Source organism: Bacillus sp. HMA207, from assembly GCF_003402455.1.
In the GTDB taxonomy this organism is placed as follows: Bacteria; Bacillota; Bacilli; order Bacillales; family Bacillaceae_G; genus Bacillus_A; species Bacillus_A cereus.
The window spans coordinates 1-48,418 of record NZ_BEZT01000008.1 but is presented as its reverse complement, the minus strand read 5'-3'; the positions used below and the strand labels follow the sequence as shown (position 1 = coordinate 48,418).

Here is a 48,418-nt window from a genome sequence, read left to right as displayed (position 1 = left end):
ATGGCAGAGAGGTCACACCCGTTCCCATACCGAACACGGAAGTTAAGCTCTCTAGCGCCGATGGTAGTTGGGACCTTGTCCCTGTGAGAGTAGGACGTCGCCAAGCAACTAAAAACACAAGTCATTTGACTTGTGTTTTTTTGTATTGTTAAAAAGAATGGGAAAGAAGTAATGGAAATACAAACACGTTGCCCAAGAGTTAATCATATTATATAAAAGATGGGTGTATATTTTTCTGTAAATTGTTAAGGATTAGAAGTATAAAATAGGTTCACTTAAATAGGGAGGGAAGATTATGACATTACAAAGTGAAGTTTGTATTGTTTGTGAGACAAAAAGAAAAGAAGGTATATATGTTTATAATAATTTAATATGCCATGAATGTGAAAAGGATATGGTGAATACAGAGACAGATGATCCGAAATATATATATTATTTAAAGCAGCTTCGAAAATTAGAAGTATCATATTTTTAAATAGGCATATGCCTATTATTTTTTTTGTTCTGTATAATAGATAGAGAATGAATAATAAGGAAGAGATGTAGATGAATCAAAATCGTATGCCTTTATATGAGGCGTTAATAGAGTTTAAAGAAAGAGGGCCGTTATCCTTTCATGTTCCTGGTCATAAGAATGGTTTAAACTTCCCTCAGGAGGCAATAAGAGAGTTTAAAGGTATTCTATCTATTGATGTAACTGAATTAGCAGGACTAGATGATTTGCATAGTCCGTTTGAATGTATAGATGAGGCACAACAATTATTGGCTGAAGTTTATAATACAAAGAGAAGTTATTTTTTAATTAATGGTTCAACAGTCGGGAACTTAGCAATGATTTTGTCTTGTTGCGGGGAACATGATATTGTTCTTGTACAAAGAAATTGTCATAAATCAATTATTAATGGTTTAAAACTTGCGGGAGCAAATCCCATTTTTTTAGATCCATGGATTGATGAAGCTTACAACGTACCAGTGGGAGTTCGTAATGAAATTATTAAGAACGCAATTAGAAAGTATCCAAATGCGAAAGCACTTATTTTAACGCATCCTAATTATTATGGTATGGGGATGGATTTAGAGGCAAGCATCGCTTTTGCACATGCACATAAAATCCCTGTTTTGGTAGATGAGGCACATGGGGCACATCTATGTTTGGGAGAACCATTTCCGAAGTCAGCATTAACATATGGTGCAGATATTGTAGTTCATTCTGCACATAAAACATTACCCGCAATGACAATGGGTTCCTATTTACATATAAATAGTCATTTAGTAGACGAAGATAAGGTTACTACTTATTTAAGTATGCTACAATCTAGTAGTCCATCGTATCCAATTATGGCTTCCTTGGATATAGCACGCTTTACAATGGCGCGTATAAAAGAAGAAGGTCACAGTGAAATTGTTGAGTTTTTACGAAGATTTAAGGAACAATTACGTTCTATTCCCCAAATCGCCATTTTAGAATATCCGTTGCAAGATGAGTTAAAGGTCACCGTACAAACTCGTTGTCAGTTATCAGGGTACGAATTACAGTCTGTATTTGAAAAGGTCGGTATATATACAGAGATGGCTGATCCGTACAATGTCCTATTTATTTTACCCTTACAAGTAAATGAGGGATATATGAAGGTTATAGAGATGATCCGAGTAGCATTGCAACATTATGAGGTGAAAGACAAGAGGGAATCTATTCGTTATACTTATAATGGTGAATTCTCTCTTTTACCGTATACGTATAAACAACTAGACGGATATGAAACAAAGATAGTATCTATAGAAGATGCTGTTGGAATGATAGCGGCGGAAATGGTGATTCCGTATCCACCTGGAATTCCATTAATTATGTATGGAGAGAGAATTACTTCAGAGCATAAAGAGCAAATTATGTATTTAGAAAGAGCAGGAGCTCGTTTTCAAGGTAATACGAAATATATGAAAGTGTATGATATAGAAAGTAGGTTTTAGGATGAAGGGATTATTTGTAACAATTGAGGGCCCAGAAGGTTCAGGTAAAACAACGTTAATTAAAAGCTTATTGCCATATTTTGAACAAAAAGCACAAAAGGTAATGGCGACAAGGGAACCAGGCGGTATTGCAATTTCTGAGGACATTAGGACGATTTTACATAAACAAGAATATACGATGATGGAAGCACGTACAGAAGCGCTTCTTTATGCTGCTGCGCGCAGACAACATTTAGTAGAAAAAGTTATGCCAGCACTTAATGAGAACTACCTCGTGTTATGTGATCGTTTTATAGATAGCTCTTTAGCATACCAAGGCTATGCAAGAGGATTGGGTATGGATAAGGTATTTGAAATAAATCGTTTCGCAACAGAGGACTGTATGCCTAGTTTAACAATTTATCTAGACATTGAGCCTGAGGTTGGTTTGGCTCGGATTGAAAAAGATGCAGGACGTGAAGTAAATCGACTAGATATGGAAGATATCTCTTTCCATAAACGTGTGCGCGAAGGGTATTTACAAGTTGTAGAACGTTTCTCGGATCGTATTGTATTGGTAAATGCTGATCAACCGATGGAAAAACTTATAGAAGAAGTTGTTCAGATTATAGAAGATAAATTGTTATAATAGAAGGAAAGAATGAAATAAGTGAGGTATGCATTATGACGAAGACGTGGGAGCAGCTTTCTGCTATACAACCCATCGGTGTAAAAATGTTGATGAATAGCATTGCAAAAGAGCGTATATCCCACGCTTACTTGTTAGAGGGAGGGAAAGGGACAGGAAAGTTTGCGACAGCAATTCAAATGGCAAAGAGTTTCCTCTGTTCTGAGCGGAATGGAGTAGAGCCCTGCCATGTATGTACAAACTGTAAGCGAATTGATTCAGGTAACCACCCTAACTTACATATTGTAAAACCAGACGGATTATCTATTAAGAAGCAGCAAATTCATGATTTACAAGAAGAGTTTTCCAAAACAGGATTAGAGGCAAATAAAAAAATATATATTATTGAGCACGCAGATCGTATGACAGCAAATGCGGCAAATACACTTTTGAAATTTTTAGAAGAACCAAGTAGTGATACAACTGCTATTTTACTTACTGAACAAAGTCATCAAATTTTAAATACGATTTTATCTCGCTGCCAAGTTGTTACGTTTAGACCGTTACCTACGGAATCTTTAATTAGAAGATTACAGGATGAAGGGATTACAGCATCTTTATCGACACTTGCTGCTCAACTTACAAATAGTTTTGATGAAGCTTTAGCTTTATGTAGTGATGAATGGTTTGCACAAGCACGAGCTTTAGTGATAAAATTATGTGAAGCGCTCGAAAAAGATAAAACCTCTATTTTTTTTGTACAAGAAAAATGGGGAAAACACTTTGGAGAGAAAGAACAATTACAGCAAGGTTTAGATATGTTACTCCTTATTTATAAGGATTTATTATATGTTCAACTTGGAGAAGAAGATCGTCTTGTTTTTCATGAGCAGAAAGAGATGTTTGAATCGTTTTCCTATGCTCAGAAGCGCATTGTATCAGCTCTCTTTAATATATTAGAGGCAAAAAATAGAATCAACGCTAATGTAAATGCGCAGCTTGTGTTCGAACAGTTAGTGTTGCGGTTGCAGGAGGGATGACCGTTTTGTATGATGTAGTAGGTGTTCGCTTTAAGAAGGCCGGAAAGGTATATTACTTTGATCCAAACCAGTTCGATATCTCTGAAAATGAGTTTGTCATTGTAGAAACGGTAAGAGGTATTGAATACGGAAAAGTAGTTATTACCAAAAAACAAGTTGATGAAAACGACGTTGTATTACCGCTAAAAAAGGTTATTCGTATTGCAAATGAAAATGATCGTACCATTGTTGAAGAGAACAAACATGCTGCCAAAGAAGCATATCAAGTTTGTCAACAAAAGGTAGTAGAGCATAATCTTGATATGAAACTTGTAGATGTAGAGTATACATTCGATCGTAATAAGATTATTTTCTATTTTACTGCGGATGGTCGGATCGATTTCCGCGAACTAGTGAAGGACTTAGCCGCAATTTTTAGAACAAGAATTGAACTAAGACAAATTGGTGTTCGTGATGAAGCGAAGATGCTAGGTGGTATTGGTCCATGTGGTCGTATGCTTTGTTGTTCTACTTTTTTAGGGGATTTTGAACCTGTATCCATTAAAATGGCAAAGGATCAAAATTTATCATTAAATCCTGCAAAAATCTCTGGTTTATGTGGTCGCTTAATGTGTTGCTTAAAATATGAGAATGATGAATATGAGGCAGCAAAGGAACAACTTCCTGATTTAGATCAACGTATACAAACCCCGCATGGTACTGGCCGTGTTATCGGATTAAATATTTTAGAAAGATTAATTCAAGTGGAACTAGTAGACAAGGAACGGATAGTAGAATATACGTTAGATGAGTTAGTGAATAAAGGGGTCGTTTCGAGTCAAACCACAGATTAATGAGGTGGGTGCTTGTGGAGAAAAAAGATATTTTTGAATCGGTTTCTAGTATGGAAGAGCAAATTGGACATTTATATAAACAGTTGGGAGAGTTAAAACAGCATCTTGCAGAGTTGTTGGAAGAAAACCAACATATAAAAATGGAAAATAACAATTTGCGACACCGTTTTGAAGAAGTGCAGAATAAAGAAAAACAAAAAACTCAAAAACGTAAAGAAGTGAAGCCGAAAACAGATATTGGTGAAGGCTATGACAATTTAGCGAGACTATATCAAGAAGGTTTTCATATTTGCAATCTACATTATGGAAGTGTACGTAAAGAGGGAGATTGTTTGTTCTGTCTTTCATTCTTAAATAAAAAGTGAAATTACCTTTCCAATTATAATTGGAAAGGTAATTTTTTATACATGAAATAGGGTAGGTTAAGGGTAAGAAAAGGAGCAGTATATGAATTTATATGAAGATGAACGTTTAGATTACTTATTAGCACAAGACATGAAGATTATACAAAGCCCATCAGTATTTAATTTTTCTTTAGATGCCGTTTTACTTGCAGATTTTGCATGGGTACCAATTCAAAAGGGGAATTTACTTGATTTGTGTACAGGTAACGCGGTTGTTCCCCTTCTATTAAGTACAAGAACAAAAGGAAATATTACTGGTGTGGAAATTCAAGAACGCTTATATGATATGGGAGTAAGAAGTGTTCAATACAATGGGTTAGAAGAAAGAATTCACCTCATACATGGAGATTTGAAAGATATGCCAGAGAAACTTGGGCGTCATCAATATGATGTTGTTACATGTAATCCACCATATTTTCAAACACCTCAAACTTCAGAGAAAAATATGAATGAACATTTAGCGATAGCTCGTCATGAAATTATGTGTACATTAGAAGATGTTGTATCTGCAAGTAGTCAGTTAGTAAAACAAGGTGGGAAAGTAGCGTTTGTACATCGTCCAGGGCGATTACTAGACATTGTCACATTAATGCGTAAATATAAAATTGAACCAAAGCGTGTGCAATTTGTTTATCCTAAGGTTGGAAAAGAAGCAAATACATTGTTAATTGAAGGAATTAAGGATGGAAATGCAGATTTGAAAATTTTACCGCCTCTCGTTGTATATGAGAACAATAACGAATATACAAAGGAGCTACGTTCAATTTTATATGGAGAAGAATAAGCACTTTTTTTATGTGGTAGAGTGCTCTGATGGAAGTTATTATGCTGGATATACAAACCATATAGAAAAGAGAATTCAGACTCATAATAGCGGCAAAGGGGCTAAGTATACACGCGTCAGGCTTCCTGTCGTTTTAAAATATGTAGAGACCCACGATGATAAGCGTACAGCTATGCAAGCGGAGTATTACTTTAAGCAATTAACGAGAAAACAAAAAGAGGCATATATGCAAAAAGGAGAACGCTATGTGGCAACAAAAAAGCTTTCAACAAAATGAAAAGGGAGTTTTATATTTAGTACCAACTCCTATTGGAAATCTAGAAGATATGACATTTCGTGCAATCCGAATTTTAAAAGAAGTTGATTTAATTGCTGCTGAAGATACGAGACAAACGAAAAAACTTTGTAATTATTTTGAAATTGAAACACCTGTCACGAGTTATCATGAGCACAATAAAGAAGTAAGTGGGAAGAAACTATTAGAGAAATTAGAGGATGGAAAGAATGTAGCACTTGTTAGTGACGCTGGTATGCCGTGTATTTCTGATCCAGGTTACGATATTGTCGTTGAGGCAGTAGCTGAGCAATATCATGTAATTCCGCTTCCTGGAGCAAATGCAGCCCTTACAGCATTAATTGCATCCGGTCTTGAAACAAAGCAGTTTTATTTCTATGGTTTCTTGCAGAGAAACAAAAAGGAACGGAAGATGGAGTTAGAAAAGCTTCGTTATGTACAAACTACAATGATGTTTTATGAAGCACCTCATCGTTTAGATGATACTTTAATTTCGATGCAGGAAGTGTTGGGAAATAGAGAGATTGTATTATGTCGAGAGTTAACGAAAAAATTTGAGGAATTTATTCGAGGAACAATCGAAGAAGCAATTGAGTGGACGAAGCAAAATGAAGTACGTGGTGAATTTTGTATTTTAGTAGCTGGTTCAACAGAAGAACCTGCTCCAGAAGAACAATGGTGGGAATCTCTTTCGGTATATGATCATATTGAATATTATATAAATGAAAAAAGTATGAATTCAAAAGAAGCGATTAAAACAGTCGCTAAAGATCGAGATTTGTCGAAAAGAGATGTATATCAAATCTATCATGTCGATAAAAAATAAGCTTCTCATAATTGAGAAGCTTATTTTGCTGTTTCGATATAATCTTGAAGTTCGTTTAAGATTTGCTCAGCGCCTTCTTTGCTTAAGATGATTTTACCTTCAGCTAAAGAAAGGTTACCGTCAGATACTTCACCAGTTACTTGGCAAGTCATGTTTGGTTTATATTTCTTTAAGATGATTTTTTCGTCATCAACATAGATTTCAAGAGCGTCCTTTTCTGCAATACCTAAAGTACGGCGTAATTCGATTGGAATTACTACACGACCTAATTCATCAACTTTACGAACAATACCAGTAGATTTCATAATTTTTTTCCTCCTAAATAAATAGTTTATAAGTTTCGAGTCTATTTTTAGATTCGTCATTTTTCGACAAAATACCCTATGGACATATGATACCAATCATTTACATTTCCGTCAATTCTTAAATTCTATATTTTTTAAAAAGATTTATAGATTTCTTATTTCTTATATATAATAGATTGAGAGGAAATTCCACAATTATTTACATTATTTTCTGAAAAAATAATAAATTTAAAGTGGATATTGTATATTTTTTTGAAATATGAGCAATAGATGATAAAGATATCGAGCATTAAGACCTAAATTGAAAATTAGGTTGGCGTAAAGAAGATAAGTTAGATTTGGGCTGCTCGTAAAAGCCCAATTAACGTGGGCTAATAATTAGTGGGGAGGAACAAAAACCCTACTGATTAAAGTTTCACTTTATATATGAGTTTTTGATATACTGTTTATAAATACATATGAGGTTATTCGGGAGGTCCAAAACAATGACAGAGGAAAATAAGTCCTTTTATATTACTACCCCAATTTATTATCCAAGTGGAAAATTACACATTGGACATGCTTATACGACAGTAGCAGGAGATGCGATGGCACGATATAAGCGTATGCAAGGTTATAATGTGCATTATTTAACAGGAACTGATGAGCATGGACAGAAGATCCAAAAGAAAGCAGAAGAGTTAAATATTACGCCACAGGCATATGTTGATAACATTGTTGCAGGAATTAAAGAGCTTTGGGAGAAGATGGATATTTCTTATGATGATTTTATTCGTACAACTGAAGATCGTCATAAAGATGTTGTCGAAAAAATCTTTAAACAATTAGTAGATCAAGGTGACATTTATCTTGATGAATATGAAGGTTGGTATTCTGTACAAGATGAGACGTTCTATACAGAGCATCAATTAGTAGATCCAATTATGGAAGGCGACAAAGTAGTTGGAGGAAAAAGCCCAGATAGTGGTCATGATGTAGAACTTGTTCGTGAAGAATCTTATTTCTTTAGAATGGGTAAATATGTCGACAGACTATTAAAGTTCTATGAAGATAATCCACATTTCATTCAGCCGGAGTCTCGTAAAAATGAAATGATTAATAATTTTATTAAACCAGGATTAGAAGATTTAGCAGTTTCTCGTACTTCATTTGACTGGGGAGTTCGTGTTCCTGGTAACCCAAAACACGTTATTTATGTATGGGTTGACGCATTATCTAACTATATTACGGCGTTAGGTTATGGAACAGCAAATGAAGAGAAATATAAAAAATTCTGGCCTGCAGATGTGCATTTAGTTGGGAAAGAAATTGTTCGTTTCCATACAATTTATTGGCCGATAATTTTAATGGCATTAGATTTACCTCTTCCGAAGAAAGTCTTTGCTCATGGCTGGATTTTAATGAAGGATGGAAAGATGAGTAAGTCAAAAGGAAACGTAGTAGATCCAGTTACATTAATCGATCGTTACGGATTAGATGCATTACGTTATTACCTACTTCGTGAAGTTCCATTTGGATCTGATGGCGTATTTACACCAGAAGGATTTGTGGAGCGTATTAATTTCGACTTAGCAAATGACTTAGGTAATTTATTAAATCGTACAGTAGCTATGATTGATAAGTACTTTAACGGAGAAATCCCTGCATTTAAAGCAAATGTGACGGAATTTGATGAAACGTTAGTAGCGTTTGCACAAGATACTTTGAAAAAAGTAGAAGAAGCAATGGAGAATATGGAGTTCTCTGTAGCGTTAGGATCTATTTGGCAACTAGTTAGTCGTACGAATAAATATATTGATGAAACACAACCATGGGTATTAGCAAAAGATGAGAATGATCGTGAAAAGTTAGCCTCTGTAATGGCTCATTTAGCAGAAGTACTTCGTCAAACAGGTATTATGCTTATGCCATTCTTAACAGTAGCACCAAGCAAGATGTTTGCTCAGCTTGGCCTTACTGATGAAGCTCATAAATCTTGGGAAAGTCTCTCTACAATTGGCTGCATTCCAGCTGGAACAAAAGTAGAAAAAGGAAACCCAATTTTCCCTCGTTTAGAAATGGAAGTGGAAGTAGAGTACATTAAAGAACAAATGAAAAGCTCTGCTCCTAAAGTAGAAGAGAAAAAAGAAGAAGAACCGAAGGCAGAAGAAATTACAATTGATGATTTCTTTAAAGTAGAATTACGCGTAGCTGAAGTACTATCTGCTGAACCTGTGAAAAAAGCAGACAAGCTGTTAAAAATTCAACTAGACTTAGGTACAGAAAAGCGTCAAGTTGTTTCTGGAATTGCAAAATTCTATTCGCCGGAAGACTTAAAAGGTAAAAAGGTTATTTGTGTAACAAACTTAAAACCTGTAAAATTACGCGGTGAATTATCGCAAGGTATGATTTTAGCGGGTGAAGAGAATGGCGTATTGTCATTAGCATCAATTGACCAAAATCTACCAAATGGTACAAAAATCAAGTAATTAAGACAAGAAAAGAGATGTTTCACGTGTAACATGTGTGAAGCGTCTTTTTTCTTTTTACACTCTCTATTTTTGCATTAAGATTGTAGTATTGTTATCGTTAAGTCATTAAAGAACTTATTTTTGTAGAATAAACTTGATTTCAATATAAAAGGAGTTATGTATTATGTTGTTTGATACACATTCACATTTGAATGCAGAGCAATTCGAAGGAGATTTGCAAGAGGTTATTGCCCGAATGAAAGAAGCGGGAGTTACTTATACAGTTGTTGTTGGTTTTGATGAAGTAACGATAAAAAAGGCGATGGAATTAGCTGAAGCCTATGATTTTATTTACGCTGCGGTTGGGTGGCACCCAGTTGATGCAATCGACATGACAGAAGAACATTTAGCTTGGTTAGAAGAACTTGCTTCTCATCCTAAAGTCGTTGCACTTGGAGAAATGGGCTTAGATTATCACTGGGATAAGTCTCCAAAAGAAATACAGAAAGAAGTATTCCGTAAACAAATTGCATTAGCGAAAAAAGTAAAATTGCCGATTATTATACATAACCGCGATGCAACTCAAGATATTGTTGATATTCTAGAAGAAGAGAATGCAGCTGAAGTAGGAGGCATTATGCATTGCTTTAGCGGCAGCGTAGAGGTAGCAGAGCGATGTGTTGATATGAACTTTTTAATTTCGTTGGGTGGACCAGTTACATTTAAAAACGCTAAGAAGCCGAAAGAGGTTGCTACGGAGATTCCATTAGAGAAATTGTTAATAGAGACGGATTGTCCGTATTTAACACCGCACCCATTTCGAGGGAAACGAAATGAACCGAGTTATGTAAAGCTCGTAGCAGAAGAAATTGCGAATTTAAAAGGAATTTCTTATGAGGAAGTAGCAGAAATGACAACTAAAAATGCAAAAGTTTTATTTGGTGTTGAATAAAAAAGAATGGGGAAACCTGTTCTTTTTTATTTTGAGAAAAACTAGTAGAAGTGATGAAGAAAATAAATGTGAATGATGAAGTGTTACAATAAGGACAGAGAACAAAGATTTTTCTATTCTATTTTTTAAAATATAAGAATGGGGAAAATAATAATGGAAAAGTCGTCATTTTTTTGTTTTACTAAGTAGAGACGAAATGAGTGTGGAGGCAAGCATGAAAATAAAAGAGATTATCGTTGTAGAAGGTAAAGATGATACAGTTGCGATTAAGCGTGCTGTTGATGCGGATACAATTGAAACGAACGGTTCAGCAATCGGTGATCATGTTATTGAGCAAGTTAAATTAGCGCAGCAAAAAAGGGGAGTTATTATTTTCACAGATCCGGATTATCCTGGAGAGCGTATTCGAAAAATTATTTCTGACAAGGTTCCTGGCTGTAAGCATGCCTTTTTACCGAAGGAAGAAGCGCTTGCTAAAAGGAAAAAGGGTGTTGGAATCGAACACGCTTCTAATGAGTCGATTCGCCGCGCTCTAGAGAATATACATGAAGAAATGGAAGCTTACACAAGTGAAATTAGTTGGAGTGATTTAGTCGATGCAGGCTTAGTGGGCGGAGAAATGGCAAAGAGCCGCAGAGAAAGAATGGGTAAGCTATTAAAGATTGGTTATACAAATGCAAAACAGTTACATAAACGATTACAGATGTTTCAAGTTTCAAAGGAATCATTTGCAGAAGCTTATAAGCAAGTAATACAGGAGGAAAAAAGATGAAGGATATCGCAACGCCAAATCGTACAAAAGACATTGTTGAAAAGTATGGATTTTCATTCAAAAAAAGTTTAGGACAAAACTTTTTAATTGATACAAATGTATTAAATCGTATTGTCGATCATGCAGAAATTGGTTCAGAAAGTGGTGCAATTGAAATTGGACCAGGTATTGGTGCATTAACAGAGCAATTAGCAAAGCGTGCTAAAAAAGTAGTGGCTTTTGAAATTGATCAAAGACTATTACCAATTTTAGATGAGACGTTAGCGCCATATGGTAACGTTACAGTTATTAATAAAGACGTACTAAAAGCAGATGTACATGAAGTATTTAATGAGCAATTTGAAGAAGGGCAAGATGTAATGGTAGTAGCTAACTTACCATACTATATTACAACGCCAATTTTATTTAAATTGCTTGAAGAAAAGTTACCAGTTCGTGGATTTGTTGTTATGATGCAAAAAGAAGTTGGAGATCGTTTAGCTGCTAAACCTGGAACGAAAGAGTATGGTTCTTTATCGATTGCCATTCAGTATTATACAGAGGTTGAAACAGTTATGACTGTACCGCGTACAGTGTTTGTACCACAGCCAAACGTTGATTCTGCAATTATCCGCCTTCTAAAGCGTCCTAAACCGGTTGTAGAGGTGACAGATGAAACGTTCTTCTTTGAAGTAGTACGAGCAAGTTTCGCACAGCGCCGTAAAACTTTAATGAATAATTTATCAAATAATTTAAATGGTTTCCCGAAAGATAAGGAGTTATTGGATCGAATTTTAACAGAAGTAGGAATTGATCCAAAGCGAAGAGGCGAAACGCTATCTATTGAAGAGTTTGCAACATTAAGTAATGCATTAGTTCTTCATAAATTATCATAAGAATATGAAAGGGACAGTTCAACTTGAACTGTCCCTTTTGTCACCTTTCTCTCTCTAAATTCATACTTTAAAAACAGGTAAGATGGCCTAATGAGTTTGGAGGTAGGAGAATGGTTTTACATGTTGGAGAATTAGTGGAACGATATTCTCATAAGAGGGATATTCTTTTTCGTATTATAGAAATAAAAGGTGAGATAGCTATATTGTTTGGAGAGGAAATTAGACTGGTGGCGGATGCGCCACTTGAAGATTTAATTAGTATAGATCAAAGAGAACATAAAAAAAGGGTGAAGCGTGAGAAAGAAACAATGGAGCGCACGTATCGTTTGTTTCAACAAGATTATGTACTGATGAAACAAAGGCATGAACATACTTCAACTGGTGGATACACAAGTGAGGTGAATTATTTTCAAATGCCGGGACGTGTATTGCATATAGATGGAGACCCTTTATATTTGCGCAAGTGCTTAGACTTATATAACAAAATTGGCGTTCCTGTTCAAGGTATTCATTGTAAAGAAACGGAGATGCATGAAAAAGTAGTAGACTTAATAGATCACTTTCGCCCAGACATTCTCGTTATTACAGGGCATGATGCATATACAAAATCAAAAGGAGTGAAGGGAGATTTAGCGGCATATAGGCATTCAAGGCATTTTGTACAGGCTGTTCGTGAAGTACGAAAAAAATATCCATCACTGGATCAACTTGTTATTTTTGCTGGGGCATGTCAATCACATTTTGAGGCACTAATTCGTGCAGGGGCCAATTTCGCTAGTTCACCATCTAGAATTAATATTCATGCACTAGATCCTGTATATGTAGTTGGTAAAATTAGTTTTACTTCATTTATGGAGAGAGTCAATGTATGGGATGTCGTACGTAATACAATTACTGGTGAAAAGGGACTAGGTGGAATTGAAACGAGAGGGATTTTACGAACGGGATTACCTTTTCAACATTACGAAGAGTAAGCAGGATACATATGTATCTTGCTTTTTTGTATGGAAGGATTTAAATGAATTTGGATAAAAAGAGGTAAGAACGTACAGACTACGTAATGATACTTTTACAATATAGTATTTCTTCTATCTATTCAAACGCAGGATGATATTAGCTGTGAATCGCGGTTAATAATTAGGATAGATATATCGTGCTTTAAGTGTTCAATCTAAATTACAGCGAGGTGTAGCGAAGTATATGTCAAAACGTTTAGATGAAATTAAAAGCGAATTAGATCACCATCTTGGACAACGACTTATGTTAAAAGCAAATAGTGGAAGAAGAAAAACTGTGGAGCAATCAGGTGTACTAGCAGAAACATACCGTTCCGTTTTTGTTGTACAATTGGATCAACAAGAAGATGCGTTGCAACGTGTATCTTATAGTTATGCAGATGTTTTAACAGAGACAGTAGAGTTAACATTTTATGGAGACCCTCATAATGAGGTCATTTTATAATCCGTATATCATTACATATATTCCCATAAATGAAAAGCTATATTATTTTGCATACTAACTATACCGTAGCAAAATAAGGAGGGACTCTGCATTGAGTAGACGAAGAGGTGTCATGTCAAACCAATTTAAAGAAGAGCTAGCAAAAGAGCTTGGCTTTTATGATGTTGTTCAGAAAGAAGGATGGGGCGGAATTCGTGCGAAAGATGCTGGTAACATGGTGAAACGTGCTATAGAAATTGCAGAACAGCAATTAATGAAACGAAACCAGTAGTTGTAAGATACTTTCTATGCTACGGTAGCCGAGGAGACATTCCTCGGCTTTTTGTACTCTAAAAGGTGCCATCATTTTACATAAGTAGTTTCATTCTGAATGCTTTTCGTTATAATTAGGGAAGTGTCATCGTCTTACTATAAATTTATGGTAAAATAAACGATAAAAGATTGAGTACATAGAGTGGGTGAATAGATTGAAGCTACTAGTGAAAGCACCAGCAAAGATTAATCTGTCGTTAGATGTACTGGGAAAAAGACAAGACGGATATCATGAAGTGAAAATGATTATGACAACCATTGATTTAGCAGATCGTCTAGAACTAACGGAATTAGCAGAAGACCGTATTGAAATTTTATCCCATAATCGGTATGTCCCAGACGACCAACGAAATTTAGCTTATCAGGCAGCGAAATTATTAAAAGAGAAGTTTAATGTAAAAAAAGGTGTATCTATTACTATTGAAAAAACGATTCCAGTAGCAGCTGGATTAGCAGGTGGAAGTAGTGATGCAGCAGCGACATTACGTGGTCTTAATAAATTATGGAATTTAGGGCTTACAATTGATGAGTTAGCAGAGCTTGGCGCAGAAATTGGATCAGATGTATCGTTCTGTGTATACGGAGGCACAGCAATTGCCACTGGAAGAGGAGAGAAAATTGAGCATATAAAGACTCCACCTTCTTGTTGGGTTATTTTAGCGAAACCACATATAGGTGTATCTACTGCTGATGTGTATGGAAATTTAAAGTTAAATCGAGTTACACATCCAAATGTAGATAAAATGGTTGATGTCATAAATTCTGGTGATTATAAAGGAATTTGTGATACTGTTGGTAACGTTTTAGAAGATGTAACATTTGGAATGCATCCTGAAGTTGCCCGTATTAAATCACAGATGAAGCGATTTGGAGCGGATGCTGTATTAATGAGTGGAAGTGGTCCAACTGTATTCGGACTTGTACACCATGATTCACGAATGCATCGCATTTATAACGGATTAAAAGGATTTTGTGAACAAGTCTATGCGGTACGTTTATTAGGAGAGCGAGAAACGCTTGAATAAAGACGTATAATACGTTATGATTTGTTTAGAATATTCGTGATTTGAGGTGAGAGTATGAAAATTAGAAGAAGTACAAGGTTAGTCGATATGACTTATTACTTGCTACAAAACCCTCGTCAGCTAGTATCTCTCACTTTTTTTGCTGAAAGGTATCAATCGGCTAAGTCTTCCATTAGTGAAGATTTAGTTATTATTAAGCAAACGTTTGAACAACAAGGGGTCGGCACATTGCAAACGATACCAGGAGCAGCAGGAGGAGTGAAATATATACCGTATATAAGTGAAGAAGAGGCAGATCTAATTATTGATGAGCTTTGTGGCTTATTTGAAAACCCAGATCGTATTTTGCCTGGCGGTTACTTATACATGACAGATTTATTGAGTAATCCTCGCCATATTAATGGCGCAGGTCGTTTGTTTGCTTCTGTTTTTGCTAGGCAACCAATTGATGCAGTTATGACGGTGGCAACGAAAGGGATTCCACTTGCTTATGCAGTGGCAAATTACTTAGATGTACCAGTTGTAATTGCAAGGAAAGATAATAAGGTAACAGAAGGTCCGACTGTTAGTATTAACTATGTGTCGGGTTCTTCTAAACGAATTCAAACAATGACGTTAGCAAAACGCAGTCTTCCAGAAGGGTCGAATGTTTTAATTATTGATGACTTCATGAAAGCTGGCGGAACAATTCAAGGTATGATGAGTATGTTAGAAGAGTTCAAGGCTAATGTTGTTGGTATTGGTGTATTAGTAGAATCCACAGATATTGAAGAACGACTAATTAATAATTTTGTATCATTAATTCGTCTATCGGAAGTTGATGTGAAAGAAAAAACGATTCAAGTGGAAAAAGGGAATTATTCTCTTGCGCCATTTGATGAAGGGCTTGTAGAGGCGGAATAAAAGATAGAGCAGATAGCTCTATCTTTTTTTATTTTATTTATAGATTATAAAATAGGTGGACAAACTGCCTTTCGTACACTATTTTTAAAGAGTAAAATAAATAATAAAAGGGTGAAAAGTATGAAAGTTGTTCAAACAAGCAAGGCACCACAAGCAATTGGACCTTATTCACAGGGGATTATTGTAAATAACATGTTCTATAGCTCAGGACAAATTCCATTGACGGCAAATGGGGAGCTTGTAACAGGAGATGTAACAGTACAAACAGAACAAGTATTTCAAAATTTACAAGCGGTATTAGAGGAAGCAGGTGCTTCATTTGATACAGTCGTAAAAACAACAGTATTTTTAAAGGACATGGATGATTTTAATGCTGTGAATGAAGTGTATAGCTCTTATTTCTCTACTCATAAACCAGCTCGATCTTGTGTGCAAGTAGCAAAATTACCGAAAGATGTTTCCGTTGAAATTGAAGTAATCGCCCTAGTTAAGTAACCTTTTGTAAGCGATAACCTCCACTAATCTCTATATTCAACTACTTTAAAAATTTTTATCTTAAAAATTTTTAAAAAATTAAAGGGAAAATAGAAAATTTGTGGAATTTATACAAATATATCGCTTATTTAGAAAAGGGTGGTGAACACAAGATGGAAGTGACTGACGTAAGATTACGCCGCGTAAACACAGAAGGCCGCATGAGAGCAATTGCCTCTATTACTCTAGACCATGAATTTGTTGTTCATGATATTCGTGTAATTGATGGTAATAATGGATTATTTGTAGCAATGCCAAGTAAACGTACTCCAGATGGAGAGTTCCGTGACATTGCACATCCAATTAATTCTGGTACACGCTCTAAAATTCAAGATGCGGTTTTAACAGAGTATCATCGTTTAGGCGAGTTAGAAGAGGTTGAGTTTGAAGAAGCAGGTGCTTCGTAAAATTCGAATGAAAAGGGCTTTTGACAAAAAGCCTTATAATTTTGTAGCAAACTCCTGTAAGCATTTACAGGAGTTTGTTTTTTTTGCTTTATATTTGGAAACTGCATAATTTATTAACATAAAAAGAAGAAACTACTAATTTTTTCAAAATCATTTTAAATAGTATAGCTTATTTCTTAAAAAAGATACTAAAGAGTAAAACATCTTATAAGAATTATGGTAAAATTTAATAGTTAAAATGTGTTTCTTGAAATATATGATGATTTAGGATAATATCTTTAATGGATAAATAGGTTGCGATGGAGGGTCTATATGTCAAACAGATTTGCAGTGATTCTAGCTGCAGGTAAAGGCACACGTATGAAGTCTAAGCTATACAAAGTGCTGCATCCTGTATGTGGAAAACCTATGGTACAACACGTAGTCGATCAAGTATCTCAATTAGGATTGCAGAAACTTGTAACGGTTGTTGGACATGGTGCTGAAATGGTACAAGAACAGCTAGGGAACGTAAGTGAATTTGCATTACAAGCAGAACAACTTGGTACAGCACATGCTGTAGATCAAGCTGCAAGTGTACTTGCAAATGAAGAAGGAACAACTTTAGTTATTTGTGGTGATACGCCTCTAATAACTGCTGAAACAATGGAAGCATTACTTCAGCAACATAAAGAAGCAGGAGCAATGGCGACGGTGCTAACAGCATACATAGAAGAGCCTGCTGGATATGGCCGTATTGTTCGTAATGAGAATGGTCATGTTGAAAAGATTGTTGAGCATAAAGATGCAAATGAGAAAGAATTAGCTATTAAAGAAATCAATACAGGTACGTATTGTTTTGATAATAAGGCTTTATTTGCTTCACTTTCTAAAGTTTCAAATGATAACGTGCAAGGTGAATATTACCTTCCAGATGTTATTGAGATTTTAAAAAATGAAGGTCATATCGTATCAGCTTATCAAACAGAGCAGTTCGACGAAACGTTAGGTGTTAACGACAGAGTCGCTCTATCGCAAGCGGAAATTATTATGAAAAACCGTATCAACCGAAAGAACATGGTAAACGGTGTTACAATTATTGATCCAAGTAACACTTATATTTCTGCTGATGCAGTTATCGGTAGTGATACAGTTCTTCATCCAGGAACAATTATTGAGGGGAACACTGTAATTGGCTCTGATTGTGAAATTGGACCGCATACAGTAATTCGCGATAGTGAAATTGGAGATCGTACGACAATTCGACAATCTACTGTACATGATAGTAAGCTTGGTACAGAAGTATCGGTTGGTCCATTTGCACATATTCGCCCAGATTCAGTTATTGGAGACGAAGTACGCGTTGGAAACTTCGTGGAAATCAAAAAAACTGTCTTTGGTAATAGAAGTAAAGCTTCACACTTGAGTTATATCGGGGATGCACAAGTTGGAGAAGACGTGAATCTTGGTTGTGGTTCAATTACGGTGAACTATGACGGTAAGAATAAATTCAAAACTGTGATTGGTAATGGGGTATTTATTGGATGTAATTCAAACCTTGTTGCTCCAGTAACAGTTGAAGATGGTGCTTATGTGGCAGCAGGCTCTACAATTACAGAGAATGTTCCATCAAAAGCATTATCGGTAGCACGTGCACGTCAAGTTAACAAAGAAGACTATGTTGATCAATTGCTGAATAAGAAAAAATCATAATGTGGAGGGTTAATCTAGATGTCGACTCAATATCTAAATTCTAATTTGAAAGTATTCTCTTTAAACTCTAATAAGGAACTTGCTGAGCAGATTGCAAAGCATATTGGAGTAGGGCTAGGAAAATGTTCTGTTGATCGTTTTAGTGATGGAGAAGTTCAAATTAACATTGAAGAAAGTATCCGTGGTTGCGATGTATTCATTATTCAATCTACAAGCTTCCCAGTAAACGAACATATCATGGAATTACTTATTATGATTGATGCATTAAAACGTGCATCTGCGAAAACAATTAATATTGTTATTCCTTACTATGGTTATGCGCGTCAAGACCGTAAAGCGCGTTCTCGTGAACCAATTACATCGAAACTTGTAGCAAACTTGCTTGAAACAGCAGGTGCAACTCGTGTAATCACTCTAGATTTACATGCTCCACAAATTCAAGGGTTCTTTGATATCCCAATCGACCACTTAATGGGTGTACCGATTCTTTCAGATTACTTTGAAACAAAAGGTCTTAAAGATATCGTAATCGTGTCTCCTGACCATGGTGGTGTAACTCGTGCAAGAAAAATGGCAGATCGTCTAAAAGCGCCAATCGCTATTATTGATAAGCGTCGTCCTCGCCCGAATGTATCAGAGGTAATGAACATTATCGGTAATATTGAAGGTAAAACAGCGATTTTAATTGATGACATCATTGATACAGCTGGTACAATTACATTAGCAGCAAACGCTCTTGTTGAGAACGGTGCTTCTGAAGTATATGCTTGCTGTACACACCCAGTATTATCTGGTCCAGCAATTGAGCGTATTCAAAATTCAAATATTAAAGAGTTAGTTGTAACGAACTCTATCGTATTACCAGAAGAGAAGAAAATCGACAAAGTACATGAACTTTCAGTTGCTCCATTAATCGGAGAAGCAATCATTCGTGTATACGAAGAAGAATCTGTGAGTGTATTATTCAATTAATTGGATAGAATGAGACGTAACCAAAATTGGTTACGTCTTTTCGTATCGAAAAAAGAAAGTAGTGGTACAAGAATGAAATTGATAGTAGGACTTGGGAACCCAGGTAGAGAATATGAATTAACAAGGCATAATATTGGATTTATGGCCATTGATGAACTTGCGAAGCGTTGGAACATTTCTTTGAATGAACAAAAATTTAAAGGTGTATTTGGTGCAGGGTTTGTTAATGGAGAAAAGGTAATCTTATTAAAGCCGCTAACATACATGAACTTATCTGGGGAAAGTATTCGTCCACTCATGGATTATTATAAAATTGATGTTGAGGACTTCGTTGTTATGTACGACGATTTGGACATTCCTGTAGGTAAATTGCGTCTTCGCATGAAAGGTAGTGCTGGTGGACATAATGGTGTAAAGTCAACGATTTCGCACCTAGGAACACAAGAATTTCAACGTATCCGTATGGGAATCGATCGCCCGAAAAATGGAATGAAGGTAGTCGATTATGTATTAGGACGCTTTACATCTGAAGAGATTCCGGATGTTAACCATTCTATTGAAAAAGCAGCGGATGCATGTGAAGAGTGGCTAAATAAGCCTTTTCTCCAAATCATGAATACTTTCAATAGTTAAAAATGAGATTGGGAATATTTCTCTTTTGTTTTACCCATACTAGTAGTAATTGAATTTTTAGGAGGCTAGTATGGAAGGGTATTATTATTGCAGACACTGCGGAGGTAATGTAGGCTCCATTAACGCAGAAAAAGTATATAGCGACGTTTTATTTCAACTAACAGAGCAAGAAGTAGTAGAAATGATTCATTTTCATGAGAATGGAAATATATATATAAAAACGATTTGTGAATCGTGTCAAGAAACGCTCGCATCTTATCCTGAGTATTATGAGTATGAAAAATTTCTGCAATAAAATGTTGTCGCTTTGGCATGTCCAAAGCATTTTTCTGTTTTCCTTTTCCGAAATATTTGCATAAAATAGAATGACTTGCTCTTTATGTTGAGAGGAGTTTTAAAAATGATAGGTTTATTAGAGCAATTTTATAAAAATGAAGAGATACAATCGGTTATTAATGGATTAGAAGATGGGTTAAAAGAACAACTTATATCAGGGATGGCAACGTCTTCTCGTTCATTATTAATGGCGGCTTTATATAAAAAAACAAAAAAATCACAATTAATCGTGACGCATAACTTATACCAAGCACAAAAAGTACATGAAGATTTAGTGGCGTTACTTGGTGAAAAAGATGTGTGGTTATATCCAGTGAATGAACTGATAGCATCGGAAATTGGAGTTGCAAGTCCAGAATTGAAGGCGCAACGTATAGAAGTGTTAAATCGCTTGGCTGCGGGAGAGAATGGAATCATTGTAGCGCCAGTGGCAGGATTGCGTAGATTTTTACCAATAAAAGAATTGTGGAAGCAAAAGCAAGTTGAAATCAATCTAGGGCAAGAGATTGATTTAGATGCGCTCTTGCATACTTTACATCATATTGGCTATGAACGTAAGTCGATGGTAGAAGCTCCAGGGGAGTTCAGTTTGCGTGGGGGAATATTAGATATTTATCCTTTAACTGAAGAACTACCATTTCGTATTGAATTCTTTGATACAGAAGTCGATTCTATTCGATTATTTGATGTGGATGAACAGCGTTCTCAAGGTAAAAAAGAAAGCGTTAGGTTTGGTCCAGCAACAGAGTTTTTATTTTCACAGGAAGAATTAAAATCAGGAATTCAGCATCTTGAAGAAGGTTTGACTAAGACGATGCAAAAACTTTCTGATGATAAACTAAAGACTACAGTGCTTGAGACGGTAAGTCATGAAATTGAGATGTTGAAAAACGGGCAAAGTATAGAACAGATGTTTAAATACTTATCTATTTTCTATAAAGAACCTGCTAGTCTGATAGATTATTTACCAGAAGACGGTGTTGTAATTTTAGACGAGATTTCCCGTATTCAAGAAACAGCATCGCATCTTGAAACAGAAGAGGCGGAATGGTATATATCACTTCTTGGTGAAGGAACAATTATTCAAGATTTATCTTTCTCTCACCCATTCGAGGGGTTTCTTCATCATAAAAAAAGAAGTTTTGTATATTTAACGTTATTCTTGCGTCATATCGCACACACACATCCGCAAAATATTGTTAATGTAACATGTAAAACAATGCAAGATTTCCATGGACAGATGAATTTGTTAAAAACAGAAATTGATAGATGGAATGAAGGGCATTTTACGACTGTTGTACTTGGAACAGATGATGAACGTGTGAAAAAATTACAACATATTTTAAGTGATTATGATATTGAGGCAGATATTGTAGAAGGTACAGATATTTTATTGCCTGGAAGGTTACAAATTGCTGTAGGTGATTTACATGCAGGTTTTGAAATGCCGATGCAAAAGCTTGTTGTCATTACTGAAAAGGAGCTTTTTCATAAGAAAGTTAAAAAATCACAACGTAAACAAAAGTTATCGAATGCTGAACGTATTAAAAGTTATTCGGAATTAAAAGTTGGAGATTATGTAGTTCATGTAAATCATGGTATAGGTAAATTTTTAGGTATTGAGACATTAGAGATTAATGGTGTTCATAAAGATTATTTAAATATTAAATATCAAGGTAATGATAAGCTATACGTTCCAATTGAACAAATTGATCAAGTTCAAAAATATGTAGGATCTGAAGGTAAGGATCCGAAAGTTTATAAATTAGGTGGTAATGATTGGAAGAAGGTTAAAACGAAAGTTGAAAAATCTGTACAAGACATTGCGGATGACCTAATTAAACTATATGCTGAGCGCGAAGCTTCAAAAGGCTATGCATATACGCCAGATACGGCAGAACAACAAGAGTTCGAATCATCTTTCCCGTATCAAGAGACAGAGGATCAGTTACGTTCTATTGACGAGATTAAAAAAGATATGGAACGCGGACGCCCAATGGATAGGCTCCTTTGTGGTGACGTAGGATATGGAAAGACTGAAGTGGCTATTCGTGCGGCATTTAAAGCAATTATGGATGAAAAACAAGTTGCAATTTTAGTACCGACAACGATTCTTGCGCAGCAACACTATGAAACAATTCGAGAGCGTTTTCAAGATTATCCGATCAATATAGGCTTATTAAGTAGATTCCGTACGAGAAAACAACAAAATGAAACAATTAAGGGCTTAAAGGATGGAACAGTAGATATTGTAATCGGAACACATCGTATTTTATCTAAAGATGTTACGTATAAAGATTTAGGGCTTCTTATTATTGATGAAGAACAAAGATTTGGTGTAACACATAAAGAAAAAATTAAACAATTGAAGGCGAATGTTGACGTATTAACATTAACGGCAACTCCGATTCCGCGGACGCTTCATATGTCTATGCTTGGTGTGCGCGACTTATCTGTTATTGAGACACCACCAGAAAATCGTTTCCCAGTCCAAACGTATGTAGTAGAGTATAATCCAGCATTAATACGAGAGGCGATAGAGCGAGAGCTTGCAAGAGGTGGTCAAGTTTACTTCCTATATAACCGTGTAGAGGATATTGAAAGAAAAGCGGATGAAATTTCGATGTTAGTTCCAGATGCCCGCGTAACGTACGCACATGGGAAAATGAACGAAAGCGAATTAGAGTCTGTTATGCTATCATTTTTAGAAGGACAGCATGATGTTCTTGTAAGTACAACAATTATTGAGACGGGTGTAGATATTCCGAATGTAAATACGTTAATTGTATTTGATGCAGATCGTATGGGATTATCACAGTTGTATCAGCTTCGTGGGCGTGTTGGACGTTCTAATCGTGTTGCATATGCATACTTTGCATATAAACGTGACAAAGTGCTGTCAGAGGTTGCAGAGAAGCGTCTACAAGCAATTAAAGAGTTCACGGAACTTGGATCTGGTTTCAAAATTGCTATGAGAGATTTATCTATTCGTGGAGCAGGTAATTTGTTAGGGGCAGAACAGCATGGATTTATTGATTCTGTCGGATTTGATTTATATTCTCAAATGTTAAAAGATGCAATTGAACAGCGTAGAGGAACAGATGGGGCTGAAAATATAGTTAATGTTGAAATTGACTTAGAGGTAGATGCATATCTACCAGATGCTTATATTTCAGATAGTAAGCAAAAAATTATGATGTATAAACAATTTAGAGGTGTTTCTGCAATTGAGGATATTGAAGAATTGCAGGAAGAAATGATCGATAGATTTGGCGATTATCCACAAGAAGTTGGTTATTTATTACAAATTGCAAATATTAAAGTGTTGGCAATGAAAGAACAAATTGAATTAATTAAGCAGAATAAATTTGAAGTAACATTCCTGTTTTCTGAACAAGCAAGCCAAAATATTGATGGTGGAAAATTATTCATGCTCGGAAATAGTTTTGGACGTATGATCGGTTTAGGAATGGAAGGATCACAATTGAAAATTGTTATGAAAACAAATGGCTTAGAGACATCGAAGTGGTTAACAATTGCTGAAAATTTATTAAAAGGCTTACCAGACGTAAAAAAAGAAGTAATAAATGCCTAAAATAAGATAAAAAAATACAATTCGACGTGCATAGAAGAACTAATGTGTAAAATACTATGTCTAACAGTTGGTGATTTTTACATGAACAGGTAAATTCACCACTTTGATCATCAGTAGAAAGTGAGGCAGCATTAGAATGAAAGCAACTGGAATCGTACGTCGAATTGATGATTTAGGCAGGGTAGTAATCCCGAAGGAAATTCGTAGAACCTTACGTATTCGAGAAGGAGACCCACTAGAAATATTTGTTGATCGCGATGGAGAGGTAATTTTAAAGAAGTATTCTCCAATTAGTGAGCTAGGTGATTTTGCAAAAGAATATGCTGATGCTTTATATGACAGCTTAGGACATAATGTGCTTGTGTGTGATCGAGATTCTATCATCGCAGTATCAGGCGTATCGAAAAAAGAATACTTAAATAAAAGTGTTGGCGATCTAATTGAAAAAACGATGGAAGAACGAAAGTCTGTTATTATGACGGATGAAAGTGATATTTCCATTATTGATGGTGTAACAGAAAAGGTTCATTCTTATACAGTTGGACCGATTGTTGCAAACGGAGATCCGATTGGAGCCGTCATTATTTTCTCAAAAGAAGCCATTATAAGCGAGATCGAGCATAAAGCGGTTAATACTGCTGCCAGTTTCTTAGCGAAACAAATGGAACAGTAAGGGTATATTGATTTTAGAAGTAGCAATCTTTCCTAATTATGATCTTTCTTTTTGAGAAATCAATTATTTGGAGATATATGTATATTGAATGAAGGTAGCACTTTGCTACCTTTTTTCGTTGAATATTTTTAACATGTAGGAACTCATTATTACCCGTGTTGGTAAGGGAGTTTGTTCTTTTCTTTATGATATAATACGAGAGGTGAGAATAGAAAAAGGAGTTTTCTTGTATGGAAGCGAAGAAGTATCAAGCCTTTTGGCGTGGGGCTATTATATTAACGATTGCAAGTTTTGTTACAAAAGTATTAAGCGCTTTTTACCGTATTCCATATCAAAATATAGCGGGGGATATTGGGTTTTATATTTACCAACAAATTTACCCGTTTTATGGATTTTGTTTAATTTTAGCTACTTATGGATTTCCTGTTATCATTTCGAAAATGGTTGCAGAACGACTAGAGCGGGGAAAACAAAAAGAAGCAGAAGAAATTATTTGTGTATCTTTTTGGTTCTTATTAGGAATTGGTTTTATAGGCTTCTTTACATTGTTTTTTGGGGCCGAAACAATTGCGGCAGCTATGGGCGATATACACTTAGATAAGTTACTACGTGTTATTTCATTTTCATTCTTATTGATGCCATTTTTGTCTGTAGCAAGAGGGTATTTTCAAGGATTTAATAATATGATGCCAACGGCTGTTTCGCAAGTAATAGAACAAACAATTCGAGTTTCTATTATTGTGTTTTTATCGCTATTCCTAATTGCTCACGGATTTGATTTATATACAGTTGGTGCAGGGGCTATGTTAGGCTCAATTGCGGGTGGACTTATTGGGATTATTGTACTTATATTGTATATGCGTCAAGATTTTCGTTCTATATTCTTCAAAAGTGCAGCGAGAATTAAGGGTAAAAGGAAGATAGTTAAAATCCTTTTTTGGCAGGGGTTAGCGATTTGTGTTAGTAATTTAGTGCTTATTTTTATACAGATGGCTGATTCAGTGTCCTTTTACAGCTTACTTATTGGTGCGGGAGAACAGGCTGAAAATGCAAAGGTATTAAAGGGTGTTTATGATAGAAGTATTCCGCTAATGCAATTAGGTACTGTTGTGACGACTTCTTTCTCGTTGTCACTTATTCCGATTATTACAGCGGCGAAGGAAAGAGGAGATCTTTCCTTTATTCAAGAAAAGGTAAAGTTAGCAATGAAAATAACATTTGTTATTGGACTTGCAGCAGCTATTGGACTAACTTGTATTATTCAACCTACCAATATTATGTTGTTTGAAAACAGTGATGGATCAGATGTTTTATCTATTTTATCGTTATCTATTTTATTTAGTTCATTGTCAATTACGACAGCTTCTATTTTACAAGGATTAGGGCAAACGTTTAAGCCAGCATTATTTGTTGTATTTGGAGGTTGCTTAAAGTTAGCGTTAAATTATATATTCATGCCTTATTTTGGTGTGAAAGGTGCAGCTTTTGCGACTTTATGTGCGTTAATTATAATCTCTGGATTAAATAGTTTGTTGCTTACGAGAGCTGTATCAGGGTCACTTATCAATAAGCGAAATATGTTAGGGATAGTAATTAGTGGTATTTGTATGGGATTTGTATTAATGGTGTTCACACGTGTGTTACAGATGTCTGGATTAGTAATTAATACGGAACATAGAGGAAGCGCGACGCTTGAAGCGTTGTTAGGTGTAGCCATCGGCGGATTGACATATATGTTTTTTATTTTGAAATTACGTGTATTTACAAAAAAAGAATTAGGAACCGTTATGAAACAAGAGAAAAAAGAAGGTTCATTGAAGAAGAGTGGATAGAGGTGACTGGTTGTGAGTGGAATCATTACTATTTTAGGTTTAGGAGCTGGTGAATTAGATCAGCTAACGATGGGTGTATATCGAAAAATAAAAGAAGCAGACCATCTGTTTGTTAGAACGAAAGAACATCCAGTTATAGAAGAATTGGAGAAAGAAGGCGTACAATATACGTCTTTTGATGCTGTATATGAAGCACATGATACGTTTGAAATTGTATATGAAACAATTGCGAATAAATTGCTAAAACAAGCTGAAGGTACAGAAATTATCTATGCTGTTCCCGGGCATCCACTTGTAGCAGAAAGAACAGTTCAGCTGCTGTTAGAAAAAGGAGAAGTTTCAAATGTTGAAGTGCGAATTGAGGGTGGACAAAGTTTCCTTGATCCTATGTTTGCAAGTCTAAAGATTGATCCGATTGAAGGATTCCAATTACTTGATGCTACATCATTTGAAAGAGGGCAATTAGAACTGCGTCAACATTTAATCTTTTGCCAAGTATATGATGCATTCGTTGCATCTGATGTGAAATTAACATTAATGGAGATGTTACCAGATGATTATGAAGTGTATATCGTAACAGCTGCAGGAACTTCATTTGAACAAGTAAAGAAGGTACCGTTGTACATGTTAGATCATGAAACGGAATTGAATAATTTAACGAGTGTGTACGTGCCGCCAGTTCAGGAGCGTGCGTCCTTGTATCAACAGTTTGATGTTCTTAGAGAAATTATTGCGGAACTTCGTGGTCCAAATGGTTGTCCGTGGGATAAAAAGCAAACACATCAATCATTAAAGAAATATTTAATTGAGGAAGCTTATGAAGTGTTGGAAGCAATCGATGAAGAGGATGATGATCACTTAGTAGAAGAATTAGGAGATATATTATTACAAGTTATGCTTCATGCTCAAATCGGAGAAGATGAAGGTTGGTTCTCTATAGATGATATCATTCGAACTCTATCTGAGAAAATGGTTCGTCGCCATCCGCATGTGTTTGGAAATACGGATGTAAACAGCGCTGATGAAGTGATTGCAAATTGGGAAGAAATTAAAAAACAAGAAAAAGGATTCGTGAAAGAATCTGTTTTAAATGGCGTTCCCAAAAGTTTGCCACAGTTACTACGCGCCTATGAAATTCAGAAGAAAGCTGGTAAGGTTGGATTTGATTGGGTTGATGTGCAACCGATGATAGAGAAAGCTTTGGAAGAATGGCAAGAGTTCCAACAAGAGGTTACAAATATGGATGAGGAAAAGATGCTGGGTGAGTTTGGTGATTTACTATTTGCATTTGTTAATATAGCTCGTCATTACAAAATAGATCCAGAAGAGGCGTTACGTTCAACTAATGAGAAATTTACTGGTCGTTTTTTATACATGGAGGCAAAAGTAGCTGAAATGAATAAAGAGATGAAAGATTTATCATTAGAACAGTTAGATGTTTTATGGGAAGAAGCGAAACAAACAGAGCGTTAATAGGGGGATTTGATATGCGTCTAGATAAGTTTTTAAAAGTATCACGTTTAATTAAAAGAAGAACATTAGCGAAAGAAGTAGCTGATCAAGGAAGAATATCTATTAATGGTCAAGTGGCAAAAGCGAGTTCTGATGTGAAAGTAGCTGATGAATTAACAATTCGTTTTGGTCAAAAAATAGTGACTGTGAAAATAAATGAATTAAAAGAAACAACTAAAAAAGAAGATGCAGCAAATATGTATAGCTTAGTTCGTGAAGAAAAAGTAAAAGCGGAAGAAGGCTTGTTCTAAAATCATTTATCCCCTCATACATTACTATTAGCTAGTAAAAACCTATGGGGGGATTTACGTGAATAATGGTTACTCACCTACGTCTTCTAATCAACAAAATGTTTCTGTAGAGCATGACATTATTATGCGTGGCAGGCGTATAATTGATATTACCGGTGTGAAGCAGGTAGAGAGTTTTGATAGCGAAGAGTTTTTACTAGAGACCGTAATGGGTTTTTTAACGATTCGTGGTCAAAATTTACAAATGAAAAATTTAGATGTGGAAAAAGGTATTGTGTCGATTAAAGGGAAAGTTAATGAGATGCTGTATATTGATGAAAATCAAGGGGAAAAAACTAAAGGTTTCTTTAGTAAGTTGTTTAAATGAGCTTAACAATTCAGTTGTATACAATGCTTTCAATGATTGGAATGGGTGCTTGGATTGGAGCGTCTTTAGATACATATCAACGTTTTTTAAAGCGCCAAGAACGTAAACGTTGGCTTGTATTTATACATGATATATTATTTTGGATTGTCCAAGCATTATTCGTCTTTTATGTATTGCTTCTCGTAAATGAAGCTGAGCTACGTATATATGTGTTTTTGGCATTATTATGTGGTTTTGCGGCATATCAAAGCTTATTGAAGGCACTATACATGAAGCTGTTAAATTTTCTCATCTATATTTTTATGCAAACAACATATTTTTTTGTTCGAATTATACAGCTACTCATGATAAAACCTGTTATTATTATAGCGCAGCTATTTATTGCATTTATATTATTCTTATTTCGTATACTGCTTTCAATTGGACATGTGTTATGGAAAATGGTGATTTGGATATTACTTTTCATATGGAAAGTTTTTTTCTGGCCTGTTCGATTTATTGCTTCGCTCATATGGAAACTTCTCCCTAATCGTGTTAAACTTTTTATAGTGAAACATATAGGGTTCCTGCAATATATAGCAAAATTGAAGGGACATATCTTCCAACTATGGGAGCATATAAAAAAGAAGTTAGGGGGACCTCGGAAATGAGGGAACTGAGACAAAGAACAATCGAAAAACAGAGTCCAAATCCTGTTAAAGAGCATATAATACAAACGGATGAGAACAGGAAGCGACTTTATCGCCGTTTAGCGGTTTTTCTTGTCTTTACTTTTACAATTATTGCGAGTATTAGTGTAACGTTTTATCAACAAAACAGTTCCATTAAAGCAAAAGAAGCAAAAGTTAAGGACATGAAAAAAGAACTGGATTCATTAACGAATAAAGAAAAAAGTCTAAAAGACGAAGTTCAAAAGTTAAATGATGAAGAGTACGTATTAAAGATTGCTAGAAGGGATTATTTCTTCTCTGGTAAAGGGGAGATAATTTTTCCTGTTTCTAAGTAGAGTATGTCTTATTGACACTATATTTTAGGATTATATATAATAAAGTAAAATTTGACTTTTTAACCACTAAGGAGGAGCATTTTTTTTATGTCAATCGAGGTAGGCAGCAAGTTACAGGGTAAAGTAACAGGTATTACAAATTTTGGGGCTTTTGTGGAGCTGCCAGAGGGCTTAACGGGTCTTGTTCATATTAGTGAAGTTGCTGATAACTATGTAAAAGATATTAACGATCACTTAAAAGTGGGCGACCAAGTAGAAGTAAAAGTTATTAATGTTGAAAAAGATGGAAAGATTGGTTTATCTATCAAAAAAGCGAAAGAACGTGAAAAAACAGAAGGAGATCGTCCACGTGGTGAATACCAACGCGGTGGTGATCAACAACGTTCTGGACGTCCACAACGTAATAATCGCTCTTTCAACAGAGATAATCGCGGTGGCGGTAACGACCGAGCTCCGAAAGAAACATTTGAGCAAAAGATGGCACGCTTCTTAAAAGATAGCGAAGATCGTTTAACTTCTTTAAAGCGTAACACAGAGTCTAAACGTGGTGGCCGTGGCGCGCGTCGCGGATAATAAGGACGTTTAGTTTTTAACATATAGAGAGGTACCCAGAGTGATGGCTCAGGGTGCTTTTTTATATGTAAAAAATATTTTCAAAAAAGTTTTTGAGATGTGTTGACTTTAATCAGTATCTGATGTAAGATACTAATTGTCCGTTAAATAAGACGACATGGCGGTGTAGCTCAGCTGGCTAGAGCGTACGGTTCATACCCGTGAGGTCGGGGGTTCGATCCCCTCCGCCGCTATATTTAATTTAACGGCCCGTTGGTCAAGTGGTTAAGACACCGCCCTTTCACGGCGGTAACACGGGTTCGAATCCCGTACGGGTCATCTAAAAAGATCATGCAAATTTGCATGATCTTTTTTTGTTAAATAAATTAAGATATACAACACTTCTACAAAATCACCCTATATTTTCTGAATATTTAATTAAAATATCGAAAATAACTTACATACCCTGTATATCTGTAGAGTTATTTCGAATAAAAAGTCGAACGATTATAAAAGTGAAAACTGTTGTTTTGACAAAAAAACCAACAATCATCTTTTATAATGACAGTAATTAAACTATGCAGGTGGTGTTAAAAATATGCCTAAAGCAGGAAGGAATACTATGAATACAAGTGCATTGGCAATGAATGAGAGTCAGCTTGGTGGAATAAAGTGGACGAGTAAGTTGCGAATGAAATTTGAGCAAGTTTTCTTTAGATGGGGATTTATTATTGTTGTTATTGGTTTTCTTTTGGGACGAGCATATATATTAACAAATATTTTACCGTTTGCACTGCCATTTTTTGCTGCTGTTTATGTTATGAAGCGGGATAAGATGCCGCTAGCATTTTTAGCTCTAATGGGAGGAGCTCTTTCAGTATCGATAGATAATTTGTTTTTTACCTTTGCATCTATCTTTACCTTCTTCATTTATAATATCTTCTTTAGTCGATTTACACGTAAAACTGTTGGACTTGTTCCATTTCAAGTATTTATCTCCGCATTAACCGCACACTTAGTTGTTGTATATTTTGCGCAACAAACTGTCACCATGTACGATTTACTCGTTAGTACCATTGAGGCTGGACTTAGTTTTGTATTAACTATGATATTTTTACAAAGTGTCCCGCTTTTAGTGGAAAGGAAAGGAAAACAACAGGCATTAGAGACGGAAGAAATTGTTTGTTTGATTATATTACTAGCATCTGTTTTAACGGGTACAACAGATTGGTTTGTATATGATGCTTCTATTCAACATATTTTTACAAGGTATTTAGTGCTAGTATTTGCATTTATTGCGGGTGCTGCAACAGGGTCTACAGTGGGGGTTGTAACAGGACTAATATTAAGTTTAGCAAATGTGTCTAGCTTGTCTCAGCTTAGCCTTCTTGCTTTTTCTGGATTGCTTGGTGGATTGTTAAAAGAAGGAAAGCGTTTAGGTGTTAGTTTAGGTTTATTAATTGGGACAAGCTTAATTACATTATATGTAGACAAACAGACAAATATTGTAACAACTTTAATTGAGTCAGGTGTAGCGATTGTTATCTTCTTATTAACACCGAAGCTTGTTTTGGATCGTATTGCTAAATTTATGCCAGGTACACAAGAGCATTCGCAAGATCAACAACAATATTTAAGAAGGATGCGTGATGTTACAGCAAATAAAATCAACCAATTTGCAAATGTATTTGCTGCTTTATCTAATAGCTTTTCTGTATATGGGTATGTAGAGGAAGAAGATAAAGAGACAGAAGCAGATTTGTTTTTGAGTACAATTACTGCGAAAACATGTCAAACATGCTTTAAAAAGGATCAATGCTGGGTAGTGAATTTTGATAAAACGTACGATTATATGAAACAAATAATGAATGAAACGGAAGAAGGAACCCTGCAACATAATCGTAAATTAGTTCGTGAGTGGGACAAGCATTGTGTGAGAGGGAAAAAAGTGACGGATTTAGTAGCCGGTGAATTAGATCACTTCTATGAGGGACAAAAATTACGAAAACAAATGAAGGAAAATCGTAGAATAGTAGCGGAGCAACTATTAGGTGTATCAAAGGTTATGGAGGATTTTGCTAAGGAGATACAACGAGAGCGTGAAAATCATCAAGTGCAGGAAGAACAGATTATGCAAGCGTTCCGAGATTTTGGTGTTGAAGTAGAGCATGTTGATATTTATTGTTTAGATAGAGGAAGTATTGATATTGAAATGTTAATTCCAGTTGCATCTAATGAACATGGTGAGTGTGAAAAGTTAGTTGCACCGATGCTTTCAGATATCCTTAAAGAAAATATTGTCGTTAAACATGAAGAAAAGTCGTCTTATCCAAATGGCCATAGTTTAATATCATTTGGTTCGGCGAAGACGTATTCTCTTGATACAGGATTGGCTACAGCTGCAAAAGGCGGTGGATTTGTTTCGGGTGACTCTTATGCGATGATGGATTTAAGTGTTGGTAAATATGCACTTGCGATTAGTGATGGTATGGGTAATGGGCAAAGAGCTCATATGGAAAGTAAGGAAACGGTGAAATTATTACAAAAAATACTCCAATCAGGCATTGATGAAGAAATAGCAATTAAGTCTATCAATTCAATTCTTTCTTTGAGAACGACAGAAGAAATGTTTACGACATTAGATTTAGCTATGGTAGATTTGCGGGATGCGAGTGCAAGGTTTTTAAAGATTGGATCGACGCCGAGTTTTGTTAAACGCGCAAATAATATTTTGAAAATTGAAGCAAGTAATTTGCCGATGGGAATCATCGAAGATGTTGAAGTTGATGTGGTGGGTGAACAATTAAAAACGGGCGATATTCTTATTATGATGAGCGATGGGATTTTTGAAGGAGCACAGCATGTGGAGAATCATGAATTGTGGATGAAACGAAAAATTAAAGAATTGCAAACCGAAGACCCGCAAGAAATTGCTGATATCATTATGGAAGAAGTGATTCGCTCTTGTGATGGTTATATAAATGATGATATGACTATTGTAGTGGCAAAAGTGAAGAAAAATATGCCGAAGTGGGCTACGATTCCGATTGTAGGAATGCAGGCGCAGTAAAATGTAAGTGGAATGTTTATCTATAATTTGATTTTAAAAACCTAGGTGAATACCTAGGTTTTTTTGTGGGAAAAGGTAATGTTATTAATTTTGTGAATATACACGGAGGATGTAAGATAAAAATGTAATTTTTGTATATCTTTTTTTTGCACAATGTTTGTAAAAGTTGTACCATTGTAGACAAGGTGACTAAGGTTGCTGTTCTTGTTTAATGAAAGGTGATTGCGAAGTTGAAAGATACATTTGTTGAAAAAGTAGATGACTTTGTAAAGCAGCATGATGTATTAAAGAATGATTCAACAATTGTTGTGGGAGTTTCTGGTGGTCCTGACTCGTTAGCGCTTTTATATTATTTATTAGAAAAAAGAGCGGAAAAACAGTTGGAAATTGTAGTTGCTCATGTGGATCATATGTTTAGAGGTGATGAATCTTATGAGGATTTACAGTTTGTGCAGGGCCTTTGTGAAGAACTGGGAATTATTTGTGAAACGATAAGGATTAATGTATCACAATATCAACAGCAATACGGAATGAATGCACAGGTTGCTGCGAGAGAATGCAGATATGCATTTTTGGAAAGAATAATGAAGAAATATGATGCGAGATATGTTGCTCTTGGACATCATGGAGATGATCAAGTCGAGACAATTTTAATGCGTCTTGTAAGAGGGAGTACTCCGAAAGGATATGCAGGAATTGCAGTGAAGCGTCCTTTTCATAATGGATATTTAATTAGGCCGTTACTTGGCGTAACGAAGGAAGAAATTGTTGATTACTGTAATAAGCTAAATTTAATGCCACGTATAGATCCGAGTAATAAAAAGGAAGTATATACAAGGAATCGATTACGTAAATATGTCCTTCCTCATTTGAAAGAAGAAAATCCACAAATGCATGAGAAATTCCAAAAATTTAGCGTGCAGATGCAAGAGGATGAGGCTTATTTGCAGGAATTAGCTTTTGAGAAAATGAATAAAGTAATTACAAAAAAAAGTGATAAACAAATTAGCTTATCAATTCCTGCCTTTGAATCCATGTCTATGCCTTTACAAAGAAGAGGGATTCAACTAATATTAAACTATCTTTATGAATATAAGATTCCATCTTCTCTTTCTTCTATACATATTGACAAGTTGATTGAGTTTTTTAAGCGGACACAACCTTCAGGTTCACTTGATTTTCCGGGTGATTTGAAAATTGTTCGTTCATACGAGGAGTGTAGCTTTAGATTTAAACAAGAAATTGTCTCTCCTTTTTCACAAGATTTATTAGTACCCGGGACCATTACGCTATTGAACGGGGATGAATTTGTAACAGAGGTGAGCGAAGATATACCAAGTAACATGAATGAAACAGTATTTGTTGCTAAGTATAATGATATATCATATCCACTTCGTATTCGTTCTAGAGAAAATGGAGATCGCATGTCAATACAAGGTATGAATGGTACGAAAAAGATAAAAGCTATTTTTATCGAAGCGAAAGTACCGAAAGAAAAAAGAGAAGAATGGCCGGTCGTTTGTGATGCAAGTGGGACTATTATTTGGGTACCCTTGTTGAAACGATCTGCATTTGCAATTTCGAAAGAGATGGCAAAGAAGGATAAATATATGATTATTCACTACAAAAGCAAGGAGTCTTCCGGGAGGATAATGAAATGATGAATCAAGATATCGAAAAAGTATTAATTTCTGAAGAGCAAATACAAGAAAAGGTGCGCGAACTAGGTGCAATTATTGCAGAGGATTATAAAAACACAGTACCTCTTGCAATTGGTGTATTAAAAGGCGCAATGCCATTCATGGCAGATTTATTAAAGAGAACAGATACATATCTTGAAATGGATTTTATGGCTGTATCTAGTTACGGTCACTCTACAGTTTCAACAGGCGAAGTGAAAATTTTAAAAGATCTTGATACTTCTGTAGAAGGTCGCGATATTTTAATCGTCGAAGATATTATTGATAGTGGTCTTACACTAAGCTACTTAGTAGACTTATTCAAATATCGTAAAGCGAAGTCTGTAAAAATTGTTACATTATTAGATAAGCCAACAGGCCGTAAGGTTGATCTGAAAGCGGATTATGTTGGATTTACTGTTCCACATGAATTTGTAGTAGGATATGGATTAGATTATAAAGAGCAGTACCGTAATCTTCCTTATGTAGGCGTATTAAAACCAAGCGTTTACTCAAATTAATTAAATATAGGCTTCACAATTGTATAGGAAAGTTTTTCTATGTTACGATTTACTATAGTGTTTATGCCGTGAGAGGAGGTTAGGAATGAATCGTATCTTCCGTAATACCATCTTTTATTTACTGATATTCTTAGTAGTAATTGGAATCGTGAGCTATTTTAATGGTTCGACACAAAAAACGACATCAGTTAGCTACGACAAATTCATTACTAAACTGGAAAGCGGTGAAGTGCGTAATGTGCAACTTCAACCGAAAAATGGTGTATTTGAGGTAAAAGGACAATTTAATAACTCTAGCCAAGGAGAACAATTTGTTACTTATGCACCAAATACTGAGGAATTACAAAAGAAAATTAATGATAAAGCGAAAGGTGCCGAAGTTAAGTATCAACCAGCAGAAGAAACAAGTGCTTGGGTAACATTCTTTACTTCAATCATTCCATTTGTCATCATCTTCATTTTATTCTTCTTCTTATTAAACCAAGCTCAAGGCGGCGGTAGCCGTGTTATGAACTTCGGGAAAAGTAAGGCGAAGTTATATAATGATGAAAAGAAAAAAGTTCGTTTCAGAGATGTTGCTGGTGCGGATGAAGAGAAACAAGAACTTGTTGAGGTAGTTGAATTCTTGAAAGACCCTCGTAAGTTCTCTGAAGTTGGTGCTCGTATTCCAAAGGGTGTCCTATTAGTTGGACCTCCAGGTACAGGTAAAACTTTATTAGCACGTGCTGTTGCAGGTGAGGCTGGCGTTCCATTCTTCTCTATCAGTGGTTCTGACTTCGTAGAGATGTTTGTCGGTGTCGGTGCATCACGTGTACGTGATTTATTTGAAAATGCAAAGAAAAATGCTCCTTGTATCATTTTCATTGATGAAATTGATGCAGTAGGTCGTCAACGTGGCGCAGGTCTTGGTGGTGGTCATGATGAGCGTGAGCAAACATTGAACCAATTACTTGTTGAAATGGATGGATTCGGTGCAAACGAAGGTATTATTATCATTGCTGCGACAAACCGTCCAGACATTCTTGACCCAGCGTTATTACGTCCAGGTCGTTTTGACCGTCAAATTACAGTAGATCGTCCAGATGTAAATGGCCGTGAAGCTGTACTGAAAGTACATGCGCGTAATAAACCACTTGATGAGCATATTAATTTAAGAGCGATTGCGACTCGTACACCAGGATTCTCTGGTGCGGATCTTGAAAACTTATTAAACGAAGCTGCTTTAGTAGCTGCACGTCAAGATAAGAAGAAAATTGATATGAGTGATATCGATGAAGCGACGGATCGTGTTATTGCAGGTCCAGCTAAGAAAAGTCGTGTTATCTCTGAAAAAGAACGTAATATCGTTGCTTTCCATGAAGCAGGTCATACTGTAATTGGTGTTGTTCTCGATGAAGCAGATGTCGTTCATAAAGTAACAATTGTCCCTCGTGGTCAGGCTGGTGGATATGCGGTAATGCTTCCGAAAGAAGATCGTTACTTCATGACGAAACCAGAGTTACTTGATAAAATCACTGGTTTACTTGGTGGCCGAGTAGCTGAGGAGATTGTATTTGGTGAAGTGAGTACAGGTGCTCATAATGACTTCCAACGTGCGACTGGTATTGCAAGACGTATGGTTACGGAATTTGGTATGAGTGACAAACTTGGACCGATGCAATTTGGTAGCTCGCAAGGTGGTCAAGTGTTCTTAGGAAGAGACTTCCACTCAGAACAAAACTATAGTGATGCGATTGCACATGAAATCGATATGGAAATGCAATCAATTATGAAAGAATGTTATGCTCGTGCAAAACAAATTCTTACTGAAAACCGTGATAAACTAGATATTATCGCACAAACGTTACTTGAAGTAGAAACATTAGATGCAGAGCAAATCAATCATTTATGTGATTACGGCAGATTGCCAGAACGTCCAACATCTTCAGATGATGTGAAAGTAAACATCAACATGAAGAAAGACGATGAAGATAAAGAAGATAAGTAAGAAGTGAAGGAGTGACTATCGTCACTCCTTTTTTGTTTGTTAAAATCTTTGTTAATTACTATTGAGAACTTAGTGGATAAAGTAATTTAAGTAAAACTAGTATTAAAAATTGAAATAGAGAGCAATCTTTTTGTAAAATGATGAGGGTAGGAAAGCTGATTATATAAGTATGTGTGATATGATGTTTTTATAAGTTTTATACATACTGCACAAATATAGATTAAATAAGATAAGTGGTGAGAATATGATTTTTGTATTGGATGTAGGGAACACAAATGCTGTACTAGGTGTGTTTGAAGAGGGGGAACTTCGTCAGCATTGGCGCATGGAAACAGATCGTCATAAGACAGAAGATGAATATGGAATGCTTGTAAAGCAATTGCTTGAGCATGAGGGTCTTTCGTTTGAAGATGTGAAAGGTATTATTGTGTCTTCAGTCGTACCACCAATTATGTTTGCTTTAGAGCGCATGTGTGAAAAATATTTTAAAATTAAACCGCTTGTAGTAGGGCCTGGGATAAAAACAGGACTAAATATTAAATATGAAAATCCGCGTGAAGTAGGCGCAGACCGAATTGTAAATGCAGTAGCAGGAATCCACTTATATGGAAGTCCGCTCATTATTGTTGATTTTGGTACGGCTACTACATATTGTTATATTAACGAAGAAAAACATTATATGGGTGGAGTTATTACGCCAGGAATTATGATTTCAGCAGAGGCTTTATATAGCAGAGCAGCAAAACTTCCTCGTATCGAAATTACAAAACCAAGCAGTGTTGTTGGGAAAAATACAGTAAGTGCGATGCAATCTGGTATTCTTTATGGTTATGTTGGACAAGTGGAAGGTATTGTTAAGCGTATGAAAGAAGAAGCTAGACAAGAACCTAAAGTTATTGCAACAGGTGGATTGGCAAAATTAATTTCCGAAGAATCGAATGTAATTGATATTGTAGATCCGTTTTTAACGTTAAAAGGTTTGTATATGTTATATGAACGTAATGCAAATTTACAGCATGAGAAAGGTGAATAAATACGTATGAAAGATTATTTAGTAAAAGCGTTAGCATTTGATGGAGAAGTGCGTGCGTATAGTGTGCGTACAACAAATACAGTAAGTGAGGCGCAAAGACGTCATGATACATGGAGAACAGCTTCAGCGGCACTAGGGCGTTCTTTGACTGCGGGTACAATGATGGGCGCAATGTTAAAGGGCGAGCAAAAGTTAACGATTAAGGTAGAAGGTAACGGTCCAATTGGCCCTATCTTAGTAGATGCTCATGCAAATGGAGATGTACGTGGTTATGTAACGAATCCGCATGTTGATTTTGAAGGAACAGAACAAGGGAAGTTACGTGTATATCAAGCGGTAGGTACAGAGGGGTTTGTAACTGTAATTAAAGATATTGGAATGCGTGAGCCGTTTATTGGTCAATCTCCAATCGTTTCAGGAGAATTAGGAGAAGACTTTACGTATTATTTTGCAGTTTCTGAACAAACGCCTTCTTCTGTAGGTGTTGGTGTTCTTGTAAATGGAGATGATAGCATATTAGCGGCAGGTGGATTCATCCTTCAAATTATGCCGGGTGCGCAAGATGAAACGATTTCATTTATTGAAGACCGTTTACAAAAGATTCCACCTGTATCAACGTTGATTGAACAAGGTCTTTCTCCGGAAGAGCTACTATATGCAGTTCTTGGAGAAGATAAAGTAAAAGTATTAGAAACAATGGATGTTCAATTTAATTGCACATGCTCACGCGAGCGTATTGAGAGTGTATTAATTAGTTTAGGTAAAACAGAGTTAGAGCAAGTTCGTGAAGAAGAGGAAGAGACAGAAGTTCACTGTCATTTCTGTAATGAACGATACAAGTTCTCTAAAGAAGATATTACAAATTTAATCGAGAATTTGTAATAAGGGAATTAAGAGGAGCAACCCTCCAAATGAATTGACAAACAGGGAATTTTCTGACAAAATCTAAATATAGATAAAACCAATAAAAATACTCGGTGTTAGGAGTGACAGGAATGCGAGTGGCACAATCAGTTTCAGAATTAATCGGGAAAACGCCGATCGTTAAGTTGAACCGCATCGTAGAATCAGACAGCGCAGATATATACTTAAAATTAGAATTTATGAATCCGGGGAGTAGTGTTAAAGATCGTATCGCATTAGCTATGATTGAAGATGCTGAAAAAAAGGGATTATTAAAAGAGGGCGATACAATCATTGAGCCGACAAGTGGTAACACAGGAATTGGTTTAGCGATGGTAGCGGCTGCTAAAGGATATAATGCAATCTTAGTAATGCCAGAAACAATGAGTATTGAGCGTCGTAATTTATTACGTGCTTACGGTGCGGAATTAGTATTGACTCCAGGGCCTGAAGGAATGGGTGGAGCAATTCGTAAAGCGACTGAATTAGCAAAAGAACATGGCTACTTTATACCACAACAGTTCAAAAACCAATCGAATCCAGAAATTCACCGTTTAACAACAGGTCCAGAAATTATTGAACAAATGGGCGACCAATTAGATGCGTTTATTGCAGGTATTGGTACAGGTGGAACGATTACTGGTGCTGGTGAAGTACTGAAGGAAGCGTATAAAGATATTAAAATTTATGCAGTAGAACCTGCAGATTCACCAGTATTATCTGGTGGGAAGCCAGGTCCACATAAAATCCAAGGAATTGGGGCGGGATTTGTTCCGGAGACGTTGGATGTAGAAGTATATGATGAAATTATTCAAGTGAAAACAGAGCAAGCATTTGAATATGCGAGAAGAGTGGCTAAAGAGGAAGGTATTTTAGTTGGTATCTCTTCAGGCGCAGTTATTTATGCAGCAACAGAAGTTGCGAAAAAGTTAGGTAAAGGGAAAAAGGTACTTGTTATTATCCCAAGTAACGGTGAACGTTATTTAAGTACACCACTTTATCAATTTGAATCCTAATTAAACGCGATTGAAAAAGCATCCTTGAAAAAGGGTGCTTTTTCTTTTGGGATTGGAAATAGGAAAAGAGTGAATGACTAGAAAACTTCATGTAAAATAAGAGGTAGTATAATTAAATTATTTTCACTAGCCTTCGAGTATAATCAATCTCTATATAAATAACTTATGTAGTTTGAGCTGGTTTATCTAAGAGGGTGGGATAAAAGAAGACGGGGTGTTGATATGCAACGAAGAAAATCTTTAGCGCTTTCTATTCCATATCAGTTAGATTTCTTTAAGCAATATAAATTTCTTTCTCAGGGTAAATCGCAACATATTTTGTTAGAAAGCGGCCGTGGCGGTCGTTATAACATTGTAGGGCTGAACCCAGTAGCGGTAATTCGAGGGAAGGATGAAACGTTACATATAAGTGAAAGTGGTAAGGAAACAATAAAACGAGGGAATCCGTTAGATTTAATGCAAGAATATATGGAACAATGGAAGACGGACTATAACCCAGAGTATCCGCCTTTTCAAGGTGGTGCAATTGGCTATTTCAGTTATGACTGTATCCGTTATATTGAAAAGCTGCCTTCTCTTGCGGAAGATGATATTAATATACCTGACATCTTCTTTTTATTATTTGATGACGTATTTGTCTATGATCAAAAAGAACAAGTGTTATGGGTTATTACGCATTATGTAGATAAATATGAAGAGGCGAATGAACGGCTAAATGAGTGGAAGAGTCTTTGGATGACAGAAGCGCCTGAAGTGACCGTGCCTTTTGAAAGTCCTGAAAAGAAAAGTGAAGCAGTTGCTTTTACTGAAGCCAGCTTTATGAAGGCAGTTGAATGTATTCAAGAATATATTGGGGCGGGTGATGTGTTCCAAGTAAACTTGTCGACGAGACAAGAAAGAACGTTACAGACACACCCACTAGAAATTTATACAAGTCTTCGTGAGATTAATCCATCTCCATATATGGGTTACCTGGAGCTTGGGGATTTTCAAATTGTTAGTGGATCACCAGAGTTGTTAATTAAGAAACAAGGAACTGAAGTAAGTACAAGACCGATTGCTGGAACGAGATCTAGAGGCGCGGATGAGCAAGAGGATGAAGAATTAGCAAGAGAATTAATTGAGAACGAAAAAGAAAGAGCAGAGCATGTAATGCTTGTGGATTTAGAAAGAAATGATTTAGGACGTGTTTGTAAATATGGAACTGTAGAAGTAGATGAATTTATGGTAATTGAGAAATACTCACATGTTATGCATATTGTTTCTAATGTGCGTGGTGAGGTGGAAGAAGATAAGGATGCTTTTGATTTAGTGAAGGCTGTATTCCCTGGGGGAACAATTACTGGTGCCCCAAAAATACGTACGATGGAAATTATTGAGGAATTAGAACCTGTTCGAAGAGGGATTTATACAGGTTCAATCGGTTGGATTGGTTATTCTGGAGATACAGAATTGAATATTGTAATTAGAACACTTCTTGCTAAAGATGGAAAAGCTCATGTACAAGCAGGGGCGGGAATTGTAATTGATTCAAATCCGGAAAATGAATATAAAGAGTCGTTAAAAAAGGCGATTGCTTTATGGCGTGCAAAAGAACGTAGCGAAGAAACGGTTAGGTGAGAGAAATGATATTAATGATTGATAATTATGATTCTTTTACATTTAATTTAGTGCAGTTTCTTGGAGAACTTGGACAAGAGCTCGTTGTTAAACGTAATGATGAAGTGACCATTTCAGATATTGAGAATATGAAACCAGATTTTCTAATGATTTCTCCAGGCCCATGTAGTCCTAATGAAGCTGGGATTAGTATGGAAGCTATTAAATACTTTGCTGGAAAGACTCCGATTTTTGGTGTTTGTCTAGGGCATCAATCTATTGCACAAGTGTTTGGGGGAGAGGTTGTCCGTGCAGAGCGATTAATGCATGGAAAAACCTCGCTTATGCATCATGATGGAAAGACGATTTTTTCGGATATTCCTAATCCGTTTACTGCGACGCGCTATCATTCCCTTATTGTTAAGAAAGAGACGTTACCCGATTGCTTAGAGGTAACATCTTGGACAGAGGAAGGGGAAATTATGGCACTTCGTCATAAGACATTGCCGATAGAGGGTGTGCAATTCCATCCAGAATCTATTATGACTTCTCATGGGAAAGAGCTGTTGCAGAATTTCATTCGTAAATACAGTCCAAGTGCGACATTATGTTAATTTACGTAAATGGTCAGTATGTAGAAGCAAGTGAAGCGAGAATTTCTCCTTATGATCATGGTTATTTATATGGTCTTGGAGTTTTTGAAACGTTTCGTATTTATAATGGTCATCCTTTCTTATTGGATGATCATTATAACCGTTTAATAGAGGCGCTGGATACATTGCAAATTAAATGGACAATGACAAAAAATGATGTGATGCTTATTTTGAAAGATTTACTCGCTAAGAATGAATTGAAGCATGCATATGTACGTTTTAATGTATCGGCGGGTATAGATGAAATAGGATTACAAACGGAAATGTATGAAGAGCCTTCTGTTATTGTTTTTATAAAACCTTTAACAGCTCCAGGGGATGTAGTGGAAAAAGAAGGTGTTATTCTAAAACAAGTGCGAAATACACCGGAAGGGACATTTCGCCTGAAGTCTCATCACTATTTAAATAATATTTTAGGGAAGCGTGAAATTGGAAATGTTGTGAGTAAGGAAGGTATTTTCCTCACTGAAGCAGGTTATGTTGCAGAGGGCATTGTTTCGAATCTATTTTTTGTGAAAGGTGATGTTTTATATACACCTTCGTTAGAGACAGGGATTTTAAATGGTATCACTCGTGCGTTTATTATAAAGAGTGCTGAAGAATTAAATATAGAAGTAAAGGAAGGTTTCTTTACAAAAGATGAGCTACTTTCAGCGGATGAAGTCTTCGTAACAAACTCCATTCAAGAAATTGTTCCGCTTTATCGTATAGAAGCGCAGGATTTCCCGGGTAAAGTAGGAGTGGTTACAAAAAGTTTAATGTACCTTTATGGAATGCAAAGAGAGAAATTATGGAGCAGAAATGAATTACGAAGAGGAGATGTGTAGTTTGAAGTGGGATTATGATTTGCGCTGCGGCGAATATACATTGAATTTAAATGAAAAAACATTAATTATGGGGATTTTAAATGTAACACCAGATTCGTTTTCTGATGGTGGGAGTTACAACGAGGTAGATGCTGCGGTACGTCACGCAAAAGAAATGCAAGGTCAAGGTGCTCATATTATTGATATTGGTGGCGAATCTACTCGCCCAGGTTTTGCTAAAGTATCAGTAGAAGAAGAAATAAAGCGAGTTGTCCCGATGATTCAAGCAGTTTCAAAAGAAGTAAAATTGCCTATATCTATCGATACATATAAAGCTGAAGTTGCAAAGCAAGCAATTGAGGCTGGTGCTCATATTATTAATGATATTTGGGGAGCGAAGGCGGAGCCAAAAATTGCTGAAGTCGCAGCTCATTATGATGTACCCATCATTTTAATGCATAACCGCGATAATATGAATTATCGTAATTTAATGGCGGATATGATTGCTGATTTGTATGACAGTATTAAAATTGCTAAAAATGCTGGTGTGCCAGATGAGAATATTATTTTAGATCCAGGTATCGGTTTTGCTAAAACACCTGAGCAGAACTTAGAGGCGATGCGTAATTTAGAACAGTTAAATGTGCTAGGTTATCCGGTTCTCTTAGGTACTTCGAGAAAGTCCTTTATTGGGCACGTATTAGATTTGCCAGTGGAGGAACGTCTTGAGGGAACAGGAGCTACCGTTTGTCTTGGTATTGAAAAGGGCTGTGAGTTTGTTCGTGTCCATGATGTGAAAGAAATGGCGCGTATGGCTAAAATGATGGATGCGATGATTGGTAAGGGGGTAAGGTAATTGGATAAAATTTATATCCATGATATGGAGTTTTATGGTTATCATGGTGTGTTCCCAGAGGAGAATAAATTAGGTCAGAGATTTAAAGTTGACTTAACGGTGGAGTTGGATTTAAAGCGTGCAGGGGAAAGTGATGACTTAGAGCATTCGGTCAATTATGGAGAGCTTTTCGAATTATGTAGAAAAGTTGTTGAGGATAGAAAGTATAAGCTTGTGGAGAGTATCGCTGAAAATATTGCTGCAGATATATTAAAACAATATGAAAGTATTTCACGCTGTACAATTAAGGTAATTAAGCCGGATCCACCGATACCGGGTCATTATCGTGCTGTAGCAGTAGAAATTACGAGAGAACGTCCATGAACAATATAGCTTACATTGCATTAGGGTCAAATATTGGAGAGCGTTATACGTATCTAACTGAAGCGATTCAGTTTTTAAATAAAAATCCTTATATTCAGGTTGATGATATTTCATCTGTATATGAAACTGAGCCAGTTGGCTATACTGACCAAAGTTGCTTTTTAAATTTAGTTATAAAAATTTCTACCAATTTATCACCACAAGAGTTATTGAAAGTAACACAAAAAGTAGAAAATGACCTAGGAAGAAAAAGGGAAATTAGGTGGGGGCCGAGGACTATCGACCTTGACATTTTACTTTATAATCAAGAGAATATTGAAGCAGAGAATCTTATTGTTCCGCATCCGCGGATGTTTGAAAGAGCTTTTGTTATCGTTCCGTTGTTAGAGATTAATCAAGACATAAAACAAAACATTTCACGTTCACAAGTAGAAGAAATGAAAAGGCGAGAGGGAGTAACGGTATGGAAGCAGAAAAATGGGGAAGACGCATTCGTGCTTTTCGAAAGCTAAAAGGCTATACACAAGAAGGTTTTGCTAAAGAACTAGGGGTATCTGTATCTGTTTTAGGTGAGGTTGAGAGAGGGAATAGATCGCCTTCTCAAGATTTTGTAGTAGAAGTTGCTAAGGCATTAAATGTTTCGATAGAGGAATTAATGCCAAAGTGATTGTACAGGAAGGAGTAGGTTGATTGTTAAAGATTGCAAATATCGAGATGAAAAATCCGGTTGTACTAGCACCGATGGCGGGAGTGTGTAACTCTGCATTCCGTTTAACAGTAAAAGAATTTGGTGCCGGCTTAGTTTGTGCTGAAATGGTAAGTGATAAGGCAATATTACTTAATAATAAAAGAACATTAGATATGTTATATATCGACGAGAGAGAAAAGCCATTAAGTTTACAAATTTTTGGTGGAGGGAAAGAAACTCTTGTAGATGCTGCGAAATATGTAGATAAATATACGACAGCAGACATAATTGATATTAATATGGGTTGTCCAGTGCCGAAAATCGTTAAATGTGATGCGGGGGCAAGGTGGCTTTTAGATCCGAATAAAATATATGAAATGGTAGCAGCGGTTGTAGATGCTGTTGAAAAGCCGGTTACAGTTAAAATGCGTATCGGTTGGGATGAAGAACATATTTTCGCAATAGAAAATGCTAGGGCTGTTGAGCGTGCTGGTGGCCAAGCTGTGGCGGTTCACGGACGTACACGAGTGCAAATGTATGAAGGAAAAGCGGATTGGGATATTATTAAACAAGTAAAACAATCTGTAAATATCCCGGTTATCGGAAATGGTGATGTCGCAACGCCGCAAGATGCAAAGCGTATGCTTGATGAAATTGGTGTAGATGGTGTTATGATTGGTCGTGCGGCTCTTGGAGATCCGTGGATGATTTATCGTACGGTAAAGTATTTGGAGACGGGTGAATTAATGCCGGAACCAACAGTGCGCGAGAAAATTGATGTATGTATGTTACATCTAGATCGTCTTATTGACTTAAAGAACGAAAGTGTCGCTGTAAGAGAGATGAGAAAACATGCAGCTTGGTATTTAAAAGGTGTTCGTGGTAATGCGAGTGTACGTAATGGTATTAATGCTTGTAACACACGGGAAGACCTTGCGAATGTGTTAGGTACATTTGTAGAAGAAGTGGAAGCGAAACAACAAACAATTTACGTTGGTTAATAATGGACATAGGAGATTGACATTCTTCTATACACTTCCTATAATTACGTGAAAGAAAGAAGAGCTGCCAGTTAGTTGCTGGCAGTTTTTCTAGTTGAGTAGAAAATGCTATACTGTATATATTGTAAAATTAAATAGAGCTGGAGTGATATCAATATCATGGATAACATGAACCACGAAGAATTAAACGACCAATTGATTGTTCGTCGTGAAAAGCTACATAATTTACGTGAACAAGGAATTGACCCGTTCGGTAAAAGATTTGAACGCACAAATTCAACAACTGATTTAGTGAGTCTATATGGAGAGTTCTCTAAGGAAGAATTAGAGGAGAAGGAAATCGCTGTTTCTATCGCTGGTCGTATTATGACAAAACGCGGAAAAGGGAAAGCTGGATTTGCACACGTTCAAGATTTACATGGACAAGTTCAAATTTATGTTCGTAAAGATGCTGTTGGAGATGACGAGTACGAATTATTTAAAACAGCAGATTTAGGTGATTTAGTAGGTATTGAAGGTAAAGTGTTCAAAACAAACGTTGGAGAACTTTCAGTAAAAGCAACAGGCTTTACGCTATTAACGAAATCTCTTCGTCCATTACCAGATAAATACCATGGATTAAAAGATGTTGAACAACGCTACCGTCAACGTTACTTAGACTTAATTACAAGTATGGAAAGTCGTGAAACGTTCGTTACTCGTAGTAAAATCATTCGTGAGATGAGAAGATACCTAGATGACAACGGTTATCTTGAAGTGGAAACACCTATGATGCATGCAATTGCAGGTGGAGCTTCTGCGCGTCCTTTCACTACACATCATAATGCGTTAGATATGGAATTATATATGCGTATCGCAATTGAGCTACATTTAAAGCGTCTTATTGTAGGTGGTTTGGAAAAAGTATATGAGATCGGCCGTGTATTCCGTAATGAGGGTGTATCAACTCGTCATAACCCTGAGTTTACGATGATTGAATTATATGAAGCATACGCTGATTATAAAGATATTATGAAGTTAACAGAAGATATGGTTGCTCATATCGCGAAAAAAGTACTGGGTACAACAACAATCAAGTATGGTGATTATGAAATTAATCTAGAACCAGAATGGACACGTCTTCATATGGTAGATGCGATTAAGCAATACTCTGGAGCTGATTTCTGGAATCCGATGAGTGTAGAAGAAGCACGTGAGCTTGCAAAAGAACATAATGTAGAAATTAAAGATACAATGGAAGTTGGTCATATTATAAATGAATTCTTCGAACAAAAAGTAGAAGATAAATTAATCCAACCAACATTTATTTACGGTCATCCGGTAGAAATCTCACCGCTTGCGAAAAAGAATGATGAAGATCCAAGATTTACAGATCGTTTCGAATTATTTATCGTTGCGCGTGAACATGCAAATGCATTCACTGAGTTAAATGATCCAATCGATCAAAAAGAACGTTTTGAAGCGCAATTAAAAGAGCGCGAACAAGGTAATGATGAAGCTCATATGATGGATGACGATTATATTGAAGCTCTTGAGTACGGTATGCCTCCTACGGGTGGATTAGGAATCGGTATTGATCGTCTAGTTATGTTATTAACAAATGCACCATCTATTCGTGATGTATTATTATTCCCTGCTATGCGCCATAAACAAGACTAAGCTTTGGAGATTTCTCCAAAGCTTTTTTTATTTGAGCATGAGTTGCGTGGGTATAGTAAATCTTGATAGTGCGAGAAATTATATTTATATAGAAGAAATGTGCTGTTTTTATACTTTTTTACTAAGTTAAAAATTTTATTAGAAAAACTATTGCATTTTAATAATCAAACTGGTATATTTATATTCGTTGCCACGAAAGGTAACAAACAAAACAAACAAAAAACAACTTATTGAAAAAAGTTGTTGACGAAAATATAACGAAATGTTATATTGATAAAGTCGCTTCTGAGCGACGAAGTAGTTCTTTGAAAACTGAACGAAACAAACAACGTGAAACGTCAATTTTTATTTTAGATGCTAGACAAACTAACTTTATTGGAGAGTTTGATCCTGGCTCAGGATGAACGCTG

50 protein-coding genes, 2 tRNA genes and 1 rRNA gene are annotated in these 48,418 nt (G+C 36.0%); 52 read left to right on the top strand and 1 reads right to left on the bottom strand.

The features are described from left to right. The 10 genes from rrf to rsmI all read left to right on the top strand — a co-directional run. Positions 1-106, top strand: a 5S ribosomal RNA gene (gene rrf / locus HMAS_RS27150); the annotation flags it as partial. Between the two features lie 189 nt (positions 107-295). Beyond that, positions 296-475: a sigma factor G inhibitor Gin gene (locus tag HMAS_RS27145; protein ID WP_000175076.1), complete on the top strand. Its 180-nt coding sequence runs from the start codon at positions 296-298 to the stop codon at positions 473-475. Positions 476-546: 71 nt separating this feature from the next. After that, positions 547-1,968: an aminotransferase class I/II-fold pyridoxal phosphate-dependent enzyme gene (locus HMAS_RS27140; protein WP_006920522.1), complete on the top strand. Its 1,422-nt coding sequence runs from the start codon at positions 547-549 to the stop codon at positions 1,966-1,968. Between the two features lies 1 nt (position 1,969). Beyond that, positions 1,970-2,596, top strand: a complete 627-nt coding sequence (gene tmk / locus HMAS_RS27135) for a dTMP kinase (RefSeq protein ID WP_000677218.1) — start codon at positions 1,970-1,972, stop codon at positions 2,594-2,596. A 35-nt stretch (positions 2,597-2,631) separates the two neighbouring features. Continuing rightward, on the top strand, positions 2,632-3,615 hold the full coding sequence (gene holB, locus HMAS_RS27130) for a DNA polymerase III subunit delta' (RefSeq protein ID WP_000169561.1): 984 nt from the start codon (positions 2,632-2,634) through the stop codon (positions 3,613-3,615). 5 nt (positions 3,616-3,620) lie between these two features. Then, on the top strand, positions 3,621-4,448 hold the full coding sequence (locus tag HMAS_RS27125) for a PSP1 domain-containing protein (protein WP_000272429.1): 828 nt from the start codon (positions 3,621-3,623) through the stop codon (positions 4,446-4,448). Between the two features lie 14 nt (positions 4,449-4,462). Continuing rightward, positions 4,463-4,813: a DNA replication initiation control protein YabA gene (gene yabA, locus HMAS_RS27120; RefSeq protein ID WP_000412063.1), complete on the top strand. Its 351-nt coding sequence runs from the start codon at positions 4,463-4,465 to the stop codon at positions 4,811-4,813. An 82-nt stretch (positions 4,814-4,895) separates the two neighbouring features. Next, positions 4,896-5,636, top strand: a complete 741-nt coding sequence (locus HMAS_RS27115; RefSeq protein ID WP_001055366.1) for a tRNA1(Val) (adenine(37)-N6)-methyltransferase — start codon at positions 4,896-4,898, stop codon at positions 5,634-5,636. Continuing rightward, entirely contained in the window at positions 5,623-5,913 is a 291-nt protein-coding gene (locus HMAS_RS27110; protein WP_000414350.1) for a GIY-YIG nuclease family protein, read from the top strand. Before HMAS_RS27115 ends, HMAS_RS27110 begins: the two co-directional genes overlap by 14 nt. Beyond that, positions 5,882-6,757: a 16S rRNA (cytidine(1402)-2'-O)-methyltransferase gene (gene rsmI, locus HMAS_RS27105; RefSeq protein WP_000267821.1), complete on the top strand. Its 876-nt coding sequence runs from the start codon at positions 5,882-5,884 to the stop codon at positions 6,755-6,757. The genes HMAS_RS27110 and rsmI overlap by 32 nt, the downstream gene beginning before the upstream one ends. A 20-nt stretch (positions 6,758-6,777) precedes the next feature. On the opposite strand, the gene HMAS_RS27100 is transcribed toward rsmI, so the two are convergent. Then, positions 6,778-7,062: an AbrB/MazE/SpoVT family DNA-binding domain-containing protein gene (locus tag HMAS_RS27100; protein WP_000843036.1), complete on the bottom strand. Its 285-nt coding sequence runs from the start codon at positions 7,060-7,062 to the stop codon at positions 6,778-6,780. Positions 7,063-7,547: 485 nt separating this feature from the next. Here HMAS_RS27100 and metG point away from each other — a divergent pair, with 485 nt between their 5' ends. From metG to lysS, 42 genes are all read left to right on the top strand, one after another. Further along, on the top strand, positions 7,548-9,530 hold the full coding sequence (gene metG / locus HMAS_RS27095; RefSeq protein ID WP_000134132.1) for a methionine--tRNA ligase: 1,983 nt from the start codon (positions 7,548-7,550) through the stop codon (positions 9,528-9,530). Positions 9,531-9,696: 166 nt separating this feature from the next. Further along, positions 9,697-10,464, top strand: coding sequence for a TatD family hydrolase (locus HMAS_RS27090; RefSeq protein ID WP_000895851.1), 768 nt, complete (start codon positions 9,697-9,699; stop codon positions 10,462-10,464). Between the two features lie 214 nt (positions 10,465-10,678). Next, the gene (gene rnmV / locus HMAS_RS27085; RefSeq protein ID WP_000692836.1) at positions 10,679-11,236 is read left to right on the top strand and encodes a ribonuclease M5; all 558 of its coding nucleotides are present in this window, start codon (positions 10,679-10,681) and stop codon (positions 11,234-11,236) included. Then, the gene (gene rsmA / locus HMAS_RS27080; RefSeq protein ID WP_000651548.1) at positions 11,233-12,111 is read left to right on the top strand and encodes a 16S rRNA (adenine(1518)-N(6)/adenine(1519)-N(6))-dimethyltransferase RsmA; all 879 of its coding nucleotides are present in this window, start codon (positions 11,233-11,235) and stop codon (positions 12,109-12,111) included. The genes rnmV and rsmA overlap by 4 nt, the downstream gene beginning before the upstream one ends. Before the next feature lie 110 nt (positions 12,112-12,221). After that, complete coding sequence (gene yabG, locus HMAS_RS27075; protein ID WP_000242868.1) at positions 12,222-13,085, top strand: sporulation peptidase YabG; 864 nt, start codon at positions 12,222-12,224, stop codon at positions 13,083-13,085. Positions 13,086-13,311: 226 nt separating this feature from the next. After that, positions 13,312-13,572, top strand: coding sequence for a biofilm formation stimulator Veg (gene veg, locus HMAS_RS27070; RefSeq protein ID WP_000044347.1), 261 nt, complete (start codon positions 13,312-13,314; stop codon positions 13,570-13,572). Positions 13,573-13,663: 91 nt separating this feature from the next. Further along, a complete protein-coding gene (gene sspF, locus HMAS_RS27065) occupies positions 13,664-13,843 on the top strand; it encodes an acid-soluble spore protein SspF (protein ID WP_002094215.1) in 180 nt (59 codons plus the stop codon). Between the two features lie 196 nt (positions 13,844-14,039). After that, entirely contained in the window at positions 14,040-14,909 is an 870-nt protein-coding gene (gene ispE, locus HMAS_RS27060) for a 4-(cytidine 5'-diphospho)-2-C-methyl-D-erythritol kinase (protein ID WP_000772104.1), read from the top strand. 54 nt (positions 14,910-14,963) lie between these two features. Beyond that, on the top strand, positions 14,964-15,812 hold the full coding sequence (gene purR, locus HMAS_RS27055) for a pur operon repressor (protein WP_000702466.1): 849 nt from the start codon (positions 14,964-14,966) through the stop codon (positions 15,810-15,812). Positions 15,813-15,932: 120 nt separating this feature from the next. Beyond that, entirely contained in the window at positions 15,933-16,307 is a 375-nt protein-coding gene (locus HMAS_RS27050; protein WP_000869815.1) for a RidA family protein, read from the top strand. 152 nt (positions 16,308-16,459) lie between these two features. Further along, on the top strand, positions 16,460-16,753 hold the full coding sequence (gene spoVG / locus HMAS_RS27045; protein WP_000454041.1) for a septation regulator SpoVG: 294 nt from the start codon (positions 16,460-16,462) through the stop codon (positions 16,751-16,753). A gap of 312 nt (positions 16,754-17,065) precedes the next feature. Next, positions 17,066-18,445, top strand: a complete 1,380-nt coding sequence (gene glmU, locus HMAS_RS27040) for a bifunctional UDP-N-acetylglucosamine diphosphorylase/glucosamine-1-phosphate N-acetyltransferase GlmU (RefSeq protein WP_000071041.1) — start codon at positions 17,066-17,068, stop codon at positions 18,443-18,445. 18 nt (positions 18,446-18,463) lie between these two features. Further along, on the top strand, positions 18,464-19,417 hold the full coding sequence (locus tag HMAS_RS27035; protein ID WP_000107420.1) for a ribose-phosphate diphosphokinase: 954 nt from the start codon (positions 18,464-18,466) through the stop codon (positions 19,415-19,417). 72 nt (positions 19,418-19,489) lie between these two features. Continuing rightward, positions 19,490-20,050: an aminoacyl-tRNA hydrolase gene (pth, locus tag HMAS_RS27030; RefSeq protein ID WP_000767702.1), complete on the top strand. Its 561-nt coding sequence runs from the start codon at positions 19,490-19,492 to the stop codon at positions 20,048-20,050. 70 nt (positions 20,051-20,120) lie between these two features. After that, complete coding sequence (locus HMAS_RS27025; RefSeq protein ID WP_000399438.1) at positions 20,121-20,345, top strand: anti-sigma-F factor Fin family protein; 225 nt, start codon at positions 20,121-20,123, stop codon at positions 20,343-20,345. A gap of 105 nt (positions 20,346-20,450) precedes the next feature. Then, positions 20,451-23,981, top strand: a complete 3,531-nt coding sequence (gene mfd / locus HMAS_RS27020; protein ID WP_000579686.1) for a transcription-repair coupling factor — start codon at positions 20,451-20,453, stop codon at positions 23,979-23,981. Between the two features lie 136 nt (positions 23,982-24,117). Further along, a complete protein-coding gene (spoVT, locus tag HMAS_RS27015) occupies positions 24,118-24,654 on the top strand; it encodes a stage V sporulation protein T (protein ID WP_000648302.1) in 537 nt (178 codons plus the stop codon). A 230-nt stretch (positions 24,655-24,884) separates the two neighbouring features. Then, entirely contained in the window at positions 24,885-26,486 is a 1,602-nt protein-coding gene (locus tag HMAS_RS27010) for a putative polysaccharide biosynthesis protein (protein WP_000387579.1), read from the top strand. 12 nt (positions 26,487-26,498) lie between these two features. Beyond that, complete coding sequence (gene mazG, locus HMAS_RS27005; protein ID WP_025710359.1) at positions 26,499-27,959, top strand: nucleoside triphosphate pyrophosphohydrolase; 1,461 nt, start codon at positions 26,499-26,501, stop codon at positions 27,957-27,959. Positions 27,960-27,973: 14 nt separating this feature from the next. Then, positions 27,974-28,249 carry an RNA-binding S4 domain-containing protein gene (locus HMAS_RS27000; protein ID WP_001234876.1) on the top strand — a complete coding sequence of 92 codons (276 nt, stop codon included), beginning with the start codon at positions 27,974-27,976 and terminating at the stop codon, positions 28,247-28,249. Positions 28,250-28,307: 58 nt separating this feature from the next. Then, positions 28,308-28,616 carry a sporulation protein YabP gene (yabP, locus tag HMAS_RS26995; protein WP_001059104.1) on the top strand — a complete coding sequence of 103 codons (309 nt, stop codon included), beginning with the start codon at positions 28,308-28,310 and terminating at the stop codon, positions 28,614-28,616. After that, on the top strand, positions 28,613-29,266 hold the full coding sequence (gene yabQ / locus HMAS_RS26990) for a spore cortex biosynthesis protein YabQ (protein WP_000059772.1): 654 nt from the start codon (positions 28,613-28,615) through the stop codon (positions 29,264-29,266). Before yabP ends, yabQ begins: the two co-directional genes overlap by 4 nt. Continuing rightward, positions 29,263-29,622, top strand: a complete 360-nt coding sequence (gene divIC / locus HMAS_RS26985; RefSeq protein WP_001208739.1) for a cell division protein DivIC — start codon at positions 29,263-29,265, stop codon at positions 29,620-29,622. Before yabQ ends, divIC begins: the two co-directional genes overlap by 4 nt. An 87-nt stretch (positions 29,623-29,709) precedes the next feature. Then, positions 29,710-30,195, top strand: a complete 486-nt coding sequence (locus HMAS_RS26980) for a S1 domain-containing RNA-binding protein (protein ID WP_000021451.1) — start codon at positions 29,710-29,712, stop codon at positions 30,193-30,195. Positions 30,196-30,354: 159 nt separating this feature from the next. Continuing rightward, a tRNA-Met gene (locus HMAS_RS26975) sits at positions 30,355-30,428 on the top strand. A gap of 13 nt (positions 30,429-30,441) precedes the next feature. After that, a tRNA-Glu gene (locus HMAS_RS26970) sits at positions 30,442-30,513 on the top strand. 259 nt (positions 30,514-30,772) lie between these two features. Further along, positions 30,773-33,244 (top strand): stage II sporulation protein E, encoded by a 2,472-nt coding sequence (gene spoIIE / locus HMAS_RS26965; protein ID WP_001123552.1) that lies wholly within the window; start codon positions 30,773-30,775, stop codon positions 33,242-33,244. 230 nt (positions 33,245-33,474) lie between these two features. Then, positions 33,475-34,905 (top strand): tRNA lysidine(34) synthetase TilS, encoded by a 1,431-nt coding sequence (gene tilS, locus HMAS_RS26960; protein WP_000655463.1) that lies wholly within the window; start codon positions 33,475-33,477, stop codon positions 34,903-34,905. Beyond that, a complete protein-coding gene (gene hpt, locus HMAS_RS26955) occupies positions 34,902-35,444 on the top strand; it encodes a hypoxanthine phosphoribosyltransferase (protein WP_000981842.1) in 543 nt (180 codons plus the stop codon). The genes tilS and hpt overlap by 4 nt, the downstream gene beginning before the upstream one ends. A gap of 85 nt (positions 35,445-35,529) precedes the next feature. Continuing rightward, complete coding sequence (ftsH, locus tag HMAS_RS26950) at positions 35,530-37,431, top strand: ATP-dependent zinc metalloprotease FtsH (RefSeq protein ID WP_001079667.1); 1,902 nt, start codon at positions 35,530-35,532, stop codon at positions 37,429-37,431. Positions 37,432-37,675: 244 nt separating this feature from the next. Further along, positions 37,676-38,464 (top strand): type III pantothenate kinase, encoded by a 789-nt coding sequence (locus HMAS_RS26945; RefSeq protein WP_000578368.1) that lies wholly within the window; start codon positions 37,676-37,678, stop codon positions 38,462-38,464. A 6-nt stretch (positions 38,465-38,470) separates the two neighbouring features. Beyond that, positions 38,471-39,346 (top strand): redox-regulated molecular chaperone HslO, encoded by an 876-nt coding sequence (gene hslO, locus HMAS_RS26940; protein WP_000656372.1) that lies wholly within the window; start codon positions 38,471-38,473, stop codon positions 39,344-39,346. A gap of 113 nt (positions 39,347-39,459) precedes the next feature. Next, positions 39,460-40,383, top strand: coding sequence for a cysteine synthase A (cysK, locus tag HMAS_RS26935; RefSeq protein ID WP_001261712.1), 924 nt, complete (start codon positions 39,460-39,462; stop codon positions 40,381-40,383). 222 nt (positions 40,384-40,605) lie between these two features. Next, the gene (pabB, locus tag HMAS_RS26930; RefSeq protein ID WP_001189722.1) at positions 40,606-42,003 is read left to right on the top strand and encodes an aminodeoxychorismate synthase component I; all 1,398 of its coding nucleotides are present in this window, start codon (positions 40,606-40,608) and stop codon (positions 42,001-42,003) included. A gap of 5 nt (positions 42,004-42,008) precedes the next feature. Then, complete coding sequence (gene pabA, locus HMAS_RS26925; protein WP_000602290.1) at positions 42,009-42,596, top strand: aminodeoxychorismate/anthranilate synthase component II; 588 nt, start codon at positions 42,009-42,011, stop codon at positions 42,594-42,596. Continuing rightward, positions 42,590-43,462, top strand: coding sequence for an aminodeoxychorismate lyase (pabC, locus tag HMAS_RS26920; RefSeq protein WP_000909884.1), 873 nt, complete (start codon positions 42,590-42,592; stop codon positions 43,460-43,462). Before pabA ends, pabC begins: the two co-directional genes overlap by 7 nt. Beyond that, on the top strand, positions 43,437-44,297 hold the full coding sequence (gene folP / locus HMAS_RS26915; RefSeq protein ID WP_002164656.1) for a dihydropteroate synthase: 861 nt from the start codon (positions 43,437-43,439) through the stop codon (positions 44,295-44,297). Before pabC ends, folP begins: the two co-directional genes overlap by 26 nt. Beyond that, complete coding sequence (folB, locus tag HMAS_RS26910) at positions 44,298-44,660, top strand: dihydroneopterin aldolase (RefSeq protein ID WP_000358062.1); 363 nt, start codon at positions 44,298-44,300, stop codon at positions 44,658-44,660. It begins immediately after the preceding gene. Continuing rightward, positions 44,657-45,172, top strand: a complete 516-nt coding sequence (gene folK / locus HMAS_RS26905; protein ID WP_001059450.1) for a 2-amino-4-hydroxy-6-hydroxymethyldihydropteridine diphosphokinase — start codon at positions 44,657-44,659, stop codon at positions 45,170-45,172. The genes folB and folK overlap by 4 nt, the downstream gene beginning before the upstream one ends. Further along, positions 45,124-45,327 carry a helix-turn-helix domain-containing protein gene (locus HMAS_RS26900; RefSeq protein ID WP_000387031.1) on the top strand — a complete coding sequence of 68 codons (204 nt, stop codon included), beginning with the start codon at positions 45,124-45,126 and terminating at the stop codon, positions 45,325-45,327. The genes folK and HMAS_RS26900 overlap by 49 nt, the downstream gene beginning before the upstream one ends. A gap of 23 nt (positions 45,328-45,350) precedes the next feature. Then, positions 45,351-46,349 carry a tRNA dihydrouridine synthase DusB gene (gene dusB / locus HMAS_RS26895; protein WP_116345145.1) on the top strand — a complete coding sequence of 333 codons (999 nt, stop codon included), beginning with the start codon at positions 45,351-45,353 and terminating at the stop codon, positions 46,347-46,349. A 159-nt stretch (positions 46,350-46,508) separates the two neighbouring features. Beyond that, positions 46,509-48,008 carry a lysine--tRNA ligase gene (lysS, locus tag HMAS_RS26890; RefSeq protein WP_025710361.1) on the top strand — a complete coding sequence of 500 codons (1,500 nt, stop codon included), beginning with the start codon at positions 46,509-46,511 and terminating at the stop codon, positions 48,006-48,008. Positions 48,009-48,418: the final 410 nt, after the last annotated feature.

Coding starts and splice junctions, on each gene's coding strand:
- rsmA (WP_000651548.1), top strand. CDS start 11,233: ATGAAGGATATCGCAACGCCAAATCGTACAAAAGACATTGTTGAAAAG.
- HMAS_RS27010 (WP_000387579.1), top strand. CDS start 24,885: ATGGAAGCGAAGAAGTATCAAGCCTTTTGGCGTGGGGCTATTATATTA.
- HMAS_RS27090 (WP_000895851.1), top strand. CDS start 9,697: ATGTTGTTTGATACACATTCACATTTGAATGCAGAGCAATTCGAAGGA.
- purR (WP_000702466.1), top strand. CDS start 14,964: ATGAAAATTAGAAGAAGTACAAGGTTAGTCGATATGACTTATTACTTG.
- HMAS_RS26945 (WP_000578368.1), top strand. CDS start 37,676: ATGATTTTTGTATTGGATGTAGGGAACACAAATGCTGTACTAGGTGTG.
- hslO (WP_000656372.1), top strand. CDS start 38,471: ATGAAAGATTATTTAGTAAAAGCGTTAGCATTTGATGGAGAAGTGCGT.
- spoIIE (WP_001123552.1), top strand. CDS start 30,773: ATGCCTAAAGCAGGAAGGAATACTATGAATACAAGTGCATTGGCAATG.
- yabG (WP_000242868.1), top strand. CDS start 12,222: ATGGTTTTACATGTTGGAGAATTAGTGGAACGATATTCTCATAAGAGG.
- lysS (WP_025710361.1), top strand. CDS start 46,509: ATGGATAACATGAACCACGAAGAATTAAACGACCAATTGATTGTTCGT.
- glmU (WP_000071041.1), top strand. CDS start 17,066: ATGTCAAACAGATTTGCAGTGATTCTAGCTGCAGGTAAAGGCACACGT.
- yabQ (WP_000059772.1), top strand. CDS start 28,613: ATGAGCTTAACAATTCAGTTGTATACAATGCTTTCAATGATTGGAATG.
- HMAS_RS27035 (WP_000107420.1), top strand. CDS start 18,464: ATGTCGACTCAATATCTAAATTCTAATTTGAAAGTATTCTCTTTAAAC.
- folP (WP_002164656.1), top strand. CDS start 43,437: ATGAATTACGAAGAGGAGATGTGTAGTTTGAAGTGGGATTATGATTTG.
- HMAS_RS27140 (WP_006920522.1), top strand. CDS start 547: ATGAATCAAAATCGTATGCCTTTATATGAGGCGTTAATAGAGTTTAAA.
- HMAS_RS27115 (WP_001055366.1), top strand. CDS start 4,896: ATGAATTTATATGAAGATGAACGTTTAGATTACTTATTAGCACAAGAC.
- divIC (WP_001208739.1), top strand. CDS start 29,263: ATGAGGGAACTGAGACAAAGAACAATCGAAAAACAGAGTCCAAATCCT.
- pabB (WP_001189722.1), top strand. CDS start 40,606: ATGCAACGAAGAAAATCTTTAGCGCTTTCTATTCCATATCAGTTAGAT.
- pabA (WP_000602290.1), top strand. CDS start 42,009: ATGATATTAATGATTGATAATTATGATTCTTTTACATTTAATTTAGTG.
- hpt (WP_000981842.1), top strand. CDS start 34,902: ATGATGAATCAAGATATCGAAAAAGTATTAATTTCTGAAGAGCAAATA.
- metG (WP_000134132.1), top strand. CDS start 7,548: ATGACAGAGGAAAATAAGTCCTTTTATATTACTACCCCAATTTATTAT.
- HMAS_RS27110 (WP_000414350.1), top strand. CDS start 5,623: ATGGAGAAGAATAAGCACTTTTTTTATGTGGTAGAGTGCTCTGATGGA.
- veg (WP_000044347.1), top strand. CDS start 13,312: ATGTCAAAACGTTTAGATGAAATTAAAAGCGAATTAGATCACCATCTT.
- mfd (WP_000579686.1), top strand. CDS start 20,451: ATGATAGGTTTATTAGAGCAATTTTATAAAAATGAAGAGATACAATCG.
- HMAS_RS27100 (WP_000843036.1), bottom strand. CDS start 7,062: ATGAAATCTACTGGTATTGTTCGTAAAGTTGATGAATTAGGTCGTGTA.
- HMAS_RS27050 (WP_000869815.1), top strand. CDS start 15,933: ATGAAAGTTGTTCAAACAAGCAAGGCACCACAAGCAATTGGACCTTAT.
- folK (WP_001059450.1), top strand. CDS start 44,657: ATGAACAATATAGCTTACATTGCATTAGGGTCAAATATTGGAGAGCGT.
- spoVG (WP_000454041.1), top strand. CDS start 16,460: ATGGAAGTGACTGACGTAAGATTACGCCGCGTAAACACAGAAGGCCGC.
- tmk (WP_000677218.1), top strand. CDS start 1,970: ATGAAGGGATTATTTGTAACAATTGAGGGCCCAGAAGGTTCAGGTAAA.
- pabC (WP_000909884.1), top strand. CDS start 42,590: ATGTTAATTTACGTAAATGGTCAGTATGTAGAAGCAAGTGAAGCGAGA.
- holB (WP_000169561.1), top strand. CDS start 2,632: ATGACGAAGACGTGGGAGCAGCTTTCTGCTATACAACCCATCGGTGTA.
- cysK (WP_001261712.1), top strand. CDS start 39,460: ATGCGAGTGGCACAATCAGTTTCAGAATTAATCGGGAAAACGCCGATC.
- rsmI (WP_000267821.1), top strand. CDS start 5,882: ATGTGGCAACAAAAAAGCTTTCAACAAAATGAAAAGGGAGTTTTATAT.
- HMAS_RS27145 (WP_000175076.1), top strand. CDS start 296: ATGACATTACAAAGTGAAGTTTGTATTGTTTGTGAGACAAAAAGAAAA.
- spoVT (WP_000648302.1), top strand. CDS start 24,118: ATGAAAGCAACTGGAATCGTACGTCGAATTGATGATTTAGGCAGGGTA.
- pth (WP_000767702.1), top strand. CDS start 19,490: ATGAAATTGATAGTAGGACTTGGGAACCCAGGTAGAGAATATGAATTA.
- HMAS_RS27000 (WP_001234876.1), top strand. CDS start 27,974: ATGCGTCTAGATAAGTTTTTAAAAGTATCACGTTTAATTAAAAGAAGA.
- HMAS_RS26900 (WP_000387031.1), top strand. CDS start 45,124: ATGGAAGCAGAAAAATGGGGAAGACGCATTCGTGCTTTTCGAAAGCTA.
- HMAS_RS27025 (WP_000399438.1), top strand. CDS start 20,121: ATGGAAGGGTATTATTATTGCAGACACTGCGGAGGTAATGTAGGCTCC.
- ftsH (WP_001079667.1), top strand. CDS start 35,530: ATGAATCGTATCTTCCGTAATACCATCTTTTATTTACTGATATTCTTA.
- rnmV (WP_000692836.1), top strand. CDS start 10,679: ATGAAAATAAAAGAGATTATCGTTGTAGAAGGTAAAGATGATACAGTT.
- HMAS_RS26980 (WP_000021451.1), top strand. CDS start 29,710: ATGTCAATCGAGGTAGGCAGCAAGTTACAGGGTAAAGTAACAGGTATT.